54 protein-coding genes, 1 rRNA gene, 1 pseudogene and 1 riboswitch (1 of these 57 cut by a window edge) are annotated in these 55513 nt (G+C 71.7%); of the genes and pseudogenes, 35 read left to right on the plus strand and 21 right to left on the minus strand.

What is annotated here, in order from left to right:
- From rrf to ACZ6CV_RS30605, 11 genes are all read left to right on the plus strand, one after another.
- A 5S ribosomal RNA gene (gene rrf, locus ACZ6CV_RS30555) occupies positions 1-88 on the plus strand; the annotation flags it as partial.
- Between the two features lie 153 nt (positions 89-241).
- The gene (locus ACZ6CV_RS30560; protein ID WP_469254218.1) at positions 242-850 is read left to right on the plus strand and encodes a CDP-alcohol phosphatidyltransferase family protein; all 609 of its coding nucleotides are present in this window, start codon (positions 242-244) and stop codon (positions 848-850) included.
- Between the two features lie 112 nt (positions 851-962).
- Positions 963-3458: a sugar phosphate nucleotidyltransferase gene (locus ACZ6CV_RS30565; RefSeq protein ID WP_469254220.1), complete on the plus strand. Its 2496-nt coding sequence runs from the start codon at positions 963-965 to the stop codon at positions 3456-3458.
- An 88-nt stretch (positions 3459-3546) separates the two neighbouring features.
- Positions 3547-4446 (plus strand): DUF881 domain-containing protein, encoded by a 900-nt coding sequence (locus tag ACZ6CV_RS30570; RefSeq protein ID WP_469254221.1) that lies wholly within the window; start codon positions 3547-3549, stop codon positions 4444-4446.
- Positions 4443-4775 (plus strand): small basic family protein, encoded by a 333-nt coding sequence (locus tag ACZ6CV_RS30575; RefSeq protein WP_003988855.1) that lies wholly within the window; start codon positions 4443-4445, stop codon positions 4773-4775. Before ACZ6CV_RS30570 ends, ACZ6CV_RS30575 begins: the two co-directional genes overlap by 4 nt.
- Before the next feature lie 5 nt (positions 4776-4780).
- On the plus strand, positions 4781-5623 hold the full coding sequence (locus ACZ6CV_RS30580; protein WP_469254223.1) for a DUF881 domain-containing protein: 843 nt from the start codon (positions 4781-4783) through the stop codon (positions 5621-5623).
- Positions 5624-5705: 82 nt separating this feature from the next.
- The gene (locus ACZ6CV_RS30585; protein ID WP_362370799.1) at positions 5706-6668 is read left to right on the plus strand and encodes an FHA domain-containing protein; all 963 of its coding nucleotides are present in this window, start codon (positions 5706-5708) and stop codon (positions 6666-6668) included.
- Between the two features lie 46 nt (positions 6669-6714).
- A complete protein-coding gene (ftsR, locus tag ACZ6CV_RS30590) occupies positions 6715-7458 on the plus strand; it encodes a transcriptional regulator FtsR (RefSeq protein ID WP_469254224.1) in 744 nt (247 codons plus the stop codon).
- Between the two features lie 75 nt (positions 7459-7533).
- Positions 7534-8007, plus strand: a complete 474-nt coding sequence (locus ACZ6CV_RS30595) for a bifunctional nuclease family protein (RefSeq protein WP_063795355.1) — start codon at positions 7534-7536, stop codon at positions 8005-8007.
- Positions 8008-8176: 169 nt separating this feature from the next.
- Positions 8177-8791 (plus strand): MerR family transcriptional regulator, encoded by a 615-nt coding sequence (locus tag ACZ6CV_RS30600; RefSeq protein ID WP_469254226.1) that lies wholly within the window; start codon positions 8177-8179, stop codon positions 8789-8791.
- Positions 8792-8850: 59 nt separating this feature from the next.
- Positions 8851-10389: a DNA polymerase IV gene (locus tag ACZ6CV_RS30605; protein WP_469254228.1), complete on the plus strand. Its 1539-nt coding sequence runs from the start codon at positions 8851-8853 to the stop codon at positions 10387-10389.
- 54 nt (positions 10390-10443) lie between these two features.
- On the opposite strand, the gene ACZ6CV_RS30610 is transcribed toward ACZ6CV_RS30605, so the two are convergent.
- Positions 10444-10824 carry a PRC-barrel domain-containing protein gene (locus ACZ6CV_RS30610; RefSeq protein WP_469254230.1) on the minus strand — a complete coding sequence of 127 codons (381 nt, stop codon included), beginning with the start codon at positions 10822-10824 and terminating at the stop codon, positions 10444-10446.
- A gap of 144 nt (positions 10825-10968) precedes the next feature.
- A riboswitch (glycine riboswitch) is annotated at positions 10969-11069 on the plus strand.
- Positions 11070-11257: 188 nt separating this feature from the next.
- Here ACZ6CV_RS30610 and gcvP point away from each other — a divergent pair.
- Positions 11258-14146, plus strand: coding sequence for an aminomethyl-transferring glycine dehydrogenase (gene gcvP / locus ACZ6CV_RS30615; RefSeq protein ID WP_469254232.1), 2889 nt, complete (start codon positions 11258-11260; stop codon positions 14144-14146).
- A gap of 124 nt (positions 14147-14270) precedes the next feature.
- Here gcvP and ACZ6CV_RS30620 read toward each other — a convergent pair whose 3' ends face one another.
- Both ACZ6CV_RS30620 and ACZ6CV_RS30625 read right to left on the minus strand, forming a co-directional pair.
- Positions 14271-14477 carry a DUF5999 family protein gene (locus ACZ6CV_RS30620; RefSeq protein WP_150219870.1) on the minus strand — a complete coding sequence of 69 codons (207 nt, stop codon included), beginning with the start codon at positions 14475-14477 and terminating at the stop codon, positions 14271-14273.
- Between the two features lie 319 nt (positions 14478-14796).
- On the minus strand, positions 14797-15384 hold the full coding sequence (locus tag ACZ6CV_RS30625; protein ID WP_469254234.1) for a hypothetical protein: 588 nt from the start codon (positions 15382-15384) through the stop codon (positions 14797-14799).
- Between the two features lie 485 nt (positions 15385-15869).
- Here ACZ6CV_RS30625 and ACZ6CV_RS30630 point away from each other — a divergent pair, with 485 nt between their 5' ends.
- On the plus strand, positions 15870-17393 hold the full coding sequence (locus ACZ6CV_RS30630; RefSeq protein WP_469254236.1) for a glutamate-cysteine ligase family protein: 1524 nt from the start codon (positions 15870-15872) through the stop codon (positions 17391-17393).
- A 68-nt stretch (positions 17394-17461) separates the two neighbouring features.
- Here the strand turns inward: ACZ6CV_RS30630 and ACZ6CV_RS30635 are convergent, their stop codons facing one another.
- Positions 17462-19237 (minus strand): substrate-binding domain-containing protein, encoded by a 1776-nt coding sequence (locus ACZ6CV_RS30635; RefSeq protein ID WP_469254237.1) that lies wholly within the window; start codon positions 19235-19237, stop codon positions 17462-17464.
- Between the two features lie 167 nt (positions 19238-19404).
- Between ACZ6CV_RS30635 and ACZ6CV_RS30640 the strand changes: the two genes are divergently transcribed.
- Positions 19405-20208: a CPBP family intramembrane glutamic endopeptidase gene (locus ACZ6CV_RS30640; RefSeq protein WP_469254239.1), complete on the plus strand. Its 804-nt coding sequence runs from the start codon at positions 19405-19407 to the stop codon at positions 20206-20208.
- 86 nt (positions 20209-20294) lie between these two features.
- On the opposite strand, the gene ACZ6CV_RS30645 is transcribed toward ACZ6CV_RS30640, so the two are convergent.
- From ACZ6CV_RS30645 to ACZ6CV_RS30655, 3 genes are all read right to left on the minus strand, one after another.
- Complete coding sequence (locus tag ACZ6CV_RS30645) at positions 20295-21134, minus strand: PhzF family phenazine biosynthesis protein (protein WP_469254240.1); 840 nt, start codon at positions 21132-21134, stop codon at positions 20295-20297.
- Positions 21135-21257: 123 nt separating this feature from the next.
- Positions 21258-21857: an ankyrin repeat domain-containing protein gene (locus ACZ6CV_RS30650; protein ID WP_469254484.1), complete on the minus strand. Its 600-nt coding sequence runs from the start codon at positions 21855-21857 to the stop codon at positions 21258-21260.
- Between the two features lie 155 nt (positions 21858-22012).
- Positions 22013-22387 carry a DUF6193 family natural product biosynthesis protein gene (locus ACZ6CV_RS30655; RefSeq protein WP_469254242.1) on the minus strand — a complete coding sequence of 125 codons (375 nt, stop codon included), beginning with the start codon at positions 22385-22387 and terminating at the stop codon, positions 22013-22015.
- A 184-nt stretch (positions 22388-22571) separates the two neighbouring features.
- Between ACZ6CV_RS30655 and ACZ6CV_RS30660 the strand changes: the two genes are divergently transcribed.
- A complete protein-coding gene (locus ACZ6CV_RS30660) occupies positions 22572-23234 on the plus strand; it encodes a PadR family transcriptional regulator (protein WP_358708049.1) in 663 nt (220 codons plus the stop codon).
- A 121-nt stretch (positions 23235-23355) separates the two neighbouring features.
- On the opposite strand, the gene ACZ6CV_RS30665 is transcribed toward ACZ6CV_RS30660, so the two are convergent.
- The gene (locus ACZ6CV_RS30665; RefSeq protein ID WP_469254244.1) at positions 23356-23784 is read right to left on the minus strand and encodes a type II toxin-antitoxin system Rv0910 family toxin; all 429 of its coding nucleotides are present in this window, start codon (positions 23782-23784) and stop codon (positions 23356-23358) included.
- Between the two features lie 294 nt (positions 23785-24078).
- Here ACZ6CV_RS30665 and ACZ6CV_RS30670 point away from each other — a divergent pair, with 294 nt between their 5' ends.
- The gene (locus ACZ6CV_RS30670; RefSeq protein ID WP_469254255.1) at positions 24079-24897 is read left to right on the plus strand and encodes a putative protein N(5)-glutamine methyltransferase; all 819 of its coding nucleotides are present in this window, start codon (positions 24079-24081) and stop codon (positions 24895-24897) included.
- A 52-nt stretch (positions 24898-24949) separates the two neighbouring features.
- Here ACZ6CV_RS30670 and ACZ6CV_RS30675 read toward each other — a convergent pair whose 3' ends face one another.
- A complete protein-coding gene (locus ACZ6CV_RS30675) occupies positions 24950-25138 on the minus strand; it encodes a hypothetical protein (RefSeq protein WP_355814872.1) in 189 nt (62 codons plus the stop codon).
- A gap of 208 nt (positions 25139-25346) precedes the next feature.
- Here ACZ6CV_RS30675 and ACZ6CV_RS30680 point away from each other — a divergent pair, with 208 nt between their 5' ends.
- From ACZ6CV_RS30680 to ACZ6CV_RS30690, 3 genes are all read left to right on the plus strand, one after another.
- Positions 25347-25937 (plus strand): peptidase, encoded by a 591-nt coding sequence (locus ACZ6CV_RS30680; RefSeq protein ID WP_469254257.1) that lies wholly within the window; start codon positions 25347-25349, stop codon positions 25935-25937.
- Between the two features lie 370 nt (positions 25938-26307).
- Entirely contained in the window at positions 26308-27249 is a 942-nt protein-coding gene (locus ACZ6CV_RS30685) for an EamA family transporter (RefSeq protein ID WP_469254486.1), read from the plus strand.
- Positions 27250-27499: 250 nt separating this feature from the next.
- The gene (locus ACZ6CV_RS30690; RefSeq protein ID WP_469254259.1) at positions 27500-28489 is read left to right on the plus strand and encodes a DMT family transporter; all 990 of its coding nucleotides are present in this window, start codon (positions 27500-27502) and stop codon (positions 28487-28489) included.
- 80 nt (positions 28490-28569) lie between these two features.
- Here ACZ6CV_RS30690 and ACZ6CV_RS30695 read toward each other — a convergent pair whose 3' ends face one another.
- Positions 28570-29286: a pyridoxamine 5'-phosphate oxidase family protein gene (locus ACZ6CV_RS30695; protein WP_469254261.1), complete on the minus strand. Its 717-nt coding sequence runs from the start codon at positions 29284-29286 to the stop codon at positions 28570-28572.
- Between the two features lie 122 nt (positions 29287-29408).
- On the opposite strand from ACZ6CV_RS30695, the gene ACZ6CV_RS30700 reads away from it, so the two are divergent.
- On the plus strand, positions 29409-30740 hold the full coding sequence (locus tag ACZ6CV_RS30700; protein ID WP_469254263.1) for an aminotransferase class I/II-fold pyridoxal phosphate-dependent enzyme: 1332 nt from the start codon (positions 29409-29411) through the stop codon (positions 30738-30740).
- Between the two features lie 34 nt (positions 30741-30774).
- On the opposite strand, the gene ACZ6CV_RS30705 is transcribed toward ACZ6CV_RS30700, so the two are convergent.
- Positions 30775-31815 carry a DMT family transporter gene (locus ACZ6CV_RS30705; protein WP_469254264.1) on the minus strand — a complete coding sequence of 347 codons (1041 nt, stop codon included), beginning with the start codon at positions 31813-31815 and terminating at the stop codon, positions 30775-30777.
- 74 nt (positions 31816-31889) lie between these two features.
- Between ACZ6CV_RS30705 and ACZ6CV_RS30710 the strand changes: the two genes are divergently transcribed.
- Complete coding sequence (locus tag ACZ6CV_RS30710) at positions 31890-32792, plus strand: LysR family transcriptional regulator (RefSeq protein ID WP_469254266.1); 903 nt, start codon at positions 31890-31892, stop codon at positions 32790-32792.
- A 51-nt stretch (positions 32793-32843) separates the two neighbouring features.
- Here ACZ6CV_RS30710 and ACZ6CV_RS30715 read toward each other — a convergent pair whose 3' ends face one another.
- Positions 32844-33329 (minus strand): pyridoxamine 5'-phosphate oxidase family protein, encoded by a 486-nt coding sequence (locus tag ACZ6CV_RS30715; protein ID WP_469254268.1) that lies wholly within the window; start codon positions 33327-33329, stop codon positions 32844-32846.
- 121 nt (positions 33330-33450) lie between these two features.
- On the opposite strand from ACZ6CV_RS30715, the gene ACZ6CV_RS30720 reads away from it, so the two are divergent.
- On the plus strand, positions 33451-34095 hold the full coding sequence (locus ACZ6CV_RS30720; protein WP_469254270.1) for a cysteine hydrolase family protein: 645 nt from the start codon (positions 33451-33453) through the stop codon (positions 34093-34095).
- 52 nt (positions 34096-34147) lie between these two features.
- On the opposite strand, the gene ACZ6CV_RS30725 is transcribed toward ACZ6CV_RS30720, so the two are convergent.
- Positions 34148-34603, minus strand: coding sequence for a Rieske (2Fe-2S) protein (locus tag ACZ6CV_RS30725; RefSeq protein ID WP_469254272.1), 456 nt, complete (start codon positions 34601-34603; stop codon positions 34148-34150).
- A gap of 70 nt (positions 34604-34673) precedes the next feature.
- Positions 34674-36878: a S9 family peptidase gene (locus tag ACZ6CV_RS30730; RefSeq protein ID WP_469254274.1), complete on the minus strand. Its 2205-nt coding sequence runs from the start codon at positions 36876-36878 to the stop codon at positions 34674-34676.
- A gap of 64 nt (positions 36879-36942) precedes the next feature.
- Here ACZ6CV_RS30730 and ACZ6CV_RS30735 point away from each other — a divergent pair, with 64 nt between their 5' ends.
- The 7 genes from ACZ6CV_RS30735 to ACZ6CV_RS30765 all read left to right on the plus strand — a co-directional run bounded on the left by ACZ6CV_RS30735 (position 36943) and on the right by ACZ6CV_RS30765 (position 43046).
- Complete coding sequence (locus ACZ6CV_RS30735) at positions 36943-37767, plus strand: HipA family kinase (RefSeq protein WP_469254275.1); 825 nt, start codon at positions 36943-36945, stop codon at positions 37765-37767.
- Positions 37764-38162: a DUF3037 domain-containing protein gene (locus tag ACZ6CV_RS30740; protein ID WP_362370620.1), complete on the plus strand. Its 399-nt coding sequence runs from the start codon at positions 37764-37766 to the stop codon at positions 38160-38162. Before ACZ6CV_RS30735 ends, ACZ6CV_RS30740 begins: the two co-directional genes overlap by 4 nt.
- A gap of 148 nt (positions 38163-38310) precedes the next feature.
- Positions 38311-39072: a 3-oxoacyl-ACP reductase FabG gene (fabG, locus tag ACZ6CV_RS30745; RefSeq protein ID WP_362370617.1), complete on the plus strand. Its 762-nt coding sequence runs from the start codon at positions 38311-38313 to the stop codon at positions 39070-39072.
- A 25-nt stretch (positions 39073-39097) separates the two neighbouring features.
- Positions 39098-39853, plus strand: coding sequence for an SDR family oxidoreductase (locus ACZ6CV_RS30750; protein WP_362370614.1), 756 nt, complete (start codon positions 39098-39100; stop codon positions 39851-39853).
- A gap of 137 nt (positions 39854-39990) precedes the next feature.
- Complete coding sequence (locus ACZ6CV_RS30755) at positions 39991-41598, plus strand: ABC transporter substrate-binding protein (RefSeq protein WP_469254278.1); 1608 nt, start codon at positions 39991-39993, stop codon at positions 41596-41598.
- A gap of 127 nt (positions 41599-41725) precedes the next feature.
- Positions 41726-42409 (plus strand): uracil-DNA glycosylase, encoded by a 684-nt coding sequence (gene ung / locus ACZ6CV_RS30760; RefSeq protein ID WP_362370609.1) that lies wholly within the window; start codon positions 41726-41728, stop codon positions 42407-42409.
- A gap of 133 nt (positions 42410-42542) precedes the next feature.
- The gene (locus tag ACZ6CV_RS30765) at positions 42543-43046 is read left to right on the plus strand and encodes a hypothetical protein (RefSeq protein WP_469254280.1); all 504 of its coding nucleotides are present in this window, start codon (positions 42543-42545) and stop codon (positions 43044-43046) included.
- Between the two features lie 64 nt (positions 43047-43110).
- Here ACZ6CV_RS30765 and ACZ6CV_RS30770 read toward each other — a convergent pair whose 3' ends face one another.
- Together ACZ6CV_RS30770 and ACZ6CV_RS30775 are read right to left on the minus strand one after the other, a co-directional pair.
- A complete protein-coding gene (locus tag ACZ6CV_RS30770; RefSeq protein WP_469254282.1) occupies positions 43111-43599 on the minus strand; it encodes a hypothetical protein in 489 nt (162 codons plus the stop codon).
- 280 nt (positions 43600-43879) lie between these two features.
- Entirely contained in the window at positions 43880-44473 is a 594-nt protein-coding gene (locus ACZ6CV_RS30775; protein WP_469254284.1) for a TetR/AcrR family transcriptional regulator, read from the minus strand.
- Between the two features lie 130 nt (positions 44474-44603).
- Between ACZ6CV_RS30775 and ACZ6CV_RS30780 the strand changes: the two genes are divergently transcribed.
- Together ACZ6CV_RS30780 and ACZ6CV_RS30785 are read left to right on the plus strand one after the other, a co-directional pair.
- Positions 44604-45794 carry an FAD-dependent monooxygenase gene (locus ACZ6CV_RS30780; RefSeq protein ID WP_469254285.1) on the plus strand — a complete coding sequence of 397 codons (1191 nt, stop codon included), beginning with the start codon at positions 44604-44606 and terminating at the stop codon, positions 45792-45794.
- A 117-nt stretch (positions 45795-45911) separates the two neighbouring features.
- On the plus strand, positions 45912-47300 hold the full coding sequence (locus ACZ6CV_RS30785; RefSeq protein ID WP_469254287.1) for a hydrolase: 1389 nt from the start codon (positions 45912-45914) through the stop codon (positions 47298-47300).
- On the opposite strand, the pseudogene ACZ6CV_RS30790 reads toward ACZ6CV_RS30785, so the two are convergent.
- The 3 genes and pseudogenes from ACZ6CV_RS30790 to ACZ6CV_RS30800 form a co-directional block, all read right to left on the minus strand.
- A pseudogene (locus tag ACZ6CV_RS30790) lies at positions 47290-47979 on the minus strand (AAA family ATPase); the annotation flags it as partial. The gene ACZ6CV_RS30785 and the pseudogene ACZ6CV_RS30790 sit on opposite strands and share 11 nt — an antisense overlap.
- A gap of 186 nt (positions 47980-48165) precedes the next feature.
- Positions 48166-48867, minus strand: coding sequence for a helix-turn-helix transcriptional regulator (locus tag ACZ6CV_RS30795; RefSeq protein WP_469254288.1), 702 nt, complete (start codon positions 48865-48867; stop codon positions 48166-48168).
- A 138-nt stretch (positions 48868-49005) separates the two neighbouring features.
- The gene (locus ACZ6CV_RS30800; protein ID WP_469254290.1) at positions 49006-49752 is read right to left on the minus strand and encodes an FG-GAP repeat domain-containing protein; all 747 of its coding nucleotides are present in this window, start codon (positions 49750-49752) and stop codon (positions 49006-49008) included.
- Positions 49753-50195: 443 nt separating this feature from the next.
- On the opposite strand from ACZ6CV_RS30800, the gene ACZ6CV_RS30805 reads away from it, so the two are divergent.
- Positions 50196-51101, plus strand: coding sequence for a Gfo/Idh/MocA family protein (locus tag ACZ6CV_RS30805; RefSeq protein WP_469254488.1), 906 nt, complete (start codon positions 50196-50198; stop codon positions 51099-51101).
- Here the strand turns inward: ACZ6CV_RS30805 and lnt are convergent.
- On the minus strand, positions 51025-52776 hold the full coding sequence (gene lnt / locus ACZ6CV_RS30810) for an apolipoprotein N-acyltransferase (protein WP_469254490.1): 1752 nt from the start codon (positions 52774-52776) through the stop codon (positions 51025-51027). The two genes, ACZ6CV_RS30805 and lnt, sit on opposite strands and share 77 nt — an antisense overlap.
- 176 nt (positions 52777-52952) lie before the next feature.
- Positions 52953-53528 carry a nuclear transport factor 2 family protein gene (locus tag ACZ6CV_RS30815; RefSeq protein ID WP_469254292.1) on the minus strand — a complete coding sequence of 192 codons (576 nt, stop codon included), beginning with the start codon at positions 53526-53528 and terminating at the stop codon, positions 52953-52955.
- Between the two features lie 478 nt (positions 53529-54006).
- Between ACZ6CV_RS30815 and ACZ6CV_RS30820 the strand changes: the two genes are divergently transcribed.
- The 3 genes from ACZ6CV_RS30820 to ACZ6CV_RS30830 all read left to right on the plus strand — a co-directional run.
- Positions 54007-54234 (plus strand): type A2 lantipeptide, encoded by a 228-nt coding sequence (locus ACZ6CV_RS30820; RefSeq protein WP_362370584.1) that lies wholly within the window; start codon positions 54007-54009, stop codon positions 54232-54234.
- A 138-nt stretch (positions 54235-54372) separates the two neighbouring features.
- Entirely contained in the window at positions 54373-55179 is an 807-nt protein-coding gene (locus ACZ6CV_RS30825; protein WP_469254294.1) for a hypothetical protein, read from the plus strand.
- On the plus strand, positions 55176-55513 hold the start of the coding sequence (locus ACZ6CV_RS30830; protein WP_469254296.1) for an NHLP family bacteriocin export ABC transporter peptidase/permease/ATPase subunit. The gene runs 1948 nt beyond the window's last position; the window shows 338 of its 2286 coding nt (coding positions 1-338); its start codon is at positions 55176-55178; the stop codon falls past the right edge of the window. The genes ACZ6CV_RS30825 and ACZ6CV_RS30830 overlap by 4 nt, the downstream gene beginning before the upstream one ends.

Below are 55513 nucleotides of genomic sequence, written 5' to 3' on the forward strand. Positions count from 1 at the left end.
CGGTTACATTCCGAACCCGGAAGCTAAGCCTCACAGCGCCGATGGTACTGCAGGGGGGACCCTGTGGGAGAGTAGGACGCCGCCGAACTCCTTTTATAGCCGTGGTCCCTGGATTCAATTCCAGGGACCACGGCTTTTTTTGTTTTGCGGTGTGGTGCCGGCACCCCTCTGCACCGGCATGCGGCCACTGAGGGTAAGGTCAGGGGGCATCATTGGCTCTTTCCACACAGGAGGCCCCCGGGTGGAGGTCCAGGAGACACGCGTCCAGACGGACCGTGTCCTCACCATCCCGAACATCCTCAGCATGGCGCGCCTCGCTGGCGTGCCCCTCTTCCTGTGGTTGATCCTCAGGCCGGAGTTCGGGGGGCCCAACAGCGACGGATGGGCGCTGCTCGTCCTGGCGCTCAGCGGGGTCAGCGACTACCTGGACGGCAAGCTCGCCCGGCGCTGGAACCAGATCAGCAACCTGGGGCGGCTCCTCGACCCGGCGGCCGACCGGCTCTATATCCTCTCCACGCTGGTCGGTCTGACCTGGCGGGAGATTCTTCCGCTCTGGCTGGCCGCGGCACTTCTGCTGCGCGAGCTGGTTCTGCTGGTGATGGTCGGCGTCCTCAGGCGGCACGGCTATCCGCCGCCGCAGGTGAACTTTCTGGGCAAGGCCGCGACCTTCAACCTGATGTACGCCTTTCCACTACTGCTCCTCAGCGACGGAAGTGGCTGGCTGGCCACACTCGCTGCTATTTTCGGATGGGCGTTCGCAGGATGGGGTACAACCCTGTATTGGTGGGCAGGGATCCTGTATGTGGTTCAGGTCCGCCGACTTGTCAAGGTGGACAGACTGGCCGATTGAGCTCGCCGATTCGGCGGCTGCAGAGGCTCCACGGCCCGCATCTGACATACGCGGGCCATCCCTGGTGAGCTGGGTCGGCTAGGTCGTCTCTATTGAGGAGGACGTTTCCGACATGAAGGCCGTCGTGATGGCCGGTGGTGAGGGCACGCGCCTTCGCCCCATGACCTCGAGCATGCCCAAGCCGCTCCTTCCTGTGGCCAATCGGCCGATCATGGAGCATGTGCTGCGGCTGCTGAAGAGGCATGGGCTCACCGAGACCGTAGTAACAGTGCAGTTCTTGGCGTCGCTGGTCAAGAACTACTTCGGCGACGGCGAAGAGCTCGGGATGGAGCTCACCTATGCCAACGAAGAAAAGCCACTCGGCACCGCGGGCAGCGTGAAGAACGCCGAGGAAGCGTTGAAGGACGACGCCTTCCTCGTGATCTCCGGTGACGCTCTCACCGACTTCGACCTCTCCGAGCTGATCGCCTTCCACAAGGAAAAGGGCGCGCTCGTCACCGTCTGTCTGACGCGCGTTCCGAATCCGCTGGAATTCGGCATCACCATCGTCGACGAAGAAGGAAAGGTCGAGCGCTTCCTCGAGAAGCCGACCTGGGGGCAGGTCTTCTCCGACACGGTGAACACGGGCATCTATGTGATGGAGCCCGAAGTGTTCGACTACGTCGAGGCCGATACGTCCGTCGACTGGTCCGGTGACGTCTTCCCGCAGCTCATGAAAGAGGGCAAGCCCATCTACGGCTACATCGCCGAGGGCTACTGGGAGGACGTCGGCACGCACGAGAGCTACGTCAAGGCGCAGGCCGACGTGCTGGAGGGCAAGGTCGACGTCGAGCTCGACGGCTTCGAGATCTCGCCCGGCGTGTGGGTCGCCGAAGGGGCCGAGGTGCACCCCGACGCCGTACTGCGCGGGCCGCTGTACGTCGGTGACTACGCCAAGATCGAGGCGAACGCCGAGATCCGTGAGCACACCGTCATCGGCTCGAACGTCGTCGTCAAGGAGGGCGCGTTCCTGCACAAGGCGGTCGTGCACGACAACGTCTACATCGGGCAGCACAGCAATCTGCGGGGCTGCGTCGTCGGTAAGAACACCGACATCATGCGCGCCGCCCGCATCGAGGACGGCGCCGTCATCGGTGACGAGTGCCTGGTCGGTGAAGAATCGATCGTCCAGGGCAACGTCAGGGTCTATCCGTTCAAGACGGTCGAGGCCGGCGCGTTCGTCAACACCTCCGTCATCTGGGAGTCCCGGGGCCAGGCGCACCTCTTCGGGGCGCGCGGTGTGTCCGGCATCCTGAACGTGGAGATCACGCCGGAGCTCGCCGTGCGCCTGGCGGGTGCGTACGCGACGACCCTGAAGAAGGGCTCCACCGTCACCACGGCCCGTGACCACTCCCGTGGTGCACGAGCCCTGAAGCGGGCGGTGATCTCGGCGCTGCAGACCAGCGCCATCGACGTACGGGACCTGGAGAACGTGCCGCTGCCGGTCGCCCGGCAGCAGACGGCGCGAGGCAGCGCCGGCGGCATCATGATCCGGACGACGCCCGGAGTGCCCGACTCCGTCGACATCATGTTCTTCGACGGGCAGGGCGGCGACCTGTCGCAGGGGAGCCAGCGGAAGCTGGACCGGGTGTACGCGCGTCAGGAGTACCGGCGCGCTTTCCCCGGTGAGATCGGCGACCTGCACTTCCCGTCCAGCGTCTTCGACTCGTACACCGGCTCGCTGCTGCGGAACGTCGACACCACCGGCGTCGCGGAGTCGGGCATCAAGGTCGTCGTCGACGCGTCCAACGGAAGCGCCGGCCTCGTACTGCCGAGCCTGCTCGGGAAGCTCGGGGTGGACGCGCTGACCATCAACCCCGGGCTCGACGAGTCCCGGCCCACCGAGACCGCGGACGGGCGCAGGTCCGGGCTTGTGCGGCTCGGCGAGATCGTGGCGTCGGCCAGGGCCGCCTTCGGCGTGCGGTTCGACCCGGTCGGCGAGCGTCTCTCGCTCGTGGACGAGAAGGGGCGGATCGTCGAGGACGATCGGGCGCTGCTGGTCATGCTCGACCTGGTCGCGGCGGAGCGGCGCAGCGGGCGGGTGGCGCTGCCGGTGACGACGACGCGCATCGCCGAGCAGGTCGCGGCGTACCACGGCACCCAGGTGGACTGGACGACCACGTCGCCGGACGACCTGACCAGGGTCGGGCGCGAGGACTCGACGATCTTCGGCGGAGACGGGCGGGGCGGGTTCATCGTTCCCGAGTTCAGTGGCGTCTTCGACGCAACTGCCGCTTTTGTGCGGCTCATCGGGCTCGTGGCACGGACTCAGCTCACCCTGAGCCAGATCGACGCGCGGATCCCGCGGGCGCACGTCCTCAAGCGTGACCTGGCGACGCCATGGGCCGTCAAGGGCCTGGTCATGCGGCGCGTCGTGGAGGCCGCCGGGGACCGTTCCGTGGACACCACCGACGGTGTGCGGGTCGTGGAGGCCGACGGGCGCTGGGTTCTGGTGCTGCCGGACCCCGCGGAGGCCGTCACCCATCTGTGGGCCGAGGGGCCCGACGACGCGTCCGCGCAGGCGCTGTTGGACGAGTGGTCCACGGTGGTGGACAGCGCAGGTCGCTGACCCCTCGCGGAGCCGGGCGGCACCCACAACAGGTGCCGCCCGGCTCGCCGGTGGGGCCATTCGGAGGTAGCCCCCGCGACGTGCGACGATGTGCGGCATGCCGCAGCAGCCCCCCGTTCGGAGCACCCCCTCGCGCCCCCGGCGCCCGGACGCCTCCATGTCGCTGCTCACCACGGTCATGGACCACAGCCTCGACGAGGGATACGCGGAGGCGGCGGCCCGCAAGAAGGCCAGAGGGGACAGGGGTGTCCCTCGCCCGCTGCGGGCCAAACTCGGGCTCGCCGCCGGTCTGGTGCTGGCCGCCCTTGTGGTCACCGTGGGGGCCGCGCAGGCGCGCATAGAGGCCCCGGTGGTGGCCAAGGAGCGCGAGGAGCTCATCGACCGCGTCGAATCGGCCACCGAGGGTGCCGACCAGCTCGAGGACGACGTGGACAAGCTCCGCGACGACGTCGGGGAGCGCCAGGAGGCCGCGCTGAAGAAACACGGCGGCAGCCAGGGCGAGTTGCTGGGTCTCCTTTCGGGCGCAACGGAGGTCCACGGGCCGGGTGTGAAGCTCGTCGTGGACGACAAGAAGCAGGTCGACGCGGGTGGCGGCGGGCCGCGCGAGAGCGCGAGTTTCTCCGACACCGGCCGGGTGCGCGACCGCGACATGCAGCGTGTCGTCAACGGCCTGTGGGAGTCCGGCGCCGAGGCCATCTCCATCAACGACCAGCGGCTCACCGCCCTGTCGGCGATCAGGGCCGCGGGTGACGCGATACTGGTCGACAACAGACCGCTGGTGCCGCCGTATACGGTGCTCGCGGTGGGGGACGCGAAGCGCTTGAGCACCCGGTTCCAGAACAGCCGCGACGGTCAGTACCTGCACGCTCTGCAGGAGAATTTCGGCATCAGGACCAGCATTTCCGTGTCGGACGAGCTCAGGCTGCCGGCAGCGCCGAGCGTGACCGTACGTACAGCAGAGCCGAAGGCAGGAAAGGGCACATCGTGATCGCCGTACTGGGCCTCGTCGTGGGAGTCGTGGCCGGATTGTTGGTTCGGCCCGAGGTTCCGGCGGTGGTCGAGCCGTATCTCCCGATCGCCGTGGTCGCGGCTCTCGACGCCGTGTTCGGTGGTCTGCGGGCCATGCTCGACGGCATCTTCGACGACAAGGTGTTCGTCGTGTCGTTCCTGTCGAACGTCGTGGTGGCCGCGCTGATCGTGTTCCTCGGGGACAAGCTCGGCGTCGGGGCGCAGTTGTCCACCGGCGTCGTCGTCGTCCTCGGCATCCGCATCTTCTCCAACGCCGCCGCGATCCGCCGGCATGTCTTCAGGGCGTGACGCCGATGAGTTCCGACGACAGGCCCGGCCCCAACCCGCGCAGGGAGCTCCCCGCGGAGATCCCGAGCGCGCCCGAGCCACCCTCCGCGCCGCCCACATCCGAAGGGCCCGCGGCGAAGCCGCAGCTCACCGGCAGGCAGCGGCTGAGGCAAGGGCTGTGGCCGCCGCGGGTGACCCGGCCCCAACTCATCGTCGCCCTGCTGCTGTTCGTGCTGGGCCTCGGTCTGGCCATCCAGGTGCGGTCCAACAACGACAGCGGCGCGCTGCGCGGCGCGCGACAAGAAGATCTCGTACGCATCCTCGATGAACTGGATGACCGAACTCAGCGTCTGGAAGAAGAGAAGCGACGCCTCGAGGACCAGCGGACCGGGTTGGAGAACAGCTCGGACCAGGCCGAAGAGGCGCGCAAGCAGACGGTCGAGCGGGAACGCCAACTCGGCATCCTGGCCGGCACGGTGGCGGCCCAGGGGCCCGGCATCACGCTGACCATCGAGGACAAGAAGGGGGCGGTCGAGGCGGACATGCTGCTCGACGCCATTCAGGAGCTGCGCGCCGCCGGCGCCGAGGCGATCCAGATCAACGACGTACGCGTCGTGGCCAACACCTACCTGTCCGACGCCACCGGCGGCGGCGTACGGGTGGACGGTCACAAGGTGGGCGAGCCGTACCTCTTCAAGGTGATCGGCAAGCCGCAGGATCTCGAACCTGCGCTGAACATCCCGGGAGGTGTGGTGCAGACTCTGGAGAAGGAGCAGGCCACGGTGACCGTGGAACGCTCGGAGAAGATCGTCGTGGACGCCTTGCGACCTGCGAAGCGACCTGACTACGCTCGGTCGTCCTCCCAGTGAGGGGCGGACGCATGGGGGCCGCGAGGCGAGGGCATGAGGTTGCGGGGGGTCGGCGCACCGTAAGCGTGGTGCGTGGTGGAAACTGTTTGGTGGCCACAGACGTTGTGAGGATGTCTGGCTCACCGATGAATGCCGGTATGTGCAATCAGGGTTCGTCCTGCCCCACGGGCGGGTCTGTTTCGGTCAAGGGGAATCGCCCGTGAAGTTGTTTGCGAAGTTGTTCGGCAAGAGCGCACGAGAGGACAGCGGCAATCCGGCCACTGCCCGCCACCGTGCCCCGCGCCACGGAGATGGTGAGGAGCAGGGCGCCGAGCGTCCGATGTTCCGCGATCAGGTCGCTGGTCCAGGCGGTGACATTTCGGGCGGACAGGGCGCGTCGTCTGTTGACCCTGCCGGTCCCGGCCGCATAGGTTTCGGGGAACCTTCAACCTCAGGTACGGGTGGAGGGTTCACCCCCGGCCCGTACGCATCGAATGCCCCAGCGGGGCAGCCACGGCAGGAGGACCCGTCCATGCCCCTGGTGTGTACGAGGTGCGGGAACCGCAACGCCGAGGCGAGCCGGTTCTGCTCCAACTGCGGTGCGCCGCTGCGCGCCGGAGCCTCGCCGGAGCGTCCGTCCGAGACGACCTCGACGATCTCCATCTCGGGCCTCGAGGCCTACGACGCCGAGACGACGGGGCAGACCCCGACCCCCGCGCTCTCCCCGGAGGCGCAGGCGGCCGTCGACGCTCTGCCGCTCGGTTCCGCGCTGCTCGTCGTGCGCCGCGGGCCGAACTCGGGCAGCCGTTTCCTGCTCGACGGTGAGCTGACCACGGCGGGGCGTCACCCGCAGAGCGACATCTTCCTCGACGACGTGACGGTGTCGCGGCGCCACGTGGAGTTCCGTCGCGTCCAGGACGGTTCGTTCACCGTCGCCGACGTGGGCAGCCTCAACGGCACGTACGTCAACCGTGAGCGCATCGACTCCGTCGCGCTCTCGAACGGCGACGAGGTGCAGATCGGCAAGTACCGCCTGGTCTTCTACGCGAGCCAGCGGGCCATCTGAACCACCCCCAGACGCGGTCTGGGGGGCACACCCCCAGGGAAGGCCCATGCTTCAAACACCGAGGGGCGGTGCCGACATCGGCACCGCCGCCGCGGACCGTCGGCTGATGAGCATCGGTACCGTGCTGAACCAACTGCGGGACGAGTTTCCCGAGGTCACGATCTCCAAGATCCGGTTCCTGGAGTCCGAGGGGCTCATCGAGCCGCAGCGGACGCCGTCCGGGTACCGGAAGTTCGCCCCGGAGGATGTCGAGCGGCTCGGGCACGTCCTGCGGATGCAGCGGGACCACTATCTGCCGCTCAAGGTCATCCGGGAGCACCTCGACGCGCTGGAGAGGGGCGAGCGCCCTCCCATGCCGTCCCTGGGGCGTCAGCGGGACGGCGGCGACGCCCGGGGCCCGGACGAGGCCGAGGGGCCCACGGCGGCCCGTGTGGGCCGTGACGAGCTGCTGGCCGCGGCCGAGATCGACGAGGTCCAGCTCAGCGAGTGGGAGGCGTACGGTCTGGTCGCCCCGCTGCCGGACGGCGGATACGACGCGGAGGCGGTCACGGTCGCCACGCTCGTCGTGGAACTCGGCCGGTTCGGTATCGAGCCACGGCATCTGCGGGCCATGAAGGCCGCGGCCGAGCGCGAGGCCGGACTCGTCGACCAGGTGGTCGCACCACTGCGGCGGCACCGAAACCCGCAGACCAGGGCCCATGCCGAGGCCCGTACCAAGGAGCTGGCGGGGCTCACCGGCAGGCTGCATTCGGCGCTCGTGCAGACGGCGCTCGGGATCAGACTGCCCTGACCACGCGCGCGTCCGGCCGGTACTCGGCGGGTGCCCGACTACCCAAACCTGCCAGCCACGTCCTAGGGTTGCTGTGTGAACGAGCTCGACGTCGTAGGTGTCCGGGTCGAAATGCCCTCCAACCAGCCGATCGTGCTCCTGCGTGAAGTGGGAGGCGACCGGTACCTTCCCATCTGGATCGGACCAGGTGAGGCGACCGCCATCGCCTTCGCACAGCAGGGCATGGCACCCGCACGGCCGCTGACCCACGACCTGTTCAAGGACGTGCTGGAAGCGGTGGGCCAGGAGCTCTCCGAAGTGCGCATCACGGACCTGCGGGAAGGGGTCTTCTACGCCGAGCTGGTCTTCGCCAGCGGCGTGGAGGTGAGCGCGCGGCCGTCCGACGCCATAGCGCTCGCGCTGCGCACCGGTACGCCGATCTTCGGCAGCGACGGTGTGCTGGACGACGCCGGCATCGCGATCCCGGACGAGCAGGAGGACGAGGTGGAGAAGTTCCGCGAGTTCCTCGACCAGATCTCGCCCGAGGACTTCGGCACCAACAGCCAGTGAGCCGCTTCCGACGGGCCGCGTCGGACCATTCGGCTAGCCTTTCCCGGCTGCGAGGCACGGGAAACCACTCTCAGGGTGATTATCACTCGGCGTGCCGAGTGTGGCGATCGTTGACGAGCCCCTGGCGACTGCCTACCGTCGATGAGGCAGGTCAAGGAGGGAGGTCGGCGTGAGAAGCAGCGGCGACGGTACGGCGGTGGGCGGGCCGTATCCGCTCCACGGCGGCGGGACCGATCACTCTCCGAGTCGCCCCATGGCGGTCCAGGGGAGCGGGGACGCAGTGTCCGGGCACGAGCGGATCGGCTATCGGGGGCCCACCGCGTGCGCGGCAGCGGGCATCACCTATCGACAGCTCGACTACTGGGCCCGTACGGGCCTGGTCGAACCGAGCGTGCGGGCCGCGGGCGGATCGGGGACCCAGCGGCTCTACAGCTTCCGCGACGTGGTCGTCCTGAAGATCGTGAAGCGGTTCCTCGACACCGGTGTGTCCCTGCAGAACATCCGGACGACGGTCCAGCACTTGCGTGAGCGCGGGTTCCAGGACCTGGAGCGGATGACGCTGATGAGCGACGGCGCCACGGTCTACGAGTGCACGTCGCCCGGTGAGGTCCACGAACTGCTCCAGGGCGGCCAGGGCGTCTTCGGGATCGCCGTGGGTGTCGTGTGGCGCGACGTCGAGGCGGCGCTGTCCCAGCTGCACGGGGAGCGCATCGACACCGGCGAGACACTCATCGGACACAACCCGGCCGACGAGCTGGCCAGACGGCGCAACAAGGCCGTCTAGGCCGGGCTCCGGGGCGGTCCGCGGTCGCGTTGTCAGTGGCATAGGGCAGCATCAGAGACGTGAGAAGCGCGCCGACGATTCTGCATCTGGACATGGATGCCTTCTACGCGTCCGCAGAACAGGCCGCGAAACCGAGTCTGCGCGGAAAAGCCGTGGTGGTGGGCGGTCTGGGACCGCGCGGCGTGGTCGCGACCGCGTCCTACGAGGCGCGTCGGTTCGGTGTGCACTCCGCGATGCCCATGGGGCAGGCCCGGCGGCTGGCGCCGAACGCCGCCTATCTCGTACCGCGCTTCGGGCTGTACCGCGAGGTCAGCGAGCAGGTGATGGGGTTGTTGCGGAAGCTGTCGCCGCTCGTGGAGCCGCTCAGCCTGGACGAGGCCTTCGTCGACCTGGAGGCGGGTGGCGTCGCCGACGACGCGGAGTCGGCTCGGGCCGTGGGGGAGCGGCTGCGGACGGACATCAGGGAAGTGACCGGACTGACCGGTTCCGTGGGGCTCGCCGTCTCCAAGATGCTGGCCAAGATCGCCTCCGAGGAGGCCAAGCCGGACGGTCTCCGGCTGATAGCGCCGGGGACCGAGCGGGCCATGCTCGGGCCGATGTCGGTGCGCACGCTGCCGGGTGTGGGCCCGGCCACCGGGGACCATCTGCGGCGGGCCGGGATCATCACGGTCGAGGAGCTCGCGGAGGCCGGCGAGGACGAGCTCGTACGACTCCTGGGCAAGGCGCACGGGGGCTCGCTATACGCGATGGCGCTGGCGCTCGACGAGCGGCCCGTGGTGGCCGAGCGGGAGAGCAAGTCGGTGAGCGTCGAGGACACGTACGACGTGGACATCCACGACCGGGTGCGGATCCGCGGTGAGGTCGCGCGGCTCGCCGACCGGTGTGTGGAGCGGCTGCGGACGGCGGGGCACTCGGGGCGGACCATCGTGCTCAAGGTACGGCGGTTCGACTTCTCCACGCTGACGCGCTCCGAGACGCTGCGCGGGCCCACGGACGACCCCGGGGTGGTGCGGGAGGCCGCGGCGCGGCTCCTTGAGTCCGTGGACACCACGGGAGGGGTGCGGCTCCTCGGTGTCGGCGTCTCAGGCCTCGCGGACTACACGCAGGAGGACCTCTTCGCCCAGGCCCAGGCCCAGGCGCAGGCTCAGGCCGCCGAGGCGCTTGCTCGGGCGGCCGGGGCGGAGGCCGTCGTGGTCGAGTCGGCCGAGGCGGCGGGAGCGGCGCAGGGGGGCGTGGAGGGCGGTTCCGGGGGCGAAGGCGGCGATGCCGGGGCCGGTGACGTCGTGGCCGAGGAGTCGGTGGCGCTCGGTGAGCGGCGGTGGGTGGCTGGGATCGACGTACGGCACAGCGAGTACGGGCACGGGTGGGTCCAGGGGAGCGGGCTCGGGCGGGTGACGGTGCGCTTCGAGACGCCGTATTCGGCTCCGGGACGGGTGAAGACCTTCCGGACGGACGACCCGGATCTGGTGCCCGCCGAGCCGCTGCCACTGGTCGCCGCGGTGCCGCTGGGGGCGGTGGCCGGGGCGGAGCCCGGAAAGGGGCTCGAGAACGCCTCCGGTGTCGCTCGGGCGGAGGTGGGGGACCAGGGGGAGGGCTGAGGCCGCCGGCAGAAGGGATCAGGACGGGATCAGGACGGCGTCAGGGGGATGGCGTCAGGGGGATTCCGTGCCCGCGATGCGGCCGAAGGTCTGGTCGGGTGGAGGCGGCGTCCGCGGTGGTGTCGTGTCCAGGCCGTAGTGGTGGTAGAGCTGGAGTTCCTGCTCGGGGGAGAGGTGGCGGCCCACCCCGAAGTCCGGGGCGTCCTTGATCAGGTCGTGGTCGAAGGGGATCCGTACGGTGCCGTCCTCGCCCAGCTCGCTCGGCTCCAGCGGCACGAAGGCGTCGCGGCTGAACAGGCCGGTGCGTATGGCGGCCCACTCCGGGGCCCCGGTGGCGTCGTCGAGGTAGACCTCGTCGATCGTGCCGATCTTCGTCCCGTTCCGGTCGAACGCCTTGCGGCCGATCAGATTGCGCGGATCGATGTCGGTCTGCACGGGCCCTCCAGATGGTCGCGGGTTGTCGAAACCGGGCGTAACTCATCCTTATTCGTTCGTAGTCACTACGAAAGAGCACTTCGGGGCAGGTGGCCACTCGAGGGATCGGCCGTGGTCCTCGCTGGTAGGCTGGCGTTCGGCTGTTGACCCCGTGCGGGAGAGCTCTCCGGAACACGGTTCCCGGAGGCGCCGAAGGAGCAAATCCTCCCCGGAATCTCTCAGGCATCCAGTACCGCACGGACGAGGTCACTCTGGAAAGCAGGGCGGGCGTCGGGCGGGCACGTTCGAAACCCCTCCTCACCGACGGTGAAAGCAGATCTGTCGACATGACGGGACTGTGAAGCTCTCAGGTTGAGATGACAGAGGGGGAGGCCGTCCGGGTACCCGCGCCGTGGTACCCCTCGCAGGTCGTGCAGACCAGGAGGCCTCCGCCATGACTGCCACCAATCGCATCCCGCTCTCCGCGCTCGAGCAGGGCATCCCCTTCGAGGAGCGGCACATCGGGCCCGATGCGGAAGCGCGGGCCAAGATGCTCGCCCAGGTCGGGTACGGCTCGCTCGACGAGCTGACGGCCGCCGCGGTGCCGGATGTGATCAAGAACGCCGAGGCGCTGGACCTGCCCGGCGCGCGCACCGAGGCCGAGGTGCTGGCCGAGCTGCGCTCCCTCGCCGACCGCAACCAGGTCCTCGACTCCATGATCGGACTCGGGTACTACGGCACGTTCACGCCGCCCGTCATCCTGCGGAACGTGATGGAGAACCCCGCCTGGTACACCGCGTACACGCCGTACCAGCCGGAGATCTCGCAGGGCCGCCTGGAGGCGCTGCTCAACTTCCAGACCATGGTCGCCGAGCTGACCGGCCTGCCCACCTCCGGGGCCTCGCTCCTCGACGAGGGCACCGCCGCCGCCGAGGCCATGGCGCTGTCCCGGCGCATGGGCAAGGTCAAGAACGGCGTCTTCGTCGTCGACGCCGACGCGCTGCCGCAGACCATCGCCGTCATCCAGACCCGCGCCGAGCCCACCGGCGTCGAGATCGTGGTCGCCGACCTGAGCGACGGCATCCCCGCCGAGGTCGCCGAGCGCGGTGTCGTCGGCGTCCTCGTGCAGTACCCGGGCGCCTCCGGTGCCGTACGGGACATCAAGCCGCTCATCGACCAGGCGCACGAGATCGGCGCCGTCGTCACCGTCGCCGCCGACCTGCTCGCCCTGACGCTGCTCACCTCTCCCGGCGAGCTGGGCGCCGACATCGCCGTCGGCACGACGCAGCGCTTCGGTGTGCCGATGGGCTTCGGCGGCCCGCACGCCGGTTACATGGCGGTGCGCGAGAAGTTCGCGCGCAGCCTCCCCGGGCGCCTCGTCGGCGTCTCCGTCGACGCCGACGGCAACAAGGCCTACCGGCTCGCGCTGCAGACCCGTGAGCAGCACATCCGCCGCGAGAAGGCCACCAGCAACATCTGCACCGCTCAGGTGCTGCTCGCGGTCATGGCCGGAATGTACGCCGTCTACCACGGCCCCGAGGGCCTGAAGGCCATCGCCCGGCGCACCCACCGGTACGCGACGCTGCTCGCGGCCGGGCTCACGGCCGGCGGCGTCGAAGTCGTGCATGGCGCCTACTTCGACACCCTGACCGTGCGCGCCGAGGGCCGCGCGGAGGAGCTCGTCGCGGCCGCCCGCGAAGGCGGCGTGAACATCCGCCTGGTCGACGCCGACCACGTCTCCCTCGCCTGTGACGAGACCACCACGCGGGCCCAACTCGCCGCAGTGTGGGGCGCGTTCGGGGTCGAGGCCGACGTCGACGCGCTCGACGCCACCGTCGCGGACACGCTGCCCGACGGCCTGCTGCGCGCGGACGACTACCTCACCCACCCCGTCTTCCACCAGAACCGCTCCGAGACCGCGATGCTGCGCTACCTGCGCAGGCTCGCCGACCGCGACTACGCGCTCGACCGCGGCATGATCCCGCTGGGCTCCTGCACCATGAAGCTCAACGCGACCACCGAGATGGAGCCGGTCACCTGGCCCGAGTTCGGCCAGCTGCACCCCTTCGCCCCTGCCCAGCAGGCGCAGGGCTACCTCACGCTCATCCGCGAGCTGGAGGAGCGCCTCGCCGAGGTCACCGGGTACGACAAGGTCTCCCTGCAGCCCAACGCCGGCTCGCAGGGTGAGCTGGCCGGTCTGCTCGCCGTCCGCGGCTACCACCGGGCCAACGGTGACGACCAGCGCACCGTCTGCCTCATCCCCTCCTCCGCGCACGGCACCAACGCCGCGAGCGCCGTCATGGCCGGCATGAAGGTCGTCGTGGTCAAGACCGCCGACGACGGCGAGATCGACGTCGAGGACCTGCGCGCCAAGATCGAGAAGCACCGCGACGAGCTGTCGGTGCTGATGATCACCTACCCCTCGACGCACGGCGTCTTCGAGGAGCACGTCGCCGACATCTGCGCCGAGGTCCACGAGGCCGGCGGCCAGGTGTACGTGGACGGGGCCAACCTGAACGCCCTGGTGGGCCTCGCCAAGCCGGGTCACTTCGGCGGCGACGTCTCGCACCTGAACCTGCACAAGACCTTCTGCATCCCGCACGGCGGCGGCGGCCCCGGTGTCGGCCCGGTCGGCGTGCGCGAGCACCTCGCCCCGTACCTGCCGAACCACCCGCTGCAGCCCGCGGCCGGCCCCGAGACCGGTGTCGGTCCGATCTCCGCGGCGCCGTGGGGATCGGCCGGGATCCTGCCGATCTCCTGGTCGTACGTGCGCCTGATGGGCGGCGAGGGCCTGAAGACCGCCACCCAGGTCGCGGTGCTCTCCGCCAACTACATCGCCAAGCGCCTCGAGCCGCACTACCCGGTGCTCTACACCGGCCCCGCCGGTCTCGTCGCGCACGAGTGCATCGTCGATCTGCGCCCGCTCAGCAAGGCGACCGGCGTCAGCGTCGACGACATCGCCAAGCGGCTCATCGACTACGGCTTCCACGCGCCGACCATGTCCTTCCCGGTCGCCGGCACGCTGATGATCGAGCCGACGGAGAGCGAGGACCTGGGCGAGATCGACCGGTTCTGCGACGCGATGATCGCCATCCGCCGGGAGATCGAGAAGGTCGGCGCCGGTGAGTGGAGCGCCGATGACAACCCGCTGCGGAACGCCCCGCACACCGCCGCCGCGCTGAGCGGTGCCTGGGAGCACGGCTACAGCCGCGAGGAGGCCGTCTTCCCGGCCGGTGTCGTCGCCTCGGACAAGTACTGGCCGCCGGTGCGCCGCATCGACCAGGCGTACGGCGACCGGAACCTGGTCTGCTCCTGCCCGCCGCTGGATGCGTACGAGGACTGATCACCGCGCCCGTGTGGCGCGGGCATGCGGCGGGGCCGGTTCGGAGTTCTTCTCCGGGCCGGCCCCTCGTTCTTCGGGTGGTGCGGTGGTGCGGTCCTGCCGTGGTGCGGTGTGCCGGCGGTGGTCAGGCCGCCGTCATGATCCGGTCGGTGCCCAGTGGTCGGTGCGGAGCGATGATCTGTCCGTCCGGCAGCAGCTCACCGGTGTCCTCGAAGAGCAGGACGCCGTTGCACAGCAGGCTCCAGCCCTGTTCCGGGTGGCTCGCCGTGAGGAGCGCGGCTTCCCGGTCGGCGGAGTCGGCTGTCGGGCACGGTGGTTGGTGCTGGCACATGGAAGGGTTCTTTCGCTGCGATGAGATGGCTGTGACGTCGGTCCTGTGGCTCGATGCGGTGTTCATAACCGCCCCCCGTTGTAGTCGGTCCGGTCCCAGTGTTGCCCTCCGCGCCGCAATCCGCAGGGATTTTGCCGCAGCGGTTCCTACTGCTTGAGGACGTATCACCCGCGCGGACGGTTCAGCTCAACTCCACTGTCTTTTCGGGTGGTTAGGGGTGGCCCGAGTGGGCTAGTCCACCTGGGTGGGCAGCACTGTGCCCCGCGGCCGGGGCGGCGGGGCACAGTGCGGACGTACGGGCGACCTCGGCCGGGCGGCCTCAGGCGGGTGAGCTCAGCAGGGGTGCCGGGGTCAGGCGGTGGTTGAGCATCGGAAGGAGCTCGGCGACGCGGTGTGGACGGTGGGCCGCGATGCCGGGCGGTGCGGGAGCCAGGGGTACGAGCAGGTCGGTGGCGGCCAGCGTCCCCTCGGCGCCGTCGTCCGTGCAGTCGCGGTGCAGCCAGAGCGTGAGCATATAGAGCTCCGGCACCGACAGCAGCCGGGGCTGATAGGGCACCGGCATGGCCTCCGCGTGCCGCAGGGACCGCTCCGTGGAGGTGATGTAGGGCCCCTCGAAGAAGTGGGAGAACGCCCAGCCGTCCGGTGTGAGCATCGTGTCGGCCGCGGCGACGGAGCGCTCGCCGCAGCGGATCAGGAAGCGCCAGCCGGAGAGCCGGGTGGTGGGTGACGTCCCCTCGGGAGTGATGCGGTCCAACACGTGGACCGGCAGCGGGAGTTCGGGACTCGTCGGTCCCTGCGCGGCACGCAGGGACGGGGTGCGGGCCTCGCGTACGGCCGTGGGGGAACCGAGTGCCGCGAGGACGCTGCGCAGGGCGGGCGCGGGAGCCGGGGGGACATGCAGCGGCATGGTGGGTCGCCTCTCTCATTCGACAGGCACGGTGGAGCGGGGGCGGGTGCGTGACGGCGCTGTCAGGCTCTGGGTCAGAGGGGCGGGGGCTGGATACCGCGAGCGCCAACTCTCTGCCTAGATTGCGGAGTTTATACGAGGTGTGTTCGGACGGTGTTTCACCTAGACGCAGTGGATATTGCGGACAAGGTGCAAATGCGCCGTCCTTGTGAGACGTTTATCCTGATTTCGCAGGGGCGCTACCGCCGTGACCTCGGATTTCCGCCGGTACGCGGTCGGCCGATTCCTGCCGGTACTTTTGACCAGGTGGTTCGGAACGGAATCTTCACGGTGCCGCATGCCTGGTGAATGTGCCGGACGGCAAGGTGTGTCGAGCGTAGCGTCCGACGGCGGTGCGTGGGGCGTTATCGATCACATTGCCGGGGCATCATCCCCCGTACACAGCGGCCCGACCCACGGCCGCCCGCTCCAGGAGGGACGCTTCGATGGGGGAGAAGGTCGCGGCAGGCACGTTCGACCTGGCCGATCGGCACCACTACCGGGGCAAGCTCCGCGAGTGTCTTGCGGGGCTGGAGCGATTGCTGGCGGAGGAGCGATTCGACCGGCCCAAGAATCTGATGGGCATGGAGATCGAGCTGAATCTCGTCGGGCCCGACGGGTTGCCGAGGATGTTGAATGCGCAGGTACTGGAGCGCATCGCGAGCCGGGATTTCCAGACCGAACTCGGAATGTTCAATCTGGAAGTGAACATTGCCCCGCACCGGCTCGGCGGCCGGGTGCTCGACCGGCTCGCCGAAGAGCTCCGCACCGGCCTCAACTACGCCCACAGAAAAGCCAACGAGGTCGACGCCGGCATTGTCATGATCGGCATTCTGCCGACGCTGAACCGCGCCGATCTGGTCTCCGCGAACCTCTCCGACGTCGACCGCTACGCCCTGCTGAACGACCAGATCGTGGCGGCGCGCGGGGAGCGCTTCGTCCTGGACATCGAGGGCGTGGAGCGGCTGACCTGCACCTCCGCGTCGATCGCGCCGGAGGCGGCGTGCACGTCGGTGCAGCTGCACCTGCAGGTCACGCCGGGCCGCTTCGCCGACGTGTGGAACGCGGCGCAGGCCATCGCCGCGGCGCAGGTCGCCGTCGGGGCCAACGCGCCGTTCCTGTTCGGCCGTGAGCTGTGGCGCGAGTCGCGGCCGCCGCTGTTCCTGCAGTCCACCGACACCCGGACGCCCGAGCTGCAGGCGCAGGGGGTGCGGCCGCGCACCTGGTTCGGGGAGCGGTGGATCACCGGGCCGCTGGAGCTCTTCGAGGAGAACCTGAAGTACTTCCCGGCGCTGCTGCCGCTGCTCGACGAGGAGATCCCGCGCGAGGTCCTGGACGCGGGCGGTGTGCCGCAGCTCGGCGAGCTGGTGCTGCACAACGGCACCGTCTACCGCTGGAACCGCCCGGTGTACGGCATCGCCGACGGCGTCCCGCACCTGCGGGTGGAGAACCGGGTGCTGCCCGCGGGACCCACCATCACCGACGTCATCGCCAACGCCGCCTTCTACTACGGACTGGTGCGGGCTCTCGCCGAGGAGGCGCGGCCCGTCTGGACCCGGCTGCCGTTCGACGCCGCGGCCCGCAACTTCGACGTCGCGTGCCGCGACGGCATCGACGCCACGCTGCAGTGGCCCCGGCGCGGCAGGCTCGGCGGCACGGCGGAAGTGGCGGCCGTGGACCTCGTACGCGACGAGCTGCTGCCGCTCGCGGCCGCGGGTCTGGACGCGTGGGGCGTGGAGGCCGCCGACCGGGACCTCTACCTCGGGGTGATCGAGGAGCGGTGCCGGCTGCGGGTCAATGGGGCGTCCTGGCAGGCGACGACGTACCACCGGGCGCTGGAGGCCGGGATGGCGCGGGAGGCGGCGCTGGCCGCGACCACGCAGCGGTACGGGGAGCTGATGCACACGGGGGAGCCGGTGCACACGTGGCCCGTGGGGCTCAGGCAGCCGGCGGTGCCGCTCGGCGGGTGAGCTCGCGCGTGGCCCGGCGGGCGACTCCGCGTGCGACTCGGCGGCTGATGTCATGCGCGGCTCGGTGGTCAGCCCTGGTTGCTGCCCGCTTCCATGATCGCCTTGAGGATGACCGCGTGGATCTGCGCCGGGTCGTCGACCTGGTGGCCGGAGCCGCCGGTCGCCTCGGCGATCTGCTGGACCTCGTCCTTGTCGGCCTCCGGACCGACGGCGATCGCGATGACCGGCACCGGCCGCCGCGGGTCGGCTAGGTCCTCCAGCCGCGAGATGAGGGCGCTGCGCGAGATGCTGTCCGGGTCCTGGTTGGCGCCGTCGGTCAGGATCACCAGGGCGTTGAACTTGCCGCGCGCGTACGTCGACCTGGCCTCCTTGTAGGCGGCGAGCGTGGTGTCGTAAAGGCCGGTCGCCCCGCCGGGCACGGGCTGCAGCCCGCTGAAGGCCTTGGCCAGACGGTCCCGGTGGGTGGCGCCGCCCTCGCGCCCGCCGAGGCGCTCGGCCGGCTCCAGCTCCCGGTAGTCACGCGTGCCGTCGAGGCGGGTGGCGAACTCCCACAGGCCGATCTCGTCCTCGTCCGTGAAGCCCGCGAGGGCCCGCAGCAGTGAGGACTTGGTGACCTCCATGCGCGACTGGCCCCGGCCCGGCACCAACTGGCGCATGGATTCCGAAGCATCGACGACCGTGTTGAGCCGCGCGCTCTGCACGGTGATCGTCCACATCCCCAGGGTCTCCTGGAGCTGCTTGTCGGAGGGCGGGTCCAGGGACTCCGCCGCGTAGGGCTGCGGGGTGCGGCCTCCGGCGGCGGTGATAAGCCGCTCGGAGGGCCGCTCGAGGTCGGTCCGGAAACCGTGCTCGGCCAGGATCTTCTGGCCCTTCTCGTCGCTGAACATCGTCATGAAGCGCAGCGCCGCGCGGCTCGTGTCGGTGGACATCCGGTCGTCCTCGACGAGCGTGTACGGGTAGTCGAGCCGGGGTGAGCCGTCCTTGGGGTAGAAGAGGTCGAGGTCGTTCTCCTCGCCGGCGCTCTCGTTGTGAGCGAAGGCGGCCTGCTCGGAAATGATCAGGGCCTGGTTGCGGCGCGGGTTGCCCTGTTCGGTGCCGGAGTCGTCGCGGGCCAGGGTCTTCAGGATCCGGCCGTCGCTGTCGGTGGTGCGGGCAGACAGCGACTTTGCCAGTGCGGCGGCCTGGGTGTCGCCCTTGTCGCCGCCCTGTTTCTTCGCGGACGCGCCCAGTTTGGCGAGGGCGAGCAGACCGGTCGCGCTGCGCGCGGGATCGGCGGCGCCCAGCCGGAGTGTGTCGCTCTTCATGGCGGCCGCCGTCAACTTCGGCCAGTCGTACGTCTTCTTGGGCCAGCCCAGGGACTCCGCGGCGGAGGGAATCATGCCGATGCCGACGGGTGACGAGGCGATGTTGCCCGCGGGGGATATCTTGTGCTGCTTCGCGCCGAGGCCCACGCGCCGCACCCACAGGCCGGAGTCCGGCACCCATACGTCGTACTCGGGTTCGCCCTTGCCGGCGCGGAGTTCGGTGGCGACGTCGTACGAGTCGCGGGCGCTCACCCGTACGTCGATGCAGTGGCCGTCGGAGGTGAGCTCCTCCTCGCGGGCGGTGGCGGCGGCCTTGCGCAGGGCCGGGGCGATGGCGGGCGCGGCGACGACGTCGAGGTCCACCGCGTCGTCCGCGCAGGAACCGCCGAAGGAGAGCAGTCCGCTGCCGACCGCCGCCGCCGTGCCACCCGCGATCACCAGGACGAGCGCCGTGGCCAGGGCGACCGTGCGGCCGCGCGCACGCGGCCGGGGGTCGGACGCGGCCGTCCCGTGCTCATCGGGCAAGCTGTGACGTCCCATGGCGGTGGTGCCCCTCCTTGATCGATGAAGCAAGGAAAGAGGGGGCTGTACGCCCGAAACCGGCGTCCGTCCCCCTCGGCCTGTCGCGCACGATCTTCGTAACTTCTTTCGAGACCCTAGCGGGACGAGGATGGGGATGAGGCGGGATTACTCAACTGGAGGCGTCAGTGCAAGCGGAGCCGGGGCCGATGGCCGGTTCTTTTCCAGCGGACGGGCCCTCGCGGCGCACCCTCCGGGATGAGACGTTGCTCGTCCTGGCCCTCTCGCTCGGGGCGAGCGGAGTGTCCGCGCTGATCAGCTTTGTCGGCTCGGTCACCAAGCCGGGTGGTCTCAAGGACCAGGCCGCCACCCTGAACAGTTCGGCGGCGCCGGGGCGTCCCTGGCTGGATTTGGCGTGGCAACTGTTCGGAATCGCCACGGCGTTGGTACCGGTGGCGCTGGTCGCGCACTTCCTGCTGCGGGAGAGGGCGGGGCTGCGGACGATCGGGTTCGACCGGACGCGGCCGTGGCCCGACCTGGGGCGCGGCGCCGCGGTCGCCGCGGTGATCGGCAGCACGGGCATCGCCTTCTACCTGGCGGCGCGCGGGCTCGGCTTCAACCTCACCGTGGTGCCCGAGGACCTGCCGGACGTGTGGTGGAAGTACCCCGTCCTCGTGCTGTCCGCGGTGCAGAACGCGGTCCTGGAGGAGGTGATCGTCGTCGGCTATCTGCTGCGCAGGCTCGGGCAGTTGGGGTGGACGCCGATGGCCGCGCTGGTCGGCAGTTCGGTGCTGCGGGGCTCGTACCACCTGTATCAGGGCATCGGCGGGTTCTTCGGGAACGTCGCGATGGGCGTGGTGTTCGTGCTGCTCTACCGCAGGTGGGGGCGGGTCGGGCCGCTGGTGGTGGCGCACACGCTGCTGGATGTCGGGGCGTTCGTCGGGTACGCGCTGCTCGCGGGGAGGGTGGACTGGCTGCCGACGCCTTCGTGAGAAGGGGCGCGCGGCGGATCGACGGTATCGGTGGTGGGGGCGTACGAGTTGCTCGTACGTCCCCACCACCGTGTCCGTGGGTGCGGTCAGGCGAAGAGCTCGCCCTCGATGACCGTGACCGCGCGGCCGCTCAGCAGGGTGCGGTCGCCGCGCAGCTCCGTGCGGACCAGGCCGGTGCGGGGCGAGGCCTGCAGGCCGGTCAGCCCGGCGCGGCCGATGCGCTCGGACCAGAAGGGGGCGAGGGCGGTGTGCGCGCTGCCCGTCACCGGGTCCTCGTCGATGCCGACGCGCGGGAAGAAGCAGCGCGAGACGAAGTCGTAGTCACCGGAGGGGTTCTCGGCCCTGGCCGTGGCGATGATGCCGCGCTCGGAGTGGCGGACGAGGGCCTTGTGGTCCGGGGTGAGCGACCGGACCGTCTTCTCGTCGGCGAGTTCGACCAGCAGGTCGCCGACCTGCCGGCCCGTGTCGTACGCGGCGAGCGGTGTGGCTCCGAGGGCCTGGGCGATGCCGTCGGGGACGGCGGCCTCGGTGAGCGGGGCGGTCGGAAAGTCCAGGGTGAGGGAGCCGTCCTCGTGCGCGCTCGCCGTGAGGACCCCGCTGCGGGTGGCGAAGCGGACCGTGCCGGACGCGGCGCCCGTGGTGTGCAGGACGTGGGCCGTGGCCAAAGTGGCATGGCCGCAGAGGTCGACCTCGGTGGCGGGTGTGAACCAGCGCAGCGCCCAATCGGCGTCGGCGTCGGCGTCCTCGGGCAGCGGGTGGGCGAAGGCGGTCTCCGCGTGGTTGACCTCCGTGGCCACGTGCTGCAGCCAGGTGTCGTCGGGGAAGGCGTCGAGGAGCAGGACCCCGGCCGGGTTGCCGGCGAAGGGGCGGTCCGTGAAGGCGTCGACGACGCGGATGCGGTGGGATGTCGGAGTCGGAGTCGGCATGGGGTCGACGGTAGAGGGCCGCGCGGGGCGGAGGGTAAGGCCAATCGCGTGTCACTGGACTTGTCTTCGGCGCGGATTGGCTCCTGCGGTCGAGGGCTTCGCCACACCTGGACGGCCGGAAGCTCAGTCCTCGATACCCGCAGCGTGCAGGGCGTCGATGATGAGCGCGTACTTCTGTGCGGCCTCCGGCCACCGCTCGGCGCCTGCGCGGGCCTCGCTCAGCGCCTTCGCTGTCGGTGTCGCGCCCAGGGTGAGCAGTTGGCGCATCACCTGCACCTGCCCGAAGGCAGCCGTCCACTCAAGGGGAGTCTTGTCCTTCATCGTTCCGTTGATGTCCGCGCCATGACGTAGGAGCAAGGCCACGGTCTGCGGGCGCCCCTGCTCGCCGGTCGTCGCTGCCAGCACCAGCGGTACGTGGTTCAGCCTGCCCTGGGCGCCGGTGGGGGCGCCGGCGTCGAGAAGGAGTCCCGCTACTGCCGTGTGCCCGTGCATGGCCGCCACGCACAGCGGCGTCAACTCGCCGTACTCACCCGCTCGCTGCTGCGGATCGGCTCCCGCGGCAAGGAGCAGGCGAACAATCTCGGTATGCCCTGCATGCACCGCGAGATCCAGCGCGGTACGCCTCGCCGTGCTCAGGGCGTCCACCTCGGCACCGGCGTCCAGCCACTGGGCGACCGCGGCCGCGTCTCCGTCCTTGGCAGCTTGTGCCAGCCCATCCGCCATGTTCACGCCTCGATCATGCCCGGCCGTGCGACGTCGCCGAGGAGCGGTCCAGGTTCGATGGCGACGGAGAGACCGTCCCGTCCCGTCTCGGCGAAGGTTGATTAGTCTCAGCGAAGTTTGACCGTGTGAACCGGCGCGGCAGCTCGGCGGCTGGTTCAGTCGACGGAGTTCTTCGGTGGGGGCCACGGTCCGTCGAAGGCCGGGCCGCAGTCAGGGGGCAGGTGGGCCACTACCAGCGCGGCCGCCTCCTGCGGTGTGAGTGACTCTCCCAGGACACGCTGCGGCACGCCCAGCGGCGCGTACACGATGCACGATGTCACGCCCCCCACGATGAACGGCAGGTCGTTGCTCCACGGGTCCTGCGTGTTCCGGTGGAAGCTGAGCGCCCCGTGACTCGGAAAAGGGAACAAGGCCCGCAACCGCGGTTCGGCGTAGGCGGCCGCTATGACCGCCGGCTCCCCCCTCCGTGCCCCGGGATGCCCCTCCAATATCCCGCGCCAGGTCTTCTCGACCACCGTCTCGTCAGCCATGTCGCGATCATGACGTCCGCACCCGGCCAGGACAACCCGCCGCCTCGACGGCCGACATCCGAGCCCAGCTCGCGGGCGGGGGTTGTCGTGCGAGCTGTTCCGATATATCTTTGAGGCATCGCGACAGGTTCGCGACTGATCAAAGATCGGATCGTCCAATCGACTACACCAAGGAGTGATCGCTATGCGTTCCCACGGTTTTGAACACGAGCACGGACGCGGCCATGGACATGGTCGACACGGCGGCCCCGAGGGCCGTGAAGGATTCGGACGCGAAGGATTCGGCGGCTTCGGCGGCTTCGAGGGGCGACGCGGTGCGTTCGGTCCCTTCGGCCCCGGCTTCGGCGGACCCGGTGGACCCGGTGGTCCCTGGGGCGGACGCGGCGGGCGGGGCGGCCCTCGTGGGCGGGCTCGGCGCGGTGACGTACGCGCGTCGATCCTGGCCCTTCTGAAGGACCGGCCCATGCACGGCTACGAAATGATCCAGGAGATCGCCGAGCGCAGCGGCGGGGCGTGGAAGCCCAGTCCCGGCTCGGTCTACCCCACCCTCCAACTCCTGGAGGACGAGGGCCTGATCAGCAGCGCGAGCGAGGGCGGCAAGAAGCTGTTCTCCCTCACGGACGCCGGCCGCGAGGCTGCCGCCGAAGGTCCGGAGGCGCCCTGGGAAGAGGCCGGGCGCGGCGTCGACTGGGAGACGCTGAACGAGATCCGGCAGGCCGGCTTCGGTCTGATGGAGGCGTTCGGCCAGGTCTGGAAGACCGGCAGCAAGGAGCAGCGCGAGAAGGCGGTCTCCGTCATCAACGACGCCCGCAAGAAGCTGTACCTGATCCTCGCCGATGAGGACTGACGTGGTCGGGGCCGAAGGCCCCGCCGCGACGAGGCGCCCCGCACGTATGGTGCGGGGCGCCTCTTTCGTTCTGCCGGTGGAGGTGCGGGAGGGGTGCGGGGTGGGGCAGAGGCGACGGGTGTCACGTCACCAGGTCGTCCAGCTTCCGCAGTGACTCGTTGAGGGCGGCGATCGCCGAGTCCTTGAGCTTGCCCGCCATCAGGGAGACGGCGGCGCCGGTGAACTCGCCCTCGATGCGGACCACCGTGCCGGAACCCTCGGGTGCGAGGGAGTAGCGGGTGGAGACGTTGACGCCCATCGGGCCGTTGCCCGCGATGGCCAGGGTGCGGGCGGTCTCCAGCTCCTCGATGGTCCAGTTGACCTCGGCGGGGAAGCCCATCAGCTTCATGTTCTCCACGAAGGTGCCGCCCGCCTCCAGGGTGGTGGGGCCGCCCTGCGGAAAGCTGGTGTGCGTGGAGTTCCACTCGCCGTACGAGGAGAAGTCGGTGAGCTGAGCCCAGACCTTCTCGGCGGGCGCCTCGATCCGTGCTTCCGCGCTGACTTCGGCCATGCGGCCACCCCTTCCCGTCGGGCGCTGCGACGGCCGCAGCTACGGTGTCGCGGAACGTAGCCGCAGGGTCCGGAACATTCAATACTGATGAACCGTCAGGTTTGCTGCGCCGCGGGTCGGCGTCTGGCCGTGGGGTAGTGTGCTGATGCCCTGTGAGGGACACAGGCGGCGCGCTTTGGAGGTGAGACCCATTACCGCAGTGACAGGTCGGGTGCTCCCCCTTCGCGACCGCGCGGTTCACCCGGCATAGGTGACCGAGGGAGCCCCGTCGGGATCCCGAAAGGTTTTCTTCGCATGTCGGTTCCAGCTTTCTCTTCGGCCCACCCCTTCTCTCTCCCCTCGGCGGACCGCTCCGCCGTCGTCGGCACGCTGCGCGCCGCGGGCTGCGTCTTCGCCGAGGACGAGGCCGAGTTGCTTCTCTCCGCCGCCCGCACCCCGGCCGAACTGGCCGCCATGGTCGAGCGTCGTGCGGGCGGCCTCCCGCTCGAACACGTCCTTGGATGGGCGGAGTTCCGCGGTCTGCGGATCGCCGTGGGCCCGGGGGTCTTCGTGCCGCGCCGTCGCACCGAGTTCCTCGTCGGCCAGGCCGTCGCCCTCGCCGGGCGCGAGCCCGTCGTCGTCGACCTGTGCTGCGGATCGGGCGCGCTCGGCGCCGCGCTCGCCGCCGCCCTGGGCCCCGTCGAGCTGCACGCGGCCGACATCGACCCGGCGGCGGTCCGCTGCGCCCGCCGCAACGTCGCCGGTGCCGGGGGCGAGGTCCACGAGGGCGACCTCTACGACCCGCTGCCCGACGCCCTCCGCGGCCGCGTCGGCATCCTGCTCGCCAACGTCCCGTACGTGCCGACCGGGGAGGTCGGACTGCTGCCCGCCGAGGCCCGCGTCCACGAGGCGCGGGTGGCACTCGACGGCGGGGCGGACGGGCTCGACGTGCTGCGCCGGGTGACCAGGGAGGCGCCCGAGTGGCTCGCTCCCGGTGGCCACCTGCTCTTCGAGACGAGCGAACAGCAGGTGCCCGCCGCCGTCGACGCCGTCGAGCGGGCCGGGCTCGCGGCCCGCGTCGTCGAGGACGAGGAGCTGTACGCGACGGTGGTCATCGGGACGCGGAGCGTCTGAGGGGCTCAGGGGGTGAGGTCCGAGGGCTGCGCGGCGGACGAGCCGGCCCGCCTCACCCGACCCGTCGTATCACCGCCGCGTCGAAGAGGTCCGACGCCCGCGGGTACGGGCTCTCGTCGTGGCAGTGCCAGGCCTCCCAGAACAGGTCGGCGGGCAGCGCGTCGTCGGGTGCGTACACCCGGTAGACGTACTGCCTGCCGTCGACCGCCGGCAGGGCGACCATCCAGCACCTGTGCCCCATGCCAGTGAGACGTGTGGCGCCGGGCCGTGGTTGCGGACCGATGGGGGACGGGACGGCGCGCGGCAAGACGGCGCGCGCCCCGGAGGGCGAGAGGTCGGATCTCATCCGTAAGGAGGACAACCAACGCACGCTTGCCCAACCTGTGTCGGACGCCAAGATGCTTCCCGCCGCCGATGCATATGCCGCCGGGGGTTGATGGGGTGGGAGAGTGCAAAGCCGTACCCCGCCCGGCGCCGAACCCGGCCCGACCCGAGCAGAATCCGACTCCAGACTCAGCGCGGAGCTGGCGTCCGTCGTGGCCGGCGCGCGCCGGCGCGCGGTGCGGGACGGGGACCGGCAGATCGACACCGCGCACCTGTTGCACTCCCTGATGGAGACCGACCCCGAGGTGCGCGCCGTCTTCGAGAGCGGCGCGCAGGCGGTGCGGGTCCTCGGCTACCTCGTCCAGCGCAGCATCGGCTACGGCCTGCGGTGGCAGGGGACGGTGGAGGACTCCGGCGCGGTGCCGGTGGTGTCCTCCGTGGCGGAGGCGGGCTGGTCGCCCGCGGCCGGTACGGCGATGGACGTGGCCCTGGAACGGGCCGAACTGCGCGGCGAGGCGCGGGCCATCGGCATGGACCTGCTCGCCGGCCTCGTCGCCGACCCCGACTGCCGCGCCGTCGAGGTCCTCGGGCGGGCCCGGGTCGCCGTCGACGTGCTGCTCGGGCGCATTGAGGCGGGGTGCCGGCAGTACGCGTCCGGCGGCCATGGGTTCGCCGGGGGGCGGGCGGAGCCCGAGGGGCGGGACGGCGGCTGCTGAGCGCGGCCGCGGTGTGCGGCACCGGTGCCGGCGAAGTTCTACGTGGATGAGGGTCGGTCCTGGTGAGGGGCCGGCCTTTCGTGGGTTCGGGGCGCCTGCGGCGAGCTCGTGGCGTCCGCACCGTGAGACAGGGGTCTAAGAGGGTGACGGTCATGACGTCGCCTGCCATGATGTGCCGGTGCAAGCGTCTGACGGGATACAGGAGAGCCGGGCGAGCCTGAGGAGCCACGGCGATCGGGCCGACCGAGGCGGCCGGGGCAGCCACGACGGCCGAAGGGCCCAGGGCGGTACGGGCGACCGCGGCGGCGAACCGCGCGGCGGCGAACGGAGCGGTGGCCAGGGCAAGAGCGGCCGGGGCGTCGGCCTCGCGCTGGCCCTGGTCTCGGCGGTCGCCTTCGGCGGCTCCGGTGTCGCGGCGAAACCGCTGATCGAGGCGGGACTCGACCCGCTCCATGTGGTGTGGCTGCGGGTGGCGGGCGCCGCCCTGGTCATGCTGCCGGTGGCCTGGCGCCACCGCGGGCTGTTGCGGAGCAGGCCCGCGCTCCTCGTCGGGTTCGGCCTCCTCGCCGTCGCGGGCGTCCAGGCCTGTTACTTCGCGGCCCTCTCCCGTATCCCCGTCGGCGTCGCGCTGCTGATCGAATACCTCGCCCCCGCGCTCGTCCTCGGCTGGGTGCGCTTCGTGCAGCGCCGCCCCGTCACCCGGGCCGCCGCGCTCGGCGTCGTGCTCGCCGTCGGCGGGCTCGCCTGTGTCGTCGAGGTGTGGTCGGGGCTGAGCTTCGACGCCGTCGGGCTGCTGCTCGCACTCGGCGCCGCCTGTTGCCAGGTCGGCTACTTCGTCCTGTCCGACCAGGGCAGCGACGCGGGCGCGGACGCCCCGGATCCGCTGGGCGTCATCGCGTACGGGCTGCTCGTCGGCACCGCCGTACTGACCGTCGTCGCACGGCCCTGGGGCATGGACTGGTCCGTGCTCGCGGGCGACGCCGACCTGGACGGCTCGTCCGTTCCGGCCTGGGCGCTGCTCGCGTGGATCGTGCTGATCGCCACGGTCGTCGCGTACGTCACCGGTGTGCTGTCAGTGCGCAGGCTCTCGCCCCAGGTGGCCGGCGTCGTCGCCTGCCTGGAAGCGGTGATCGCGACCGCGCTCGCCTGGGTCGTCCTCGGCGAGCACCTCTCCGCGCCGCAGGTCGTCGGTGGCGCGATCGTGCTCGTGGGTGCGTTCATCGCCCAGTCGTCGGCGCCGTCCGAACCGGTCGTGCCGGGGGTGGTCCCGGACTCCGAAACGGAGTTGTCGCGCAGCGGAGGCCCGGCCTAGGGTGCCGGACATGCATTCGCGCGCACTCGTTCTTCCGCCCCCCGCCGCTTAGCGCGGGGCGCTCACGGATCTCGCCCGGGCCTGTGACGGCCGGGGCGGAACGGTGCTGCCCGCAGACGGAGCCAGTCATCCCTCTCTGCTGCGGAGAATTCACGTGTCACATCTGCCGAGTACGTCCGGCGTGCCTGTCGGCTCGCCTTCCGTTTCAGCTGTCTCAGCCGTCTCTTCTGTCCCATCCGCCGTGCCCTGCGTGCCCGTCGCGCCCGGGCTGTCCGTCGGGCGGGGACTGCTCTTTCTGATCGTCGCCGGTACCGCTTGGGGCACCGCGGGTGCCGCCGCCGCGCTGGTCTTCGGGGCCGGCGACATGGGGCCGATCAGCCTCTCCTTCTGGCGTTGCGCGGGCGGGTTCGTACTGCTGCTCGCGGCCCGCGCTGCCGGGCGGTGGGGGCGTCAGGGGCGTCGTGGGCGGCGGGGGCCCGGGAGGACGGTGCCGGGTGCGGCGGCCGCTCGAGTGCGCCAGGTCGTCGTGACGGGCGTCGCCCTCGCCGTGTTCCAGACCGCCTACTTCGCGTCCGTCGAGGCGACCGGCCTCGCGGTCGGCACCGTCGTCACGATGGGATCGGGTCCCGTCCTCATCGCGCTCGGCGCGCGGCTGACGCTGGGGGAGCGGCTCGGGGGCGGCGGTGCCGTCGCGGTCGTGGGCGCGCTCGCCGGCCTCGTCGTGCTGGTGCTCGGGGGCGCCGACGGCGGGGCGGGCGCGACCGTGCGGCCGGTGGGCGTGGTGTGGGGGCTTCTCTCCGCCGCCGCGTACGCCGCGATGACGCTGCTCACGCGGCGGTGGGGACGGTCCGGCGGTGCCGACTCGTCCGACACCACGGTCTGGGCGTTCGCCGTCGTCGCACTGCTCCTGCTGCCGCTCGCCTCGGTGGAGGGGCTGCTGCCGCACACCGCCGAACCCCTCCGGGTGGGCGGCTACTTGCTGTACATCGCCGCCGTACCGACTGCGGTCGCCTACGCGCTGTACTTCGCCGGGGCCGCCGTCGTGCGCTCCGCGACCGTCTCCGTGATCATGCTCCTCGAGCCCGTGGGCGCGGCGGTCATCGCGGTCGTCCTGCTCGGCGAGGCGCTGACGGCCGCGACCGTGGTCGGCACGGCGCTGATGCTGGCCGCGGTGACGGGCCTCGGTGTCGCGGAGACGCGGAGCGCGGTGGCGGAACGGCGGGGGGCCGCGCCCGCGTAGGGGGGGAATGGGGCCGCGCCCTCCCGCGACGGTGTGACGACGCGAGGGCGCGGCGCTCCCAGGAGCCGATCGGTGTCAGCTCAGCGCTCGGTCAGGTAGGCCGGTACGTCGATGCCCGGGGCGAGGTCCTCCGAGGGGATCAGGGCGTCGTACCCCTTGCGGAGGGGGACCACGCCGGCCCAGTAGGGGAGGTCCATGTCCTCCGGCTCGTCGTTCGGGCCGCCCGTGCGCGCCTTCGCCGACACCTCGTCGAGGTCGAGGCGCAGGACGGCGGTGGCCGCGAGCTCCTTGGCGTCGGCCGGGCGCGAGTCGGCCGCGCGGCCCGGCACGACGTGGTCGACGAGGGCGTCCAGGGCGGCCCGCTTCTCCTTCGGGTCCGTGACCTGGTGGGCGGTGCCGTGGACCACCACGGAGCGGTAGTTGATGGAGTGGTGGAAGGCGGACCGGGCGAGCACCAGGCCGTCGACGTGGGTGACCGTCAGGCACACCTGCAGGCCCGGGTCCTCCTGCTCGGCGGCGGGGGCGGAGCCCGCCATCCGCAGCGGCCGGGACCCCGTCGAGCCGTGCACGTAGAGGCGGTTGCCCACCCGCGCGTAGAGCGTCGGCAGCACGACAGGGGCGCCGTCCCGCACGAACCCGAGGTGGCAGACGTAGGCCTCGTCGAGTATCGCGTGCACCGACGCGTGGTCGTACGCGGCGCGCTCCCGCGAGCGGGTGGGGACGGTGCGGTCGGTGGGCGTGTAGGCGGCGCTGTCCTCCGGCCCGGGGGCGGTGCTGCTCGGCGTCGACGTCTGCATGGTGCTCTCCCTGTACTGGTACTTCTTGCTGCTGCTGAAGCCGTCGCTCCCACCCCGGGCTGGTCCTGCTCGGTACTGCGCCCGCTTGCGAGGAGCTATTGCATTAGTGCATAATCTGCTTTGTGCTAGGAGAGTATCGGATCGAAGGTCGGCGCGCAGCCGAGATTGCGGCCAGCGTCGAGCGGGCCGTGGGGGAAGGCGGCCTCGAACCGGGGCAACTGCTGCCGCCCATGCGAGAGTTGGCGGCCAAGCTCGGGGTGAATCCCAATACCGTCGCGGCCGCCTACCGCACGCTGCGGGAGCGGGGCGTCATCGAGACGGCCGGGCGGCGCGGCAGCCGCGTGCGCCCGAAGCCCGCCACCACCACGCGCGAACTGATCCGGGTGGACGCGCCACCCGGGGTGCGCAACGTCTCCCAGGGCAATCCGGACCCCGAGCTCCTGCCCCCGCTCACCGCCGCCTTCACGGCCGCCGCGGCCCAGGCCGACCACCACCCCGTCCTCTACGGGGAGGCGGCGGTGGACCCGGAACTCGAACGCCACGCGCGAGCCGCCTTCGACGCCGACGGGGTGCCCCGCGCACCGCTCGCCGTCACCTCCGGATCGCTCGACGCCATCGAGCGGGTGCTCGCCGCCCACCTCAGGCCCGGCGACGCGGTGGCCCTGGAGGATCCGGGCTGGGGGAGCCTGCTCGACCTGGTCCCCGCACTGGGGCTGCGCCCGGTCCCGGTGGGCGTGGACGACGAGGGGCCGCTGCCCGCCGACATGGAGCGGGCGCTGGCCTCCGGCGCGCGGGCGGCCATCGTGACGGACCGCGCACAGAACCCCACGGGCGCCGCCGTCACCGCGCCGCGCGCGCGTGCCCTGCGCGAGGTGTTCGCCGCGCACGCGGACGTGCTGCTCATCGAGGACGACCACGGCCACGGCATCGTCGACCTGCCGCTGCACCCGCTGGCCGGGTCGACCCGCAGCTGGGCCCTCACCCGCTCGACCGCCAAGGCGTACGGGCCCGATCTGCGGCTCGCCGTCCTGACCGGCGACCCCGTCACCGTCGACCGGGTGCAGGGGCGCCAGCGGCTCGGCCCCGGCTGGGTGAGCCGGCTGCAGCAGCGTGCCGTGGCGCGGCTCTGGGCCGAGGGCGCGGTCGACGCGCGCGTGGTGGCGGCGTCCTACGCGCGGCGCAGGGACGCGTTGATCGCCGCGCTCGCCGAGCGGGGCGTGGTCGCGTACGGGCGCAGCGGCATGAACGTCTGGGTGCCCGTCCCGGACGAGACGGGGGCGGTCGCGCGGCTGCTGCACGCCGGCTGGGCCGTGGCGCCGGGCGCGAGATTCCGGCTGGGTACGCCGCCCGGGGTGCGGATCACCGTGGCGGCGCTCGGCGACGACGACATCGTCGCGGTGGCGGAAGCCGTCGCCTCCGCCACCGGGCCCGCTCCGGCGCGCCGCTACGACTGACGTGGTGCGTCGCTAGGGCTGGTGCGGTGCGTCGCTACGACTGGTGCGGTGCCGCCCGGTCGGTGGGGACCGCCTCGGCGCGCGCCCGCGGCCTGGACTGGGTGAGCGCCGCGCCCGCCAGGACGATGACCGCGCCCACCGGCGTCGACCAGCTCAGCGACTCGCCGAGCACGGCGACGCCCGCCGCGGTCGCGATGACCGGGACGAAGTACGTGACCATCTGGGCGGTGGTCGGGCCGACCTCGGCGACCAGCGCGTACTGCAGGAGGAAGGCGACCCCGGTGCCGAGGGCGCCCAGCGCCGCGATCGCCAGCAGCGGCACGACGGGGAAGTGCGTCGGGAAACTCGTGAACAGCGGGGTCACCACGGCCAGTTCGACGGTCGCGACGAGGAGCTGGGCGCCGGCCAGTGCGAGGCTGGAGTGTCCGGAGCCGGCCAGCGTGCGGCGCACGTAGATCCAGCCGACCGGGTAGCTGAGCGAGGCGAGCAGCGCGAGCGCCGTACCGCGCAGATCCAGCCCGCTGAAGCCCTGCCACGCGCCGAGCACCGTGAGCACCCCAAGGAAGCCGATGCCGAGGCCCGCGACGCGGCGCCGGGAAGGCCGGTCCTCGGAGAGCGCGACGACGGAGAGCGTCATGCCCCACAGCGGCGACGTCGCGTTGCAGATCCCGGCGAGCGTCGACGGGATGGTGAGCTCCGCGTACGCGAACAGCGAGAACGGCAGGGCGTTGAGCAGGAGGGCCGCCACCGTCAGATGCAGCCAGGTCCGTGCGTCGCGGGGCAGGCGCTGCCGCTTCACCGCGAGCACGGCGACGATCACGACCGTGCCGAACGCCAGTCTCCCCAGGGTTACTTGGAAGGGCGCGTACCCTTCCGTGCCCACCTTGATCAGCAGGAAGCTGAAGCCCCAGATCAGGGAGAGGGCGCCGAAGCGGATGCGCCAGTCGAGGGCGGGGGAGGCGGGAGGGGACGCGGGCGTCGCGGAGAGGTCGGCGGCTGCGGCTGTGGCTGGCGCTGGGGCTGCGACTGCAGCTGTGGCGTGCGGCGATCGGGGAGGCGGGGGCGCGGTGGTCATGCGTTCACGATGGACCCCGGCGATCTCGTAGCACAAGCGAGATTCTGTGCCCGGTATCCCGTAGCATCGCTTACATGTTGAATCTGGAGCGGCTGCGTACGCTCGACGCCCTCGCCCGGCACGGTTCCGTCAGCGGAGCGGCCGCGGGCCTGCACGTCACGACGTCCGCGGTCTCCCAGCAGATGACGAAGCTGGAGCGCGAGGTGGGGCAGCAACTCCTCGCGAAGAACGGCCGGGGAGTGCGCCTCACCGATGCCGGACGGCTGCTCGCCGAGCACGCGGCCCGGATCCTCTCGCAGGTCGAACTGGCCCAGGCGGACCTGGAGGAGCAACGCGGCAAGGTGGTCGGCGAGCTGCGGATCTCCGCGTTCCCCACGGCCATGCGCGGCCTGATGCCCGCCACGCTGTCCGCGCTGCGCGCCGAGCACCCCGGGCTGCGGGTGGGCTGCCACGAGATGGAGCCGACGCCGGCCGTCGCCGCCGTGGTGCGCGGTGACATCGACATGGCGATCGTCCTCGACTGGTACAACAAACCGTTGCCGATCCCGGACGGACTCGTCAAGGAGCCCCTCCTCGACGACCCCGCGGACATCGCGATGCCCGCCGCGCACCCGCTCGCCGACCGCGCGGAGGTGGATCTGGAGGAGTTCGCGGACGACGAGTGGATCACCTGGGCCGAGGGCGAGTTCTGCCACGAGTGGCTGATGTTCACGCTGCGCGGCAAGGGCATCGAACCCCGTGTCGCGCACCGCGCGGAGGAGCACCACACGCAACTCGCGCTGGTGGCCGCCGGGTTGGGCGTGTGCGTGGCGCCGCAGCTGGGCCGCGACCCGATGCCGGCGGGCGTCCGCACGGTCCCGGTGCGGCACCGGGTGCGGCGTCATGTGTACGTGGTGTGGCGCGCGGACGCCGACCGCCGCCCGTCGATCAGGGCGGCGGCGGAGGCGCTGAGAGGGGCGGGGGCCGGGTTGCGGTAGCCGGTGGGGGAGGGGAGGCGGGCCGGAAGGGTGGCCGCGCTGGGGCGCGCCTCAGCTCGTCTCGCCACGCCCGATCGAGGCCAGTTTCCGGAAGTCCCAGGACGCGACGGCGTCCGGTGTCAGCCGGATCCACGCGTGGCGGCCGTCGTGCGGCATCTCGGTCAGGCCGAAGACCTTCTGGGCGAACAGCCGCTCCGGCGCGTCGAGTTCGGGACACGGTTCGCCCGTGCGCGGTGCCTCGCCGACGAACTCCACCGTGCCCGAGAGCTCCACGCCGCGCAGCTCCCCGTACTCCTCGCCGGTGTCCACCACCACCGCGATCCGCGGCTCCTTGCGCAGGTCGGACCAGCGCTTGCTGCGGGTGATGGAGTACAGCCACATCGAGGTGCCGTCCCACGCGAACCACAGGGTGCTGACGTGCGGGGCGCCGTCCGCGGACACGGTCGCCACCCGGCAGGTGCGTTCCGAGGCGAGGAACGCGTCGAGCTCCTCCGGCGTCATCATGATCCTGCGGCCCCGGCGCTGCGTGACGGCCATGTTTCCTCCCAAGTCCCGGCTTTTCCAGGCATGCTGACTACGCGTCAGGAAATGATGCGGGGTCTTCCTTCGTGACGCAATGGCCGTTAGCCTCGCGCGGATTCCGCGACCAGGAGGAGCCATGCCGTCGTACGAACAGCTCAGGGAACTCCTCGACCCCGCCACCACGGCCTTGCTGACCGTCGAGTGCCAACAGGGCGTCGTCGGCACCGAGAGCGCCCTGCCCGAACTCGCCGCGGAGGCACGGTCGTCGGGCGCGCTCGGTAACGTCGCACGGCTGGTGACCGCGGCCCACCAGAGCGGTGTCCAGGTCCTGCACGCGGTCGCCGAGCGGCGGCCCGACGGGCGGGGCGCCAACCACAACGCCCGCCTCTTCCGCGCCGCCGAACGGCTGCCCGTACAGCAGCTCTCGGGTACCGCGGCCGTACGGATCGCGCCGCCCATCGAGGTGGCCGACGAGGACTTCGTCGTACGCCGGCTGCACGGGCTCTCGCCCCTCGCGGGCACCGACGTCGACCCCCTGCTGCGCAACCTCGGCTGCCGCACGCTGCTGGTCACCGGGGTCTCCGCCAACGTGGCGATCCCGAACGCCGTGTTCGACGCCGTGAACCTCGGCTACGCCGCCGTCGTGCCGTCCGACGCCATCGCCGGTGTCCCCGCCGACTACACACCCGTGATGATCCGCAACACCCTCGCGCTCGTCGCCACCGTCACCACCACCGAGGAGGTGCTGGCCGCCTGGAAACGCCCGGGCCGGACCGGTTAGGCGCTAGGCGTTACACATCAGGCAATAGGCGTCAGGCATCAGGCCTCAGGCGTCAGGCCAGCTTGATGGAGCCGCCCGTCACGGTGATCCGCGCGGCGGGCAGCGGTTTCGGGGCGGGGCCGTCCTTCACGCTGCCGTCGGCCACGTCGAACTTGCTGCCGTGGCAGGGACAGTTGACGGTGCCGTCCGAGACGCTCGACACCGGGCAGCCCTTGTGGGTGCACCGGTTCGAGAACGCCTTGAACTTGCCCTCGGTGGGCTGGGTGACCACCACGCCCGCGTCCTTGAAGATCTTGCCGCCGCCCACCGGGATGTCCGACGTCGCGGCGAGCACGGACCCTTCGGCGGCCGCGTCACCGTCCGGTTCCTGCGCGCCCGCGGGTTCGGAGGCGTCCTTGTCGTCGCCCGCTCCACAGGCCGTGAGGGCGGCGGCGAACCCCGCGGCGCCGAGCGTGGCCACGACGGTACGGCGACAGGGCCCGCAGGCCGTCTCTTCGGAAGTCGTCATGGCCATGGGTACGGAGCCGCGGGCCCCGATGTTCACCCGCTCAACGTTTTCCGTCCGCTTCCGTCCGCGTTCACCCGCTCACCCGCTCACCCAGATGCGCGTCCAGGAAGTCCCGTTCGAGACGGAGCAGGTTCGCCACCTGGTCCTCGCCGCTCACCCGGTGGCTCGCGCCGGACAGCGGCAGCACGGTGTGCGGGCGGCCCGCGGCCAGCAGCGCCGAGGAGAGGCGCAGCATGTGGACGGGGAAGACGTTGTCGTCGGACAGGCCGTGCACCAGCATCAGCGGCCTGCTCAGCCGGTGCGCGTGCGCGACCAGCGAGCACCTCTCGTACGCGTCCGCGCGCACGTCGGGATGGCCGAGGTAGCGCTCCTTCCAGTGCGTGTCGTAGAGGCGCAGGTCCGAGGGGGCCGCGCCCGCCACCGCCGCGTGGAAGACGTCGGGCCGGTGCAGCACCGCGCCCGCCGCCAGATAACCGCCGAACGACCACCCCCGGATCCCCACCCGCGCCAGGTCCAGGTCGGGGTACAGCTCCGCGGCGGCGTGCAGCGCGGCCACCTGGTCGTCGAGCACCGGCGTCAGCTGGTCGCCGTGCACGGACGTCTCCCAGTCGGCGCCGCGCCCCGGCGTACCGCGCCCGTCCGTGACGAGCACCGCGTACCCCTGCTCGGCGAACCACTGGGCCACGACCGTCCACCACGCGCGCGCGTGCACCACGATCTGCATCCCCGGACCCCCGTAGGGGGAGAGCAGTACGGGCAGCTTCCCGGAACCCGGCTCGTGCCAGGACGGCAGGTACAGCGCGCTGCGCAACTCCCGCGCGCCGAGCGTGAGATGACGGGGGCGCGGGGTCACGACCGGTTCCTCGGCGTGCACGGCGATCCGTCCGACGGGCTCGCCCTCGCGCAGCACGGTCACCGTCTGCCCGTCGGGAGTCCTGCTGTCCAGGACCACGGTGCCGCCCCCGACGGCCGCCGTGTGCACGCCGGGCCCTGCACTGATCTGTCGCGGGGCCCCGGTCTCCCGCGCCCCGAGCCCCAGGTCGAGCGACCAGACATGGACCTCCGTGGGCTCGGTCGACGCGGTGAACCAGAGGCGTTCGTCCGTGACGGCAAGCACCTCACGTATCTGCAGACCGCCGGGCGTCTCCGTCCCGCCGGCCCGGAGGCCACGCGTGCCGCCCGCCACGTTCCGGGGCAGCACGAGAGCGCCGCTTCCCAGGCGTACCGGCGTGCCGGGCAGCAATTCCAGCCAGGCGGGGTCGTGTCGGTCCCCGCACCGCCGGGTCTCGCCGGTCTCCGGGTCGACCGCCAGGACGTGGATCGTGCGCTGGTCGCGGGTCTGCACCGTGACCAGCGGGCCGTGGCCGTCCCAGTGCGCCGTCGGGACGTAGTCGAAGGCGTCATCCGTCCAAGCGTCGTCCAGCCGCGCGTCGTCCGTCCGCGCGTCGCCCGTCCGTGCATCGTCCGTCCGCGCCTCGGCACCGTGATCCGCCGCGCGCTCCGGAAGGTTCACCCGGACCCGGGTGCCGGCGCCGGTGCCCGCCGTCCGCACGATGTGCAGCGACGTCTCGGCGTTGGCGGTGCCCGCCGCCGGATAGCGGACCGCCCGCGGCGGCGACAGCGGCTGAGCCGGGTCCGAGAGCCACCAGACCTGGACCGGTGTGACGTCCACCCGCGCCACCAGCAGCGCGTCGCTCCCGGGCGACCACCAGAAGCCGCGCGACCTGCCCATCGACTCGGCGGCCACATGGTCGGCGAGCCCGTACGTGACCTCCTCGCTCTCCGGCTCCGCGAGCGCCCTGTCCCCCGTGCCGTCGACGCCGACCACCCGCAGGGCGCCCCCGGAGACGTACGCGACCAGGGACCCGTCCGGCGAAGGGCGCGGGTCGACCACCGGGCCCGCCGTACGGATCCGACGCGGCACCCCACCGTCCGTGTCCACCACCCACAGCGCGCCGCCCAACGCGAACGCGGCCACGCGCGCCTGCCGGTCGGTCGCGAAGGACGCGACTCCTTGTGACGCCTCCCGCGCCCGCTCCCTGCGGACGCGCTCCGCCTCGGGCACCGGCCCCGTCGCGCCCAGGAACAGCGGGTCGGCCAGCAGGCGCTCGGCCCCGTCCTCGTACACCCACAGCCGGGCCACCGGATCGTCCCCCGCGGTCGACCGCAGGAACAGCACGCGGGCGCCGTCCGGCGAGACCGTGAAGCCGCGCGGCACGCCCAGCGAGAAGCGGCGCGTGCGCGCGAACTGGCGAGGAAGATCCAAAGCGTCCATGGCGGGCACTGTAGGCAGCTCCGCGCGTGATCGAACAGGGTGGAACCCGCAGTAATCTGGGGCGATGCTCAGCGAAGTCACCGCGGTCCGCTACGTCACGCCCCTGCGGGAGGGCGGCTCGCTGCCGGGGGTCGTCGAGGCCGACGACCACGGCACGTACGGGACGTACGTCATCAAGTTCACCGGCGCGGGACAGGGGCGCAAGACGCTCGTCGCGGAGGTGATCTGCGGCGAACTCGCCCGCAGGCTCGGTCTGCGGGTGCCGCGGCTCGTGGGGATCCGGCTCGACCCGGTCCTCGGGCTCGGCGAGCCCGACGAGCGCGTGCAGGAGCTCCTCAAGGCGAGCGGCGGCCTCAACCTCGGGATGGACTTCCTGTCGGGCGCCCTCGGCTTCGATCCGCTCGCCTTCCACGTCGGGCCCGCCGAAGCCGGCCGGATCGTCTGGTTCGACGCCCTGATCAACAACGTGGACCGCTCCTGGCGCAACCCCAACCTGCTGCGCCTGCACGGCGACCTGTGGCTCATCGACCACGGGGCGAGCATGATCTGGCACCACAACTGGCGCACCGCCGCGACCGCCGCCGCCAAACCGTACGACGCGTCGGACCACGTCCTGGCCCCCTACGGGCCCGACATCGAGGCCGCCGCGGCCGAGCTCGCCCCCCTCGTCACCGAGGAGCTGCTCACCGAGGTCGTGGCCGAGGTGCCGGCGCCGTGGCTGACCGACGAGCCCGGCTTCGACACGCCGGACGACGTGCGCCGCGCCTACGTGGCGGCCCTGCTGCCGCGCGCCGCGACCATCCACGAGCGGATCACCCTGCCGGACACGGAGCCGAAGACAGGGCCGGAGACCGAGTCGAAGACCGAGCCGAGGGGCGCCGCCAAGTGACCGAGCAGACCACGCCCGCACGGGACGTCTTCGAGTACGCGCTGGTGCGCGTCGTGCCGCGCGTGGAGCGCGGCGAACAGATCAACGCGGGGGTCGTGGTCTACTGCCGCGCCCACTCCTTCGTGGCCGCCCGCACCCACCTCGACGAGGCCAGGCTGCGCGCCCTCGACCCCGCGGCCGACGTGTCCGGGATCCGGGCCGCGCTCGGCGCCGTCGAGCGGATCTGCGCGGGCGGCGAGGGCGCGGGGCAGGCCGCGGGCGACGACGCCGGACGGCGCTTTCGCTGGCTGATCGCGCCGCGTTCCACGGTGGTGCAGCCCGGCCCCGTGCACACCGGCCTGACCGCGGATCCCGGGGCCGAGGTCGACCGTCTCCTCGACCTGCTCGTGAGGTAAAGCGTCACACCTGTCCGGTGGGCCGTTGACACCCGGTGCCAGGGCTTCTAGCGTCTCGTCCAGCTGAAGGTACTAAGCGGTCGCTCACCATCGGGGCGTACCGTGGGCCGCACCCCAAGAGCCGTATCCAAGGGCGAGGAGAACCAGCATGTCCACCACTGAGCAGCGCGTCGCTGTCGTGACCGGTGCAGCGCGAGGCATCGGAGCGGCGACCGCCGTACGGCTCGCCGCCGAGGGCCGCGCCGTGGCCGTCATCGACCTCGACGAGGCCGCCTGCAAGGACACCGTCGCGCAGATCACCGCGGCCGGTGGCAAGGCGATCGCCGTCGGCTGCGACGTGTCCGACGAGGCCCAGGTCGAGGCCGCCGTCGCCCGCATCGCCGAGGAGCTCGGCGCGCCCACCATCCTCGTCAACAACGCCGGTGTGCTCCGCGACAACCTCCTCTTCAAGATGAGCGCGACCGACTGGGACACGGTCATGAACGTGCACCTGCGCGGCGCCTTCCTGATGTCCAAGGCGTGCCAGAAGCACATGGTGGACGCCAAGTTCGGCCGCATCGTGAACCTCTCCTCGTCCTCCGCGCTCGGCAACCGCGGCCAGGTCAACTACGCCGCCGCCAAGGCCGGTCTGCAGGGCTTCACCAAGACCCTCGCCAAGGAGCTCGGCAAGTTCGGCGTCACCGCCAACTCCGTCGCCCCCGGCTTCATCGTCACCGAGATGACGAAGGCCACCGCGGAGCGCGTCGGCATGGGCTTCGAGGACTTCCAGGCCGCGGCCGCGACGCAGATCCCCGTGCAGCGCGTCGGCCGCCCCGAGGACATCGCCAACGCCATCGCCTTCTTCACGGGCGACGCGGCCGGCTTCGTCTCCGGTCAGGTCATGTACGTCGCCGGCGGTCCGCTCAACTGACCCGGAAAGCTGGAAGGCGAAGATCATGGCTGTGCAGGACAGTGGGAAGGTCGCGCTCGTCACGGGCGCGAGCCGCGGCATCGGATACGGCGTCGCCGAGGCGCTGGTCGCCCGCGGCGACCGGGTCTGCATCACCGGGCGCAACGAGGACGCGCTCAAGGAGGCCGTCGAGAAGCTCGGCTCGGAGCGGGTCATCGGCGTCGCGGGCAAGGCCCACGACGAGGCCCACCAGGCCGTCGCCGTCGCGCGCACGATGGAGGCGTTCGGCCGGGTCGACTTCCTGGTCAACAACGCGGGCACGAACCCGGTCTTCGGCCCGATGGCCGACCTCGACCTGAACGTGGCCCGCAAGGTGTACGAGACCAACGTCATCTCGGCGCTCGGCTTCGCCCAGCAGACCTGGAAGGCCTGGCAGAGCGAGAACGGCGGCGCGATCGTCAACATCGCCTCCGTCGCCGGCGTCGCCCCCTCGCCGTTCATCGGGGCGTACGGAATGAGCAAGGCCGCCATGGTCAACCTCACCCTGCAGCTGGCGCACGAGTTCGCGCCGAAGGTGCGCGTGAACGCCATCGCGCCCGCGGTCGTCAAGACCAAGTTCGCCCAGGCGCTCTACGAGGGCCGCGAGGAGGAGGCGGCCGCCGCCTACCCGCTCGGCCGGCTCGGTGTGCCGAAGGACATCGGGGGCGCCGCGGCGTTCCTCACGTCCGTGCAGTCCGACTGGATCACGGGCCAGACACTCGTGGTCGATGGCGGCATCTTCCTCAATGCGGGCGTCGGCTGACGAAGGCCCCACACCCGTGCAGTACGCCGCTTTCGGTGACGTACACACACATCAAGTGCCCTGTCGGCGTCCGTAGTTGGGCCGGCGGGGCACTGCGATATTGTCTCCCGATTCCATGGCATGGCCGATCGAGGAGCGTGCGCGTGTTCAGTGAAGTTCCCGCAGCCAGGCGGACCAGGGGTCTGCGACCGGTGGCGGCGATCGCGTCCATATCCCTGCTGGCCGGGTGCGGCGTGCTGTCCTCCGAAGGATCGGACGACGAGGAACAGATCACCGTCGGCACGATGAGCGCGCCCAGCACCCTGGACCCGGCCAAGGCCTGGGACAGCTCCTGGGAGCTGTACAGGAACGTCTTCCAGACCCTCCTGAGCTTCCCGTCGGGGGCCACCGAGCCCGAGCCGGACGCCGCGGAGTCCTGCGAGTTCAAGGACGCCACCAGCACGGTCTTCGTCTGTGAGCTGCGCGAGGGCCTGACGTTCTCCGACGGGGACAAGCTGGACGCGGCGGCCGTCAAGTACTCCTTCGACCGGATGCGGACCATCGCGGCCAAGGGCGGACCGACCGGACTGCTCGGCTCGCTCGACAAGGTCACGACCAAGGGCGACCGGACCGTCGTCTTCCGCCTCAAGAAGGCCGACGCGACGTTCCCGTTCGTGCTCGCGACGCCGGCCATGTCGATCGTCGACCCCGGCGAGTACCCGGCGGACAAGCTCCGCGAGGGCGCCGAGATCACCGGTTCCGGCCCGTACACCCTGCAGTCGTACGCCGCGAACGACAAGGCCGAGCTGGTCAGGAACGACCACTACGAGGGTGCGGCGGACATCAAGAACGACGCCGTCACCATCCGCTACTTCCAAAAGTCGTCGGCCATGATCGACGCCCTGAAGAACAAGCAGATCGACGTGACCTTCCGCGGCCTCGCCTCCGAGGACATCGTCGCGATGCAGGGCCGCGGCCGACGTGAACAGGACATCGAGCTCGTCGAGGGCTCGGGCACCGAGATCCGCTACCTGGTGTTCAACACCAAGGACCCCTGGGCGCGGAAGCTGCCCGTCCGGCGGGCCTTCGCGCAGCTCATCGACCGGGGCGCCATCGCCCACAAGATCTACAAGGACACCGTCGAACCGCTGTACTCGATGGTCCCGCGCGGGCTCACGGGCCACGCCACCGGCTTCTTCGACAAGTACGGCAACCCCAGCGTCACCAAGGCGAAGAAGATCCTGAACGACGCCGGCATCCACCAGCCGGTACCGCTCACCCTCTGGTACACCACCGACCGCTACGGCTCGGCGACCGAGCCGGAGTTCGCCGAGATCAAGCGGCAGCTGGAGAGCTCGGGCCTGTTCAAGATCACGCTCAAGAGCCGCCCCTGGACGCAGTTCCAGGAGGGGTACAGCAAGGGCGAGTATCCGGTGTTCGGCCGGGGCTGGTTCCCCGACTTCCCCGACGCGGACAACTTCATCACGCCGTTCGTGGGCCCGAAGAACGTCCTCAACACGCCCTACCCGTCCAAGGAGATCACCGACGAGGTGCTGCCGCGCGAGCGCAGGGAGGCCGACAGGGGCGCGGTGATCGACCAGTTCGAGCGGGCGCAGGAGATCCTCGTCGACGACGTCAGGCTGCTGCCGGTGTGGCAGGGCAAGCAGTACATCCTCTCCAGCGAGGAGATCGCGGGCGGCGAGCGCGCCCTCGACCCCTCGGCGATCATGATGATGTGGGAGCTGCAGCGCAAGACCAGCTGGTAGCGGGAGGGCACGGGGCGGGGCGAGCGGCGGCCGCCCCGCCCGCGGTGGGTCGGGCGGCCGAGTGGATTGTCAGTGGGCGCCGGTAGGTTCTGGGGTGAGAAGTGATCGCACCCCGGAGGTTGTTGACGTGACCGACATCGCCATGCTGCCCGCGTCCTGGCGCGGAGTCCTCGGCGAAGAGCTGCAGAAGCCCTATTTCAAGGAGCTCACCGACTTCGTCGAGGAGGAGCGGGCGAAGGGCCCTGTCTATCCTCCGCGCGAGGAGGTCTTCGCCGCGCTCGACGCGACGCCGTACGACCGCGTGAAGGTCCTGGTCCTCGGCCAGGACCCGTACCACGGCGCGGGCCAGGGGCACGGTCTCTGCTTCTCCGTGCGCCCCGGCGTGAAGACGCCGCCCTCGCTGCGGAACATCTACAAGGAGATGCGGGAGGAGCTCGGCCACCCGGTGCCGGACAACGGCTATCTGATGCCGTGGGCCGAGCAGGGCGTCCTGTTGCTGAACGCGGTGCTGACGGTCCGCGCGGGCGAGGCCAACTCCCACAAGGGCAAGGGCTGGGAGAAGTTCACCGACGCGGTGATCAGGGCGGTGGCCGACCGCCCCGACCCGGCCGTCTTCGTGCTCTGGGGGAACTACGCGCAGAAGAAGCTCCCGCTCATCGACGAGGAGCGGCACATCGTGGTCAAGGGCGCGCACCCCTCGCCGCTCTCCGCGAAGCGGTTCTTCGGCTCGCGCCCCTTCACGCAGATCAACGACGCCGTCGCCGCGCAGGGGCACGAGCCGATCGACTGGCGGATCCCGGACCTCGGCTGATCGGCCCGTCACCGGCCTGGCCCAGCGTCACGCGTGAGCGCCCCGCCCCCGACCGAGCCTGACCGTGATTGTCGGCGGGGGCGGCTAGCGTCGTGGGGGAGGGGGCGATGGCCGTACGACCACGGAGGACCCGGTGACGGAGCAGCAGGAGCACACGGCGGAAGACGCGATGATGACCCGGATCGGGCAGGCGGTCATGCTGCACCACGGCGGCGACCGCGAGGAGGCGCAGGACCGCTTCCTCGGCCTGTGGGGGGAGATCGGCGAGGACGGCGACCCGCTGCACCGCTGCACGCTCGCGCACTACATGGCGGACACCCAGCTCGACCCCTCCGACGAACTGGCGTGGGACCTGCGGGCGTTGTCGGCGGCCGACGAGCTCACCGGCGCCCGGCTCACCGACACGCGGCTCACCGAGCACCACGGGTCCCTCGCGGTGCGCGGGTTCTACCCCTCCCTGCACCTCAACCTCGCCGCCGACTACGTGAAGCTCGGCCGCCCGGAAGCGGCCCGCAGCCATCTGCGCCGGGCGCGCGGCGCGGTGGGAGCGCTGGAGGACGACGGCTACGGGCGGGGCATCAAGCAGGCCATCTCGCGCCTTGAGGGTGAGGTGGGGGAGGGCAGCGAGGTGGAGTAGGGGAGGCGGGGCTGGGCTGTGGGGCTGGGGTGTGGGAGGGGGTCCCGTGCCGAGGTCGCGCGGGTCAACGTCCGTATGTCTTGCGGCAGATGACGGCCTGCGGGCTGTCGGGGTGCCAGTTCCCGTACGCCTCGCCGAGCGCGCACACGTCGGCGCCCGACACGGCGGGGGTCGTCTTTGGTGCGGGGCGGGTGGCGCCCGCGTCCGGGCGGGGCGCGGGGGGCTTGCGCGCCGGTGCCGGAGGTGGGGGCGGGGACGGCGGGTGGTGGCCGGGAGCGGGGGCGTGGGCCGCCGGTGCGGCTTCGGGGGTCGCTGCGGTGCGGTGGACGGGGCCCCGGGGCGGGTCCATGCGTTCCAGGGCCTCGCGGGCCGGGGCCTGCACCACGCGCGGGCGGCCGCTTCCGTCGGCGCGGGGTGCGGGAGGTGAGGCGGTGGCCGCGGCGGCCCCCGACCTCGTCGGACGCTCGACGCTCACACACCCGGAGGCGGTGGCCGCGACGGTGGCCGAGACGGCGACGGAGACGAGGAGCGCGGTGGTGGTCGATCGATGCACCCGCGCAACTCTGCTGCGTCCGGCCCACGTTGGCGTACGAAGAGGGTGAGGTTGCCCCGCACGGGTGAGGGCGGGGAGGCCGACGTGGACCCGCTGGGCGGGGAGGCCGACGTGGACCCGCTGGGCGGGCGTCGGGGCGGGTGCCGGGGAGGGAGCCGGCGTGGGTTCGGGCCGAGCGCTGAGGGCGGGACCGAACAGGGCGGGGCCGAACAGGCCGGGGCCGGCGGCGATCCTCGCCACCCGGAGAGGCGGGGCCGTGCCGCGCCCGGCGCGGCTGGGCTCAGTCGTCCAGCATCCCCCGCAGCAGCTCCCCCACTCCCCGGCGGAGCTCCTCCCGGGTCGGCACCGTGGAGTGGTACGACCCCGCCACGCACGAGAACATCAGGCCGTCGCACCACGCGACCAGCGAGAGCGTGTGCAGCTCGGGGGTGGCCGACCCCGCGGCCCGGAGCAGGGCTTCCAGGGGCTGCCGGAACTGGGCGCCCGCCGCGTCGTAGTAGGCGCGCAGCTCCGGCCTGCGGGTCGCCTCCAGCGCCAGTTCGTAGCGCGCGACGAGCAGGCGGCGGTGGTCGCCGGTCAGATAGCGGTGCAGGGCGAGGGCCAGACCCGCGGCCAGCTGGTCGCGGCCGGCCGCCGGGGCCGGCATCTCGGCGGGGTTCAGCACCTCCGCCTCGCGTTCGGCCAGCCGCCGTACCGCCGTCTCCAGGAGGGCGAGCCGGGTGCGCGCGTGGTTGGACGTGGAGCCCTGCGGCAGCCCCGCCGCCTCGTCGACGGCGCGGTGGGTGAGGCCGCGCATGCCGCGCTCGGCGAGCAGGGCGAGGGCGGCGTCGGCGATGAGTTCGGTGCGGGGGGCTCCCGTGCTGCGTGCGGCCATGACGGAAACCCTACCTCCTTCACTACGGATGTAGTACGGTCGTTCCGTCGCCTACTACAGTTGTAGTGAGCGCGTCTCGCGGGGCGCCTCCCGCAGGGCGCGTCGGGCACGGCACGTTGGAGGAGGACCCATGAACCAGCAACCCCACGCGGTCGTCATCGGCGGCGGCATCGGCGGGCTCACCGCGGCCATCGGGCTGCACGAGGCCGGATGGTCCGTCACCGTCCTCGAACGCGCCGCCTCCCTGGAGCCGGTGGGCTCCGGCATCGGACTCGCGCCCAACGGCCAGCGCGCCCTGGACGTCCTCGGCCTCGGCGACCGGGTGCGCGCCCTGGCCGCCTGGCAGGGCGACGGCGGCATGCGGGCCCAGAACGGCCGCTGGCTGGTCCGCACGCGCGCCGACGACGCCGAGGCGGCGCACGGCGGGGCCCTGGTGATGCTGCACCGCGCCACCCTCGTCGACCTGCTGGTCTCCGTGCTGCCCGAGAAGGCGCTGCGCACCGGTGTCCGGGCCCGCCTCGCGGATCCCGGCACCGCCACCCGGCGCGCCGTGGTCCGCACCGACGACGGGGACATCGAGGCGGACCTCGTCGTGGGCGCCGACGGCATCAACTCCGCGGTGCGCGCGGCCCTCTTCCCCGCCCATCCGCGGCCCGTGTACGCGGGCTTCACCGCATGGCGGTTCGTCGTGCCCGCCCCCGCCGAGCCCTTCGCGCCGCACGAGACATGGGGCCGCGGCGGGGTATGGGGCACGCAGCCGCTCAAGGACGGCCGGGTGTACGCGTACTGCACCGCGCGGCTGCCCGAGGGCGGCCGGGCGCCCGACAGCGAGAAGGCCGAACTGGAGCGGCGGTTCGGCGACTGGCACGACCCGATTCCCCGGCTGCTCGCCGCCGTGCGGGACGAGGACATCCTGCGCAACGACGTCCGTCATCTGACGGCGCCCCTCGCCGCACACCACCGGGGCCGCGTCGCCCTGGTCGGCGACGCCGCGCACGCCATGACGCCGAGCCTCGGCCAGGGCGGCAACCAGGCGATCGAAGACGCCGTCGTCCTCGCCCACCACGCGGCCCCGGGCGCCGACCTCGGCGCGGGGCTCGCCGCGTACAGCGCGGCACGGGTTCCGCGCACCACGGACATCGTCCGCAGGGCGGCGCGCGCCGCCCGCGTCACCCACCTGACCTCGGCCCCGATGATCGCGGCGCGCAACACCTTGGTCTCGACGGCGGCGAGGATCGCCCCGGGTTCCGTACTGCGCAGCTTCTCCGCCATCACGAACTGGCGTCCCCCGCAGGCCTCTTGCGCCTCGAACGCCCAGTAGGCCGACGGGCGCCGGCAGAGCCGGTCGCTTCTGCGGGCAGCGGGTCCGCCCCTCGGGGCAACGGGGTCTGCCCCACGGTCTCCTGACGGGGTGATCGCGGCCTTCTACGGTCGAGGCGTGAGCCTTTGGACCTCCCTGGAACCTGCCTCCTCGACCGTCGACCCCGGCAGCAGCACCACCGTGCGGCTGCGGGTGCGCAACACCGGTGACATCGTGGACGAGTACCGCTTCGAACCGGTCGGGGATCTCGCCCCGTGGGCCAGAGTGGAGCCGCCCCTGCTGCGGCTCTATCCGGGGACCACCGGCACGGTGGAGGTGACGTTCGCGCCGCCGCGCACGCCGGACGCGGTCGCGGGCCCCCACCCGTACGCGCTGCGGATCACGCCGGCGGAACACCGCAGCGCCGTCGTCGTGGCGGAGGGGAACGTCACCGTCACCCCCTTCACCGAGGTGCGCGCCGAAATGGTGCCGCCGACGGTGAAGGGCTGGTTCCGCGGGCGGCCGCAGCTGGCCGTGGACAACCTCGGCAACACCCAGGTGACCGCGTCGCTCAGCGGCAGCGACACCGGCGACCGGATCTCGTACGACCTGCAGCCCGGCAACGTCCAGATCGAGCCGGGCCGGGCCGCGTTCGTGAAGGCGACGCTGCGGCCCCGGCAGATCACCTGGTTCGGCTCCAAGCAGGAGCACCCCTACTCGGTGGCCGTGCGGCGCTCGGGCAGCGAACCGCTCCCCGTGGACGGTACGTTCGTCCAGCGCGGGGTGCTGCCGGGGTGGCTGGCCGCCGTGGTCAGCGTGCTCCTCGCGCTGACGATCGCGTTCGTGGCGATCTGGATGACGAACCGGCCACAGATGCGCACCCAGGCACAGGAGAAGCTGGAACAGGGCGGAAAGCTCAAGCCGGACAGCCCGCCCCCGCCCAAGGAGGAGGCGCCGCCCGCCCCCGAGAAGTCCGAGGAGCCGCCCGCGAAGCCCGAAGGGGACGGCGACGGCGACGCGAACGGCGACGGCGGAGGCGGCGGCGAGGAGAAGCAACCCGAGGAGAAGACCGCAGCCGACGCCGTGCGCGAGCTCTCCGAGGGCAACGAGGACCGCCACATCTGCTACCGCGCCTACGTCGGCGACAGCTGGCAGGACCCCGTCTGCGACGGCGAGGAGGCGGGCGAGGCCGGACAGGGCACGCCCATCAAGTCCCTCAACATCGCGGTGACCAACACCCAGGGCGTCACCGGCACCGGCGCCTTCGTGGGGGAGGGCTGGCGCGAGGAGATCCCGTGGTCGAACGCGGACGACGGCAAGGACATGTACTTCGGTAGCACCGAGGAGGCCGACCCCGCCCTGGAGGGGTTCACCTACAAGGTCTTCGACGGTGCCGTGTGCAGCGACGCGTACGTACAGGACAAGCAGTGGCTGGGGGAGGTGTGCACCGACCCCGGGCAGTTCAAGTACCACGGATCGCCCATGGAGTTGAACCTGCCGCTGGAGGCGGTGCGGCTCACGGTCTGACGGCGGGCCTCGCCGGGCGGCGGCGGGCCCTGTCGTACGCGCGGTCGTACTCCCGGCGGGCACCCGCCAGCAGATCGTCCGCCCCGACCGGCTCGTTGCGGCCGGCCGCGCGGTACGCGGCGGTGGCCACCGCCCGACGGATCGCGCCGCCGGCCAGCTCGAACTCCCGGGCGAGCAGGCCGACATCGAGGTCTTCGGCGTGCGGTACGTGGGCGAGGCCGTGCCGCCACAGCGCGAGGCGCTGCTCCGCTTCCGGGAAGGGGAAGTCGACCACCTGGCCGATGCGGTGGACGGCGCCGTCGTCCAGGGCGGCGCGGCTCGTCGTGGACAGCAGCGCGACGCCGTCGAACGAGGCCAGGCGCGGCAGGACGTCGGCGTCATGGAAGAGGAGCACCGCGTCCGTGCGCTCGGCCTCCGCGAGAATCCGTTCGAGGTGCGACCCGTCGAGGTGGTCCGCGGGGCGGTTCTGCGGCCGGACCACGTGGAGCTCCACGCCGAGGTCCGCGGCGATCACCTCGGCGGACAGGGTCTTGCCGGTGCCGGGCCCGCCCGCGAACAGCCCGAGGACCCCGCGGGCGCCGAGGCGGGCCCGCAGGGTGAGGTCGTGCAGCCGGGCGAGGGGCGCGGCGGGCAGGACCAGGTCGTGCCAGTCCAACGAGGGCAGGATCCGGCGGACGTGCCCGCGGCCGGGCGCGAGGGGGCTCTGCCCGGGAACGCCGGCGCCCCGCGGCCGGCCGGCCGCGGGGAAGGGGGCGAAGTGGTCCTCGTCGAGGAAGGAGACGCTCACGGTCCGGCCCCCGTCGTCAGCGCGGAGAGCCGGAACCACGGGAGGGCGTGCAGACGGACGGCTTCGGAACGGGGCATCTCAGATGTAGCCCTCGCGCAGCGCGTACGCCACGACGTGCGCCCGGTTGCGCAGGTGAAGGCGGGTGGTGAGGCCGTGCATCACGTTCTTGACGGTGCGTTCGGAGTACGAGAGCTTCGTCGCGATCTCCGAGGTGTCGAACCCCTCGGCGACCAGCCGGACGACGTCCACCTCGCGCTTGGTGAAGCTCAGGAAGAACCCCGGCTGCTCGTCGCCGCCCCGGTGCAGCCGCCGCACCTGGCCGATGAGCTGGCCCAGCAGGTCGGCGGGCAGCTCGCCGCCACCCTTCGCCGCGGTGAGCACGGCGTGCACCAGACGCTGGGCGGTGGCTTCGCGGCGCCAGACGATGGCGCCGACCCCGCACTCGATGACGTCGAGGAGTTCGTGCTCGCGGACCGAACCCGCGATGAGGACGGCGCGGGCACCCTCGCTGCGCACGGTGCGGCGCAGCCGGGTGAGCGCGGCGTCGTCGAGCTGGTCCTCGATGATCAGGGCGACCGTGGCGGGACCCGAGTCCTCGCACAGTTCGACCTCCGGGTGCCGGCGCAGCTGGCTGAGGACACCCTCGCGGCTGATCGGATCGGGGGCGCTGACGGAGACCCGTACCCGGTTCGTCCTCGGTACGGGCGGTGCGGCGGGCGCGGGGAGAGCGGCCGTCGCGGAGACGGGGGCGGTCAGGACGGCCGGGGACGGGCTGGGCAAGGGATCTTCCTTACTTCTGTGAGCCGGGCGCCGCCCTGTAACGGGGGTGGGCGGCGCCCGGCGGTCAGGTGGTCCTGAGGTACGAGGTGCGCACGGCCTCGCGATTCGCGCGGCGACGCGGTGCGCGCGACGACGCGGTCAGGAGCAGGACGTGAAGAAGTGCTTCCAGCCGTCGGCGGGCATGGCCGGCGGCTCGGCCGGGGTGCCCGTCTCGCCGTACTTCTGCTGGGCGTCCTGGTCGTAGCTTCCGGGGCCGTCGCCCTGCGCGGACAGGCGTACCTCGCGCTCCCACACGCCGTCACCGGCGTTGCTGAGGAGCGCGAGGTCGGGGTAGGCGTCGCCGTCGTAGTCGGCGATCCGCGCCTCCTTGACCTCGCGGGCGTCACCGATGTCCAGGTGGCGGGCGTGGGCCGAGCCGAGATCGGCGCGCTTGAGCGGGCCGGGGCGGAAGTCGGCGACGCGCGCGGTGTTGGGGTCGTCCACGCCGGACGGCTCGACGATGTCGACGACCATGTCCAGGGTGCCGTCGTGCCGAAAATCGGCGACGGCGGCGGTGGCGACCTCTCCCCGCTTGGCGCCGAGCAGCTTGCCGACGGACTGCTTGGCGCCGAAGGTGCCGCTCGCGGTGCCCCACTGGACGGTCATCTTGGTGCCGGTGTGCCCGGGGTTCGCGATCTTGTCCGGGTTGCCGTCACCGTCGAGGTCGCCGACCAGTGTCGTGGCGTCGGCCAGACACGCGCCGGTCGCCCGGGCCGCCGCGGCGGCGGATCCGGCGCCGTTCGAGTCTGCTGATCCGGCCGCGCTGGCCTGGTAGCCGGCGACCGTCAGGGTCAGGGCGACGGCCGCGACGGGTGCGGCGATCAGACGTGAGCGCTTGCGAAGCATCTGCGAACTCCAATGTCGTTGCTGCTGAGCCGTGCCCGAGGCCGGGCTCATCCGGCTCGCCCCATGCGGTGGTGGTCTCGCTGTGGGGCGCGGAGAGGTCCCCGATGGGCACGGATCGAGCTTGTGGGCAGAGCCGTCCCGACGGCCAGGAAAGTCGGTGACTTGGGGACGCTGGAATGCGGGAATGGCCTCTGAACTGGGGAAACATCGGGTGCCTGGAACGCGGAACTGGAACGCGGAACGGGAACGCGCCGGGTCACGGGAACCACCGGGAGGGCCGGGGAAGGACGCGCGCGGGCCGACGATCCGCCCGCTTCCCGCCGACGCTCGGCCCGCGCGGCACGGCCCGCACCGCACATGGCAGAGTTGCGTGAGAAGACCATAGCTCCGCGCAAAAGACGAATGACGAGGTCAAACCGGTGGACACCAGCGGAAAGCGGGCCCTGAAGGTCGGCTGCATCGGACTCGGCGACATCGCGCGGAAGGCGTACCTCCCCGTGCTCACCACGCAGCCCGGCGTCGAACTGCACCTGCAGACGCGCACGCCGGCCACCCTCGCCGAGGTCGCGGCCGCCCACCACATCCCGGACTCCCGCTGCCACACCGACCTGGACGCGCTGCTCGCCCAGGGCCTCGACGCCGCCTTCGTGCACGCGCCGACCACCGTGCACCCGGAGATCGTCACCCGGCTCCTGGAGGCGGGCGTCCCGACCTACGTCGACAAGCCCCTCGCGTACGAACTCGCCGACTCCGAGCGTCTCGTGGACCTCGCGGAAGAGCGTGGCGTCAGCCTCGCCGTCGGCTTCAACCGGCGCCACGCGCCCGCCGTCGCCCAGTGCGTCGAGCACCCGCGCGAGCTGATCCTCCTGCAGAAGAACCGCGTCGGCCTGCCCGAGGACCCGCGCACCCTGGTCCTGGACGACTTTATCCACGTCGTCGACACGCTGCGCTTCCTCGCGCCGGGACCGGTCGACCACGTCGGCGTGCGCGCCCGTGTCGTCGACGGCCTCATGGAGCACGTCGTGCTGCAGCTCGCCGGCGACGGGTTCACCGCGGTAGGCATGATGAACCGGCTCAGCGGCTCCACCGAGGAGATCCTGGAGGTCTCCGGCCAGGACACCAAGCGGCAGGTGTGCAACCTCGCCGACGTCGTCGACCACAAGGGCCAGCCCAGCGTGCGGCGGCGCGGCGACTGGGTGCCGGTTGCCCGTCAGCGCGGCATCGAGCAGGTCGTCCTCGCCTTCCTCGACGCGGTGCGCGCCGGCGAGGTGCTCAGCGCCCGGGACGCACTGGCGACCCATGAACTGTGCGAACGGGTGGTCCGAGCAGCCCAGGAGCAGGCCGCCTGAGGGCCCGCGCCCCCTCGGCCGCGCACAGGGCCACGAGGACCATGAGCGCGCCGTGCACCGGCCAGTCGCCCCATCTGACGTACGCCGTGGTGCCGGTGGCCAGCGGGACGTCGTACACCGCCGCGGCGCTCGCCGACGTGCCGAGCCACGAGCCGACCCGGGAGCCGTCCGGGCCGTAGACGGCGGAGACGCCGGTGAGCGTGGCGTGCACCATCGGGCGCCCCGACTCGGCGGCCCGCACGGCGGCGAGCGAGGCGTGCTGCGGGGGCGCCCAGCTGTGCTGGAAGGACGAGGTGGCCGACTGCGCGAGGAGCACCTGGGCGCCGTCGCGGGTGAGGCGGCGGCTCATGTCGGGGAACGCCGACTCGAAGCAGACCAGCGGGCCGATCCGCAGATCGCGTCCGACGTCCATCACCACCCGCCGGTCGCCGCGCCTGCGGTCCTCGCCCGCCGCCTTGCCGACCGACGTGGCCCAGCCGAGCAGGGAGCGCGCCGGTATGTACTCGCCGAAGGGCACGAGTCGCATCTTGTCGTAGCGGTCGCCGGTCGGACCGTCCGGTCCCACCAGGACGGAACTCTTGTATATGCCGGGCCGGTCGGAGCGGCGCGCGTCGACGTTCACCAGGATGTCCGCGCCGACCTCCCGGGAGAGCGCGGCGATCCGGCGCGCCACGTCCGGCCGGTCGGCCAGGTCGAAGCCGACGCTGCTCTCGCCCCAGACGACGAGGTCGAGGTCCCGGCCCGCCAGCGTGCGGGTCAGCTCCTCCTCACGGGCCAGCCGCCGCTCGGGGCCCTTGACGCCGTCGATGACGCCGGGCTGCACGACGGCGATCCGGGTGCGTCCCGCGGCCTCGGGGCGCGGCGCCCACGCCCACGCGGCCGTGGCGGCGGCCGCCACGGCGAGGATGCCCGCGACGGCGGGGACGGTCGCCGCGGAGGCGGTGCCGAGGGAGAGGGACGAGAAGCCCCGGACCCCGGCCGGTCCGGTCACGGGCAGGGTGGCCGGACGCGGGCCCGGCACGGCCGAGCGCGGGCGGGCAGGGACGGACCGGGACCCCGCGAGCCACGGCGACGCGGACACGGTCAGGAGTGACGTCGGCGTCCGCAGCGCCGTCCGGGACGTCGAGGCGCGCACGGCGACGACCAGCAGCGCGACCCCCGTGTTCACGACCACGACCGCCGCGCTGACCAGCCACACCCCGCCCACCGACGCGAGCCGCAGCGCGGGCGCCACCTGCCACTGGCTGGACCCGAGCAGGCCCCACGGCCCGCCGAGCCCCTGCCAGGACCTGACCAACTCGACCATCAGCCAGGCCGACGGCAGCACCACGAGCGCGGCAGCGGCACGCCGCCAGGACGTCGGCGCCCCGCCGATGAACCGTCGTACGAGCCACCCCCAGGGCGCCCACAACAGGCCGAGCAGCGCGGCTATGACGACCGTGAACACGTGCAGGCTCGGCAGCAGCCAGTGGTGCACGGCCACCATGAAGCCGAGGCCGCCGAGCCAGCCGTCGCGGGCGGCGATCCGGCCGGTCGGGGCCGACGCGGCCAGCAGCATCCAGGGCGCCAGCGCCACGTACCCGAACCACCACAACGACGGTGCGGGGAAGGCCAGGGCGGGCAGCGCACCGGCCGCCACGGCGACGACACCGCGCCACCGGCCCGAGGCGAGCATCCGCGCGGCGCGCCGCCCGTGCCGCTCCCAGCGGTCGTCGCCGTACAGATCCATGCAGTGCTCCCTCGGTCCCCGAACCGGTCGTGCCTCGATGCCGGCCGTGCCTCCAGTGTGCGCGCCCCGGACGATCTAGGACAGTGGGCGGGAGTGGGAGCGGGGGCCGGGGTGAGGGGGCGTCACGCGTCGGAGGCCGGCTCCCGGCGTCGCTGCTCACCGGCCAACTGGCGCCACTTCTCCGTGACGACCACCCGGCGCAGCCGCCAGCCCGTGTGCGTGCGCAGGACCGTGAAGGCGTAGCGGCCGCCGCAGACGAAGTCCGGTGCCGTGGACGGCTCCCCCGAGGCGGAGGCGGAGGTGGAGGCGGAGGCGGGGGAGGAGGCGGAGGCGGGGGAGGAGGCGGAGGTGGGGGCGGCGCCGGGGCGCTCGGCGAACCGCATGGGGTTCACGTAGTCGGCCTGGACCCGTGCCGTGTCGCCGGTGTCCTGCTCCAGCGTGCCGAACTCCAGCCTGCGGTTGGTGATCAGGTGCTGGCGCATGGGGAACATCCGCATCGTCTCGGCGAGCCACGCGGAAATCTCCTCGGCCCCTCCCTCGATGCCGCCCGCGGAGCGGTAGTCGGCGTTGCCTCCGGGGGCGAAGAGCCGCCGGTAGGCGTCCCAGTCGCCGTCGTCGACGGTCACCGCGTACTCGGTGATGAGGGCATCGATGGCCAACCGGTCCATCACGGCGGCGAGTTCCACGCGCTGCGTCATCGGCTCAGTGTTGGGCACGGGCGGTGCCGAGCCAAGGGGCGTGCAGGGCCCGGAAGTCGCCGCGGGCGAATACGGCGTGTCCCTCCCTGTCCCCTTCGGTCACGATTGAGCACGCCTTCAATGAACCTGCACATCGAATGTGCACCCCGGTCACGGAATTCCGTCCGCGAGGCCCCGGAATTTCGATGCACGAACCATCGGGTCGGCTCTTTCAGGACGGAGTGTCCGTTTTGTTGGAGGGAGTCGCTCCGCTTCCTTGATTTCCTTCTGTGAATCTTGTGAAGGAGCTGCCGCCACGCGGTGAAATCGCCTGCACGCAGCGGTGATTCAACGCCGCAACCGTGACCGGGGGGCGTGACGTCGATTGGATGTACGAGCTGCGAACGTGCTTTGATCCTGGCCGACGCGGAATTCGCCCCCCGAGTTCCGCGGAGTTGGAAACACCTTTGCAACATTCATGAGAAGGGCAGCTCACACCATGAACAACACCCCCCAGGTCGAGACCCTCGAGATTTCCGACGCTGACCTCGACAACGTCTCCGGTGGCCTCGTCGCCGGCGTCACGAGCAACGTCACCAGCACCGTCGACTCCATCGCCCCCGTCTCGGGCGTCGTCGGCGGCGTCGTCGACACGGTCGAGGGTGTCACCGGCCTCAACACCGGCGCCGTCACCGGCCTGGCCTCCGGCCTGACCGCCGGTCTCTGAGCCTCCCGCTCACCGAGACGCCATGATGCGTGAGCCCCGGAACCTCAGGTTCCGGGGCTCACGGACGCTCAGGCACCGTTGCCCCAAGCGCCGTTGCCCCAGGCACAGTTGCTCCAGTCTCAGTAAGGGAAGCGTTCCGTGCAGTTCCGCCAACAGGCCCTGTCCAAGCTGCAGTCGCCCGAGGAACTCGACCTGCCGGTGCGCTACGCCCGCCCCCAGGGCCTGCTCGTCCTCGCCGTCACCCTCGTGGTCATGGCCGCCGCGGGCGTCTGGGCGGTGACCGGATCGGTCGCCTCGACGCTCCGGGCGCCCGGCATCCTCACCCACGGCCAGGGCAGTTACGTCCTGCAGAGCCCCGTCACCGGACAGGTGACCGCGGTCCTCGCCGAAGAGGGCAAACGCCTGTCCGCGGGCGCCCCCGTCCTCAAGGTCCGTACCGAGCGCGGCGACAAGGTCGTGCGCGCCATCGCCGCGGGCCGGGTGACCGCACTCGTCGCCAGGATCGGCACCGTGGTCACCACCGGCGCCGACGTCGCGACCCTGGAACGCGTCGCGGGCGCCGACGACCCGCTCCTCGCCATGCTCTACGTACCCGCCGACAGCGCGGCCGGCGTCCCCGTCGGCGCTCAGGTCGACCTCACCGTCCAATCCGTGCCCAGCCAGGAGTACGGCACCCTGCGCGGACGCGTGAAGGCCGTCGGCCGGGCCGCGCAGACCCGGCAGAAGATCACCGGCTTCCTCGGCGACAAGGACCTGGCCGGGCAGTTCACGAAGGACGGGCCACCCGTGGCCGTGCTCGTACGACTGGAGAAGTCCGCGGCGAACAAGTCCGGTTACGCCTGGTCCACCGCCGGCGGACCGCCCTTCACGCCCGCCTCCATGACACCGGCCACCGGCGCCCTGCACCTCGCCGAGCAGCACCCGATCGATTGGCTGTTCCCGTGAGCGCACCGCACCCCTCCCCGGCCCACCAGCAGCAACTCCCGCCCCCCGGCGGACGCCGCAGGCACCGCCCCGAACCCCAGCGACGCGGCCGCCGCAAGCCGCCGCCCCGCCCCGCCTCCAAGGGCAGCCGCCCCGGCACCGTCCGCACCCCCACCGTCCTGCAGATGGAGGCCGTGGAGTGCGGCGCCGCCGCCCTCGCCATGGTCCTCGCCCACCACGGACGCCACGTCCCGCTGGAGGAGCTGCGCATCGCCTGCGGCGTCTCCCGCGACGGCTCACGGGCCAGCAACGTCCTGAAGGCGGCCCGCAGTTACGGCCTCACGGCCAAGGGCAT

Source organism: Streptomyces sp. NPDC041713 (assembly GCF_055591085.1).

Coding starts and splice junctions, on each gene's coding strand:
- ACZ6CV_RS30565 (WP_469254220.1), top strand. CDS start 963: ATGAAGGCCGTCGTGATGGCCGGTGGTGAGGGCACGCGCCTTCGCCCC.
- ACZ6CV_RS30570 (WP_469254221.1), top strand. CDS start 3,547: ATGTGCGGCATGCCGCAGCAGCCCCCCGTTCGGAGCACCCCCTCGCGC.
- ACZ6CV_RS30580 (WP_469254223.1), top strand. CDS start 4,781: ATGAGTTCCGACGACAGGCCCGGCCCCAACCCGCGCAGGGAGCTCCCC.
- ftsR (WP_469254224.1), top strand. CDS start 6,715: ATGCTTCAAACACCGAGGGGCGGTGCCGACATCGGCACCGCCGCCGCG.
- gcvP (WP_469254232.1), top strand. CDS start 11,258: ATGACTGCCACCAATCGCATCCCGCTCTCCGCGCTCGAGCAGGGCATC.
- ACZ6CV_RS30620 (WP_150219870.1), bottom strand. CDS start 14,477: ATGTGCCAGCACCAACCACCGTGCCCGACAGCCGACTCCGCCGACCGG.
- ACZ6CV_RS30625 (WP_469254234.1), bottom strand. CDS start 15,384: ATGCCGCTGCATGTCCCCCCGGCTCCCGCGCCCGCCCTGCGCAGCGTC.
- ACZ6CV_RS30630 (WP_469254236.1), top strand. CDS start 15,870: ATGGGGGAGAAGGTCGCGGCAGGCACGTTCGACCTGGCCGATCGGCAC.
- ACZ6CV_RS30635 (WP_469254237.1), bottom strand. CDS start 19,237: ATGGGACGTCACAGCTTGCCCGATGAGCACGGGACGGCCGCGTCCGAC.
- ACZ6CV_RS30645 (WP_469254240.1), bottom strand. CDS start 21,134: ATGCCGACTCCGACTCCGACATCCCACCGCATCCGCGTCGTCGACGCC.
- ACZ6CV_RS30650 (WP_469254484.1), bottom strand. CDS start 21,857: ATGGCGGATGGGCTGGCACAAGCTGCCAAGGACGGAGACGCGGCCGCG.
- ACZ6CV_RS30655 (WP_469254242.1), bottom strand. CDS start 22,387: ATGGCTGACGAGACGGTGGTCGAGAAGACCTGGCGCGGGATATTGGAG.
- ACZ6CV_RS30660 (WP_358708049.1), top strand. CDS start 22,572: ATGCGTTCCCACGGTTTTGAACACGAGCACGGACGCGGCCATGGACAT.
- ACZ6CV_RS30665 (WP_469254244.1), bottom strand. CDS start 23,784: ATGGCCGAAGTCAGCGCGGAAGCACGGATCGAGGCGCCCGCCGAGAAG.
- ACZ6CV_RS30670 (WP_469254255.1), top strand. CDS start 24,079: ATGTCGGTTCCAGCTTTCTCTTCGGCCCACCCCTTCTCTCTCCCCTCG.
- ACZ6CV_RS30675 (WP_355814872.1), bottom strand. CDS start 25,138: ATGGGGCACAGGTGCTGGATGGTCGCCCTGCCGGCGGTCGACGGCAGG.
- ACZ6CV_RS30695 (WP_469254261.1), bottom strand. CDS start 29,286: ATGCAGACGTCGACGCCGAGCAGCACCGCCCCCGGGCCGGAGGACAGC.
- ACZ6CV_RS30705 (WP_469254264.1), bottom strand. CDS start 31,815: ATGACCACCGCGCCCCCGCCTCCCCGATCGCCGCACGCCACAGCTGCA.
- ACZ6CV_RS30710 (WP_469254266.1), top strand. CDS start 31,890: ATGTTGAATCTGGAGCGGCTGCGTACGCTCGACGCCCTCGCCCGGCAC.
- ACZ6CV_RS30715 (WP_469254268.1), bottom strand. CDS start 33,329: ATGGCCGTCACGCAGCGCCGGGGCCGCAGGATCATGATGACGCCGGAG.
- ACZ6CV_RS30720 (WP_469254270.1), top strand. CDS start 33,451: ATGCCGTCGTACGAACAGCTCAGGGAACTCCTCGACCCCGCCACCACG.
- ACZ6CV_RS30725 (WP_469254272.1), bottom strand. CDS start 34,603: ATGACGACTTCCGAAGAGACGGCCTGCGGGCCCTGTCGCCGTACCGTC.
- ACZ6CV_RS30730 (WP_469254274.1), bottom strand. CDS start 36,878: ATGGACGCTTTGGATCTTCCTCGCCAGTTCGCGCGCACGCGCCGCTTC.
- ACZ6CV_RS30735 (WP_469254275.1), top strand. CDS start 36,943: ATGCTCAGCGAAGTCACCGCGGTCCGCTACGTCACGCCCCTGCGGGAG.
- fabG (WP_362370617.1), top strand. CDS start 38,311: ATGTCCACCACTGAGCAGCGCGTCGCTGTCGTGACCGGTGCAGCGCGA.
- ACZ6CV_RS30750 (WP_362370614.1), top strand. CDS start 39,098: ATGGCTGTGCAGGACAGTGGGAAGGTCGCGCTCGTCACGGGCGCGAGC.
- ACZ6CV_RS30775 (WP_469254284.1), bottom strand. CDS start 44,473: ATGGCCGCACGCAGCACGGGAGCCCCCCGCACCGAACTCATCGCCGAC.
- ACZ6CV_RS30780 (WP_469254285.1), top strand. CDS start 44,604: ATGAACCAGCAACCCCACGCGGTCGTCATCGGCGGCGGCATCGGCGGG.
- ACZ6CV_RS30800 (WP_469254290.1), bottom strand. CDS start 49,752: ATGCTTCGCAAGCGCTCACGTCTGATCGCCGCACCCGTCGCGGCCGTC.
- lnt (WP_469254490.1), bottom strand. CDS start 52,776: ATGCTCGCCTCGGGCCGGTGGCGCGGTGTCGTCGCCGTGGCGGCCGGT.
- ACZ6CV_RS30815 (WP_469254292.1), bottom strand. CDS start 53,528: ATGACGCAGCGCGTGGAACTCGCCGCCGTGATGGACCGGTTGGCCATC.
- ACZ6CV_RS30820 (WP_362370584.1), top strand. CDS start 54,007: ATGAACAACACCCCCCAGGTCGAGACCCTCGAGATTTCCGACGCTGAC.